Raw genomic sequence first — 47,127 nt, 5'->3', positions numbered from 1 at the left:
AGTTAACGATTTCTAAACGTTCTTCTTTCGTTGTTTTTCTGCTAGTCATATGATAAACCTCCGGAATAGGATTGTAATCCTTTAGTTCTTTATGACTATTATACCTGAAAACCCATTGTCTGATTTGTTCATGACTTCTTAGCCCAAATTTTCTAGCTAATTCTTGAAGGGAACCTTCTCCTGTTAAATAGGCTTCAATGCATTTTAGCTTAAACTCTGTAGAATAATTTTGGTTATGCTTTAGAGACTTTAGCCCCTCGTGCCCTTGATATTGATAGGCTGTAGCCCAGTCTTTAATAGTACAAGGATTGACCCCAAACTGACGAGCTAGTTGAGAACAGGAGGCTTTACCTTCAAGATACCAGGTAACAGCCCTCAGCTTGCCTTCAAAAGAAACCTTACTTTTTCTAGACATAATAAAAATCCTACTTTCGTAAACAGTACTTTATGTATTTTTACTGTCTACTTAAGTAGGACTATATCAAGATGCAAGGCTTTTTTATGTTTATCTAGTGAATGGTTCTATCCTACCACAAGCGGAATGAAAAGGAGAGAACAGAGACACCTGCAAAAATAATCAATGAAGCTACCAAGCGCCCAATCAGAAAGGCTGAGAAAAATGGTGCGCTAAAGAGCAGTAGTCCAAAGACGAGGCAAATCAAGGCAATTGACAGGGTAGGTTGACCTGAAAAGCCAAACTGACGTTGGCGATAGGCGTGAAAACCCTGAGTAAAGGCTGAGACCAGCAACCACCAAGCGATGATAGTTACGGCAACACCTGAGAGTACCCATGCTGATGTTGAAAGTAAAATAATACCAAAAATGATTGAAATAATACTTTGAAGAAGTTGAATAAAGGAACGCTTCTCATTATCTCGTTTGAAATAGACCATGAGGCTTGATACACCTGATACTAACATCACTAGAGCAAAAAGCCAACCGACGATGGCCAGAAGATTAGTAGGATTAGCGAAGAAAAAGACACCCAAGAGGGTTATGAGGATTCCGCTAATCAATGTAAAACTTTTCATACGATACCTCTTTTTAATTTTTCTTAATACTACTATGTGAGAGTCGAATTGTCAAACAAAGACCTTCTTTAAGGAGTCTAGATTTTATAGGAATAAGTGGCAGCTTTTTTGGTTCTCGTTGCCATCTGGCGGCCTGTTTTTTGAAAAATATGTTTAAAGCGACGCAAGAAATTTGTGGAATCCATTTTGAGATAATCCTCGTTAAAAGTCCCAAAAAGCTGACGGTAGGTGGTTAAGGTGTTTTCATCAGGCATGATGCTGAGTATGGTTGGATGATATTCTAATCGTCCCTTAATGCGTTTCATGGCAGTCAACAGAATATCCCAATGGTCGAAAGCAAGGTCATCTTGAGTCAGTTGCTTGCCACCGTCAATCAGTTGTAACTGGCCATTTATCATCGCAATGTCTAGCCAATGGGTAGATGCGGCATCATCTGCAGCCTTTTCTACTTGGTAGTCATCATAAGACATAAAACAGAGGTAGGCTACTGAAATTGTCCACATTCGGGGGTCACGATAAGGTGTCCCAACGGTGATGAGTTGTTCAATATGTTCTGGATTGAGTTGAACCGATGTTTCTTCAAGAACTTCGCGACAAACAGCTATATTGAGATCTTCTTGTTCTTGGACGAAGCCCCCACTAAGCGCATATTTTCCCAAGAAGGGATGGTTTTTTCGCTTGATAAGTAAGGTTTGAACGCTTCCCTCATAATAGCGGAAGATGACTGAGTCTACAGTTACTGAGGGTCTGACATACTTATCCATTTCTTCTTGTTGGTAGATTTTCAAGAAGTCCTTTTCACTACCAGAATTTTCAAAGGTTTTCGACATGTTTTTTCCTCCTTGTCTTTGATGCTAAGTTGAGAGATGAACGCTTGAAGAGGTCATCTAAACCTCAATATGCAACCGTTCATTGATTGCCTTTTTGGCAAAATGGTAGTTGTCTGCAAAAAAACTATCACTGTCACTATTATCCCCTAAAATAACGATTTTGTCTTTAAATGGTGACAGTAGGTCTAAAAGATGTTTGGTAAACCAGTCACGTGTATGATGGTCAGCCATGGTCATATCGCGAAAACCATCATCAACATAGTTTGACTTTGGTAGAATGACAAAAATCAAATCCCATTTTTCACGAGCTTGAGTGACTTGATAGAGGCGGTCCAAGGTGTCAAATTCTTCCTGAGAAATACTCTCCTTCAAATAGTAGTCAATATAAACCTTTGTCACCGTTGAATTGGTATCTGCAAAGATAAGACCTGAGTGTTGTCCCTTATCAATGATGTCAGCGGTCTGTGCATATTGGTCGGTCAAGAGGTGAATATAGTCATTGGTATCCAATTCATCATCACGAACATTATACTTTTCTTGATACTCACGGGCATATTCCAGAGAACAGGGAGCATTGTATGTACGAGCCAAATCTTTCACGAGGGTAGTTTTTCCACCGCTAGCAGATCCGACAACCAGGACTTTTCGTGTAAAATGGCGACGGAAAGGCTTAGTGATAAATCGCCAATTTTCCATAGGGTTATCACGAATCTCGGTAGCAGAGATGTCTATAATGGAACGTTCGATGAGCTCTACCTGAGCTTGGGGATAGTGTTCATTGAGTTCAGCCACATACTCGGGCTCACCAACATAAAAGGTGATTTTTTCAGGGGTGTCGGTATTTTTCGCGATAAGCTCCTTAACATGCTTAACCCATGGAATCCAGCCCTCAGGGTAGGCAGGCATCCCTTCTTCATCTAATTTATCTACGACAACAAGTTCGTCATTATAAAATACTTCACGAACGTAACGAAAGCGTCGATTGAGTGATAGGCCTGCGCGTGTTCCACGATCTTCCTGACCATTACTGCCACTAACGATTACTAGAACGTTGTCGTTATAGCGTTTGGCTTTGGTGATGAGGTCAACATGCCCAATGTGCATTGGAGCGAAAGTTCCAAACACAATCCCAATACGCTTTCCTGATAGCTGTTTTCTTTTCATAAGAATAATCCTTTATTTGAAATATAGTAAAATTACTAAATTAATAGTAGCATAGCTCAAAGTCTTTGTAAATAGAAAATAGTAAAATTACTAAATTGCTTTTCACGTCCAATATGGCATGAAAATTTCAAAAAAGGCAAAATTTTTTCCAAGAAAAAGCTGAAAAAAGCTAATGCGCTTACATTGCTGAATTGATAAGGTTTTAGAAAAGACTTAAAATAGATAAAATTGAATTGATGTCATAAAATCTAACATACAAATCAAAAAAATAAAAAAAATACTTGACAAGAAGATTCTGAAAATTTATACTATTCATGTAATTAAATTACTAAGGTAATTATTTGAAAGGAAACATTGATATGACAACAGGTAAAGAATACGTTGCTAGCGTTTTTGAAAAAGTGAAAGCTCAAAACAGACACGAGGCTGAGTTCCTTCAAGCAGTTGAAGAAGTTTTCGATTCACTTGTCCCTGTCTTCGATAAATATCCTAAGTATATTGAAGAAAACCTTTTGGAACGTTTGGTTGAACCAGAACGTATCGTTTCATTCCGTGTACCATGGGTTGATGATAAAGGTCAAGTACAAGTAAACCGTGGTTTCCGTGTACAATTCTCATCAGCTATTGGTCCTTACAAAGGTGGTCTTCGTTTCCACCCATCAGTAAACCAATCAATCATTAAATTCCTTGGTTTCGAACAAATCTTTAAAAACTCATTGACTGGTCAACCAATCGGTGGTGGTAAAGGTGGATCAAACTTTGATCCTAAAGGTAAATCAGATAACGAAATCATGCGTTTCTGCCAAAGCTTCATGACTGAATTGAGCAAACACATCGGTGCAGATACAGACGTACCTGCAGGTGATATCGGTGTTGGTGGACGTGAAATTGGTTACCTCTATGGCCAATACAAACGTCTTCGTAACGAATACACAGGTGTTCTTACTGGTAAAGGTTTGAACTGGGGTGGTTCACTTGCTCGTACAGAAGCAACTGGTTACGGTGCTGTTTACTTTGCAGAACAAATGCTTAATGCACGTGGTGAAAACTTTAACGGTAAGACAGCAGTTGTTTCAGGTGCTGGTAACGTTGCCATCTACGCTATTGAAAAATTGCAAAGCCTAGGTGCTAAAGCTGTGACATGTTCTGATTCATCTGGTTTTGTTTATGATCCAGACGGAATCGACGTTGACTTGTTGAAAGAAATCAAAGAAGTTAAACGTGAACGTATCGTGAAATATGCAGAAGCTCGTCCAAATGCAACTTACACACCTGCTGGTGGTGAAAAGACAGTTTGGTCTATCAAAGCTGACTTGGCTTTCCCATGTGCAACTCAAAACGAATTGGATGAAACAGATGCAGAAACACTTGTAGCAAATGGCGTTCTTGCTGTTTCAGAAGGTGCTAACATGCCTTCAACTTTGGGAGCTATTGATGTCTTCCTTAAAGCTGGTGTATCATTTGGTCCTGCCAAAGCTGCTAACGCTGGTGGTGTTGCTGTATCAGCTCTTGAAATGGCACAAGATAGCCAACGTACACAATGGACATTCGAAGAAGTTGATGCTAAACTCTACGATATCATGAAAGGTATCTACGAAAATGCTGCAGAAGCTGCTAAAGAATTTGGTCATGAAGGTAACCTTGTTGTTGGTGCCAACATCGCTGGATTCCTTAAAGTTGCAGATGCAATGTCAGCTCAAGGTATTGTTTAATTAGCAGACCTGACCTGATTAATAAGCCTCTCGATAAAATAAGAAAAGAAGCCTGCGGGTTTCTTTTTTTGCTTGAAAGGCTATGGCAGGTGGATCAAGCTGTAGTGGATAGTCTGTCTGGTTGTCAGGAACGTAATCTTTTAAAGAGGTAAAAAGTTTCCTGCTGGATTTTTGGTATAATGAGGGAGCAAAGAATCTCTTTTTATAGCTAATTTTATGATTTAATACGAGAGGAAGAATTGTGATTATTGAACAAAGTCCCTTTGGGGAAAGAGAGAAGAACTCTAGTAATTGGGGAGTCCTTGTACTGAGTTTTTTGATAAGTTTCGTGTCAATCTTGCCAATGTTCTTTTTTAGAGATAAGCTTTATGGCGATGATGTGGTTTTTCATATTAACCGTCTTTTGTCTCTAGACACCATTTGGAAGAGTCCTATCAATTTTACGACCAATGGAGGCACTGGCCAGTTAATCAATACCTTTTATCCTTGGTTGACCTACTATCCAATCTTCTTAGTATATAAGCTGACGCAATCTATTTTTGTAGCTTGGATGAGTTTTCAGTTTCTTGTTCGCTTTGCAACCTGTTTGCTTAGTTTTTATGGCTTACGTTTATTGAGGTATTCTGATAAGCAGGTGCTGATATTTTCTACCTTCTATCTCTTTTCAGGTTATTTCTTGCATAATTCCTACTATAGGGCAGCGGTTGGCGAAACGCTGGCGATGATTTTTCTGCCCCTAGTTTTTGTAGGCGTGCGTTTGCTAACTTTTGGAGATTACAAAAAATGGTGGGTCTTGACCCTTGGGATGCTTGGCCTTGTCTATTCCCATGTTTTATCGGTCGTCTTAGCCTCTGTTTTGATTTTCTTAGCAGTGGTAACCAGTTTTTGCATTTGGGACTCTAAGAAAGAGCGGTTACTGGGCTTTCTTAAGGCTACTCTAGTAACTTTGGGAATGTCTCTGGCCTATTTTGTACCCATGATAGAGCAATTTAGGTATGTGACTTTGCGGATGACATTTAAGCCTTTTCTAGCCAAAATGGCTTTGAGTTTGTCAGATACCTGGGGGCTTATTGTAAGTAGTGATTTAAGGACCCCATCAGTTAATCTGCTTTATCTTATTGGTTTAGTGTTAAGTCTAGCCTTTGCTAAGCGTTTTGTGAAGGATAGGGAAGCTAGAATTTACCTTTTTATATCTCTTGTTTTAGCCTTTTTAACCTTGAAGAGTTTTCCTTGGCAGTTATTGCAGGAAAGCCCGGTGTCCAATCTTCAATTTCCTTGGAGATTATGGAGTTTTGCTTTGCTATTTTTCAGCTTAGCCCTGGCTAATATCTTAAAGACTATTTCTCTAAAAGCTACGACGGTACTTGTCCTGATTGGTATTTGCCTAAATATGTTTCAGATTGTTACTGTTCAAGATAAGATGACTAAAGTCAAGAACATATTGCCGAGTAATACAAAAGTTACGAAAGGCATGCTGGCTAAGGGAACTTACAAAAATATCAACGGCGACTATACCAATAAAGAAGTTCCCTTTAAGTTTGTCTTTGATAAACACCTTTTTCTAGATACTCAGGAAATTAAGTCAGCTATCAAGCAATCTCCTCATGAGTTGTCATTTAAGGTGACTAATAATTCTCAAGCTGAGAAAGTTTTGTCACTGCCTGTTTTCTACTACAAGGGGCAGGAAGTGACGATTGCTGGGAAGCCAGCAACAACTTACTTATCCAATGAAAAGAATCCAACTAATTTAGTCTTGCCACCAGGCAAGCATCGAGTTGTAGTGACCTATAGTTATACCCCGGTTGCTAAAATGGCAATGAGTGTTTCAGCGATTAGTTTTTTAGCTTTTATTGGCTATTTGTATAGAGTGAAGAAAGAACGATGAAAAGAAGCCTTTGGGTTTCTTTTTTCGTCTGCTTTCCTAGGGGTCCGCCATTTTTGATATAATAGGTTGAGGTTATTATGTCTGAAAATAAAAACCGTTGGCTCAGATAAAAGAAGGACATATGATGTCATAGCTTAAGAAAGAAATGATAAGGGAGTAAAGAGATGATAAAACCTATCGTAAAGGATGTCTTTTTTCTAGGACAAAAATCGACAGAAGCGACTAAAGAAGACCTCTATTTGGCTAAGGATTTGCGTGATACACTGGAATTTCATAAAGATGCTTGTGTGGGTATGGCAGCCAATATGATTGGGGTTAAAAAGCGTGTTATCATCGTCAATATTGGTTTTGTCAATCTGGTTATGTTTAATCCTGTTTTGGTAAGCAAGTCTTCGCCATTTCAAACCGAGGAGTCTTGTTTATCTTTAGAGGGAAGTCGTCCAACTAGACGTTATGAATCAGTTGAGGTGGCCTATTTAGATGAACAATGGATGCCTAAACAGTTAAGTTTTTCTGGTATGCCAGCCCAAATTATTCAACATGAATTGGATCATTTAGAGGGTATTATTATCTAAAAGATACTTGAAATAGATTCTAAGAGAGACAAATTACAGTTGCAGAGTGAGAGTAGACACTAAAAATTCCTACCTCACTTTTTTTAGTTCTCATAGGAACTTTTTTCTTGACAATAATTCTCATGAGAACTAAAGTAGTTTCCATGAGAATTATTTAAGGAGGAAGATGCAATGCATGGAAAAGATCCCTTTAGTGAATTTAGAGAGTTCATCAATACCATGGAATCTCGCGTGCAAGAGCTAGGTAAAGCGCATGGTGTTGAGCATCTAGCTGGTCCTCAAGGTTTTGCTGTCAAGTATTTGTCTGACAACCAAGATAAGGAAATTTTTATTAAAGACATTGAGAAAAGACTATGTATCTCTAAATCGGTGGCTAGTAATCTGGTCAAACGGATGGAGAAAAATGGTTTCGTTGAATTGGTGACATCAGATAAGGACAAACGCTACAAGTATGTACATCTGACAGACTTGGGCAAAAAGAAGGCCCAAGATGTCGAACATTTCCGAGAGGCCATTCATGAGCAGTTGTTAGAAGGTATATCAAAAGAAGATGCCGAGACGGCTTTTCGAGTCTTTCATCAAATTCGCAAGAATTTAGAGAAAAATAAGGAGTAACTTATGTTTAAAATATTTAAACGTTTGACGGCAAAAGAGTTAAGTATGATTGTCTTAGCTGTGGTTTTTGTTTGCTTGAACGTCTATCTAAACTTGAAAATTCCAGACTATATGTCTGACATCACAACCCTCTTATCAACCAAGGGGACTAAAGCATCAGATATTTTCGCCTGGAATACGGATGTCCCAGGGATGCGAATGCTTTTGATGTCCTTTGCGGGCTTTATGGCCTCTGTAGCAGTTGGATTTCTAGCTGCCAGAACAGCGGCAAGTTTCACTACTCGTCTTCGAGATGATATTTTCCATCAGGTTCTTGATTTTTCGGATGCTGAGATTAAGAAATTCTCCATACCTAGTCTTTTGACCCGTACGACAAATGATATTACCCAGTTGCAGATGGTGCTTACCATGGGGTTACAGGTTGTTACACAAGGGCCAATCATGGCAATCTGGGCGATTACTAAGATTGCAGATAAAAATGGAAATTGGCTCCTAGCCTTGCTCGTTGCTGTGGCGGTGATTGCCATTCTCTTGCTTTTCCTTTTAATCATGGTTATGCCTAAACAACGCTTGATTCAAACTCTGACAGATAAACTCAATAGCGTGACACGTGAATCTCTTACTGGAATTCGTGTGGTGCGTGCCTATAACGCCGAAAGTTATCAAGAGGATAAATTTGAAGATGCCAATATAGCCTTGACTCGAAATAATCTTTTTATCGGACGCTCTTTTGCATTACTAACACCAGTTATGACAGCTGTATCCAGTGGTTTAACCTTAGCTATTTATTGGATTGGTGCGCATTTGATTGAAGATGTTAAGATTCCAACAGATCCAACTAAGATTGCTGGTGCCATGGAAGATAAAATCCATCTCTTCTCAGATATGGTGGTTTACTCCTCTTATGCCATGCAGGTTGTTATGGGATTCATGATGATGATTGTTGTCTTCTTCCTTCTTCCACGTGCCGTTGTAGCAGCTGGACGTATCAATGAAGTTTTAGATACCCAATCTTCAGTTTCTTACCCTGAAAATAACTCTGAAAAGCCTAAAGAAGTCGGTACTGTCGCATTCGATGATGTTTCCTTCCGTTATTCTAAAACGTCAGAGCCTGTTCTGGAGCATGTTAGCTTCAAAGCTAAAAAGGGTGATACGGTTGCCTTTATTGGTTCGACTGGTTCTGGTAAATCAACGCTTGTCAACCTTATCCCACGTTTTTACGACGCCACGCAAGGGACTATCAAGGTTGATGGTGTAGATGTACGTCAGTATGACCATGACACCTTGCACAATATTATCGGTTATATTCCGCAAAAGGCTGTGCTTTTCTCAGGAAATATCACGTCAAATATGACGATGGGAACCAGCAATAATAGTCCCCTTGATGATGCTAAGATTTGGGATGCTCTCGAATTGGCTCAAGGAAAAGACTTTGTTGAAAATAAAGAAGGTCAACTTAGGGCAGAAGTGGCTCAAGCTGGGTCTAATTTCTCAGGTGGACAAAAACAACGTTTGGCTATTGCGCGTGCCTTGGCTCGTAAGCCTGAAATCTTGATTTTTGACGATTCCTTCTCAGCTTTGGACTATAAGACAGATCGTAAACTGCGTCAAGAATTAGCTGAAAAAACACAAGATATGACCAAGTTGATTGTTGCTCAACGTATCTCTACCATTATGGATGCCGATCAAATCTTGGTGCTTGACCAAGGTAAGGTTGTTGGTCAAGGAACCCACAAGGAACTCTTGGCTAATAATGAAGTCTACCAAGAAATTGCCTATTCACAATTGTCTAAGGAGGAGTTAGAAAATGGAAAATAAGCCAAAAACATCGTCCTATAAACGCTTAAAACCCTATATTAAAGGCTTCCAAATTCCCTTTGTCTTAGCGATTTTTGGAGCTATTATTTCAGCGGTCATTACAGTTATTGGACCTGATAAATTAAAAGAAATCACCAATCTTATTACTGATGGGATTACGCCAACTAAGATGGGAGTTATTCCCGGTATTGATTTAGACAAGGTGGGCAGCATTGCTTTAACCTTGGCTGTTCTCTATGCTATCTCAGCCATTGTTGGTTATTTGCAAAGCTTTACGGTTGCGACGGTTACACAACGCTTTTCACAACGTTTCCGTACCGCTATCCAAAAGAAAATCAACAGTGTACCTCTTAATTATTTTGACAGTCACTCTCAAGGGGACACCCTCTCTCGTGTGACCAATGATGTTGACCTTTTGGGACAATCTCTTAGTCAAGGTCTGGGTACCCTAATTACTTCAAGTGTTCTCTTGGTCGCAGCCATTATTATGATGTTTTACTCAAATGTCACTATGGCTTTCACTGCCATTGGTTCTGTCTTAATAGGATTTGTTCTAGTAGCCTTCATCATGGGTTTCTCACAACCATTGTTTAAACGCCAACAAGATAATCTGGCTAATATCAACGGTTATATCGAAGAAATCTACACTGGTCAAGCTGTTGTAACGAGCTATAATGCCACTGAAGAGAGCAGTAAGACATTCAAGGCCCTAAACGATAAACTTTATAAGTCGATGTGGCAATCTCAATTTATCTCAGGTATTATGATGCCACTTATGATTTTCATTGGGAACTTTGGTTACGTTATGGTCTGTCTTGTGGGAGCTATTAAGGTTATTGATGGTAGCTTGACTATTGGTGATGTGGTAGCCTTCATGACTTATGTTCGAATCTTCTCACAACCCCTTTCTCAAATTGCGCAAGGGATCACACAACTCCAATCAGCAACTGCAGCTATTGGGCGTATCTTTGAATTTTTGGAAGAAAAAGATATGGATGACGAGTCAGCCAAGACAGCTGAGTTGACAGATACTAAGGGTCAAGTTGTCTTTGACCATGTTTCCTTTGGTTATACGCCTGAAAAGACTATCATTCATGATTTTTCAGCAGTCGCAAAACCTGGACAAAAGATTGCTATCGTTGGTCCAACGGGTGCTGGTAAGACAACCATTGTTAACCTGCTTATGAAGTTCTATAACATCGATCAAGGTCGTATCACTATTGACGGTGTGGATACTAATGATATGAAACGTGAAACTGTCCATGATCAATTTTCTATGGTGCTTCAAGACACTTGGCTCTTTGAAGGTACTATTCGTGATAATTTAATTTACAACCAAGAAAATATCTCTGACGAGCAAGTTATTGCTGCGGCCAAGGCTGTCGGTGTTCACCACTTCATCACCACGCTTCCAAAAGGTTATGATACTTATTTGGATGACTCGGTTACACTTTCAGTTGGTCAGAAACAGCTTTTGACCATTGCCCGTGCCCTTCTTAAAGATGCCCCTCTCCTTATCTTGGACGAGGCAACATCATCAGTTGACACACGTACTGAAGAATTGATTCAAAAAGCTATGGACAAGCTTATGGAAGGTCGTACTTCCTTTGTCATTGCCCACCGTTTGTCAACCATTCGAAATGCTGACCTTATCCTTGTGATGAAAGATGGTAATATTATTGAACAGGGTAATCATGATGACCTTATGGCGGCAGATGGTTTCTACGCTGATCTTTATAATAGTCAGTTTACTGAAGAAGTTGCCTAGGATTTTCTTACAAAATTATAATATTTAACAAATTTTCATGAAACGTATGACTATAGGTCGTGCGTTTTATGTTATACTGAGAAAAAACAGATAGATTAGGAGACCCGTCATGCAATATCGTGAAGCAAGACAAGATGAAGTTCAGGAAGTTGCACAAGTATGTGCAGATGCCTTTGAAGATTATCCCTATCTCTCAATGATTGCCAGTAATTTAAAGAAACCTGAGCAGTACAAGGAATTTGTCTTAGCCTTACAGGAAATGTTAGTGCGTTTGGCAATAAAGATGGATTCTTGCTTGGTAGCCGAACAGGATGGTCGCATTGTTGCGGTAGCTATTTTGCAGCATCAGACGGTTTCCATGCTTAACTATTTGCAAAATGGAGCGACCAAGCTGTTCCGCTTCATCAGTATTACCAAGTTGTTTAAATATTTTAACTTTGTCGAAGAATCAGAGAGACATTTGGAAGATTCTGCAGAATACGACTGGTACCTAATGATGTTGGCGGTAACTCCTGATTTTCAAAGAAAGGGAATCGGAAGTCGCTTCTTGCTTGAAGGTGTTGAACCCTTTGTGCGTAGCACAGGAGGCCGTAGTCTTGGCTTGATTACTAACCGTGACTATAATGTACCTTTTTATGAGAAGAATGGCTATAAGCTATGTGGTTACAAGGTTTTGACCTATGAAAAACACAAACTGGGCAACTGGCCTTTTGTCAAATCTCTTGAAGAATAGTCCAGTGGAAGGAAAACTTAGAGATACAAAATGAATCTGGCTTCGGCTGGATTTTTTTCATAGTCACAATGCCAGCTCTATTAGGCTCATTCCTTATTTTTAAGCCTATCTATGCTATAATGAAGAAACGCTATTAGAGGAGGTTTTTATGTCAACTCCAAGTATTTATGGGGAATATGCTCAGTATCTCCCCAACATTTTACAAGAAATAACTGACCCTATTATTGCGGCTAATATTGCGAGCAAAAAAGAAACAGGCTTTAAACTCTATGAACATTTTATTTCACGGATTAAGGAAAGTGACTCCATGCGTGAAAAGTGTCGTAGGAAGAATTTGCCTGAGACTAGCCAGTCTGCCCTCAAGGAAATTCGTGACAGTATTGGAATCCGTATCGTTTGTGGCTTTGTTGATGATATTTACAAAACTATCGAAGTGATAAAGGCTATTCCTGGTGTCACGGTCCACAATGAGAAGGATTATATTTCAAATGCCAAGCCTAACGGTTATCGTTCTTATCACCTCATTTTGGAAATAGAAACAGATTTTCCAGATGTGCTAGGAAATGAGAAAGGTACTTATTTTGTGGAGGCTCAGCTTCGGACCATCGCTCAGGATTCCTGGGCCAGTCTGGAACATCAGATGAAGTACAAGCATGATATCAAGAATCCTGAAATGATTACCCGTGAGCTTAAGCGTTGTGCAGATGAATTGGCTTCATGTGATTTGACAATGCAGACCATTCGTAACTTAATTCAAGAAGGAGGGGATTAAAATGGCTCTGAAAATTCTATTAGCAGAGGATGAGGAGGCTCTTTCCAGGGTTTATAAAGCAGCTCTTGAACATCAGGGGTACGAAGTGGATCAGGCCTTTAATGGGCAAGAAGCAGTGGATTTGGCTGCCCAGAATGCCTATCAAGTGATGATTATGGATATCATGATGCCCATCAAAACAGGTATTGAAGCCCTAAGAGAAATTCGCTCAACTGGGAATACCACGCATGTTATTATGTTGACGGCCATGGCCGAAATTGATGACCGTGTGACGGGACTTGATGCTGGTGCGGATGACTACTTGACCAAGCCCATGTCCCTAAAGGAACTTTTGGCTCGTTTGCGTTCATTGGAGCGCCGTTTTAGTGAGACTTTTACGACAAAAGTATTGACGCTTGGCTCGGTTTGTTTGGACCAAGAGGATCAAGAGTTAGTGGCTGGTAATAGTATTCGCCTTTCAAGTCGTGAGACCAAGTTAATGGCTTATTTCATGCACAATCCTACCAAGAAGTTAAGCACTGAGCACCTCTTTAAAACCATCTGGGCTGATGAAGATGACGTTGATGAATCAATTGTCTGGGTTTATATTTCCTATCTGCGCCAGAAATTGCAAGCTATTAAGGCTGATATTAGCATTTTGGGCGAAAAGGGTGGCGACTTTTGTCTTGAGCTAATGAGAGAGGAGTAGGCCATGTTTAGACGATTACGCCTGCAATTTATTACGATTGCTTCCTTGGCCATCCTCTTTATCTTGGTCTTTATGGTGGGAATCATCAATACCGTGAGGTCTTTTCAGACGGAGCAGGAAATTAGCAAGGTACTCAACACCCTTTCGGAAAATAATGGTAGCTTTGGGAAAACCACAAAAATTGAGATCAATCAAGGACGTGAGATTCCTTCAGACAGTTTTCGATTTTTCAGCGTGACCTTATCGGGTGATAAGGTTGTTAGCCAGGATACCAGCCATACGGCCCTAATAAACGACGAGGAAGCGGCTAGCTATGCCCTGACAGTTAGCCGTTTGACCAATAATCTAGGCACGATTCGAGAAAAAAACATCAATCTTAGCTATCAAGTAAGTAAGGTCAGTAAAAATAAGGTTTTGGTAGTCTTTTTGGACACGTCTTCTTATTATAATTCTTCCCAAGCTTTAATGAGTCTTTGTATCCTTTTATCACTGTTTGGCTTCATCTTTTTTGTCGTTATTGTCAGTGCTTTGTCTGGAATCGTCATTCGCCCCTTCATTCGAAACTATGAAAAGCAACGGCGTTTTATCACAAATGCAGGTCATGAATTGAAGACCCCATTGGCCATTATTTCTGCCAACACGGAGCTACAGGAACTCATGACTGGGGAAAACGAATGGACCAAGTCTACTAACGACCAGGTGGCACGATTGACCACTCTAATCAATTCGCTTGTGGCCTTATCTCGGCTTGAGGAGCATCCTGATATCGTTCTTCAAGATGTGGATTTTTCGTATGTTACTGAGGATGCAGCAGAGGACTTTAAGGGACCAGTTGTTCGTGACGGGAAGTCCTTCCTTATGGATATTTCTCCAGACATCCATGTTAAGGCAGAGGAAAAATCTCTCTTTGAACTTGTAACTCTTCTGGTTGATAATGCAAACAAGTATTGTGACCCAGAAGGGACGGTTACGGTAAGGCTTCGTCAAGTAGGAAGAACTCGTAAACGGGCTCGCCTGGAAGTGTCGAATACCTATAAGGATGGTAAGGCAGTCGATTATAGTAAGTTTTTTGAACGCTTCTATCGTATCGAAGAATCCCATAATAACAAGGAAAATAAAGGTTTCGGTATAGGTCTATCCATGGCTCAAAGTATGGTCAAATTATTTAAAGGGCGTCTCTTTGCCTCCTACAAAGATGACACCATCACTTTTACAGTCATCTTGTAAGGATATTTTAAAATATTTGACTAGGTGAAAACCCTAATTTATGATAAAATAGTAAGGATGAAGATTTAGTGTTCGCTTTGTCATAAAGAGACCATTTGTCAATCTGGAAATAGCTTGTAAGAGCTTAATCTCCTTCTTAAAAAGATGGTCATTTACGGATTAGGAATGATAAATCTGAGCCAAGAATACAATCAGAAAAACAACATAGTTAATAGGGAGAAATCATGGTAGAACCAAAATACAAACGTGTCCTCATTAAACTTTCAGGTGAAGCTTTGGCTGGTGAACGTGGTGTTGGGATTGATCTTCCAACCGTACAGACAATGGCTAAAGAAATAGCAGAAGTCGCAGAATCAGGTGTTCAAATCGCCTTGGTTATCGGTGGTGGTAACCTTTGGCGTGGCGAACCTGCAGCCGAAGCAGGAATGGATCGTGTTCAAGCGGACTATACGGGGATGCTTGGAACAGTTATGAATGCCCTTGTTATGGCAGACAGTTTGAAACAACTTGGTGTTGACACACGTGTTCAAACGGCTATTGATATGAAATCTGTGGCTGAACCCTATATCCGAGGTCGTGCCCTTCGTCACCTTGAAAAAGGACGTATCGTTATCTTCGCAGCAGGTATCGGTTCTCCATACTTCTCAACTGATACCACAGCAGCCCTCCGTGCCGCTGAAATTGAGGCTGACGCTATTCTTATGGCGAAAAATGGTGTGGATGGTGTCTACAATGATGACCCACGTAAGAATGCTGATGCGGTTAAATTTGATGAATTGACCCATGTGGAAGTTATCAAACGTGGTCTTAAAATTATGGACGCAACAGCCTCTACCTTGTCAATGGATAACGACATTGACCTCGTAGTCTTCAACATGAATGAACCAGGTAATATTAAACGTGTTATTCTAGGTGAACACATCGGAACTACCGTTTCAAATAAAGCAGACGCACACAAGTAAGAAAGAGAGAAATTATGTCAAACGCAATTATTGAAAAAGCTAAAGAACGTTTCGCCCACTCACATGAGTCATTGGCTCGCGAATTTGGTTCAATCCGTGCAGGTCGTGCCAATGCATCACTTCTTGACCGCATCACAGTCGAATATTATGGTGCCCCAACGCCTCTTAATCAATTGGCTTCAATCACTGTTCCTGAAGCACGTGTTCTTTTGATTTCACCATTTGATAAAGGTTCAATCGCTGATATCGAACGTGCCATCAACGAATCTGACCTTGGTATCAACCCAGCAAACGACGGTTCTGTTGTGCGCTTGGTTATCCCAGCACTTACAGAAGAAACTCGTAAGGAATTGGCTAAAGAAGTTAAAAAAGTTGGTGAAAATGCTAAAATCGCTATCCGTAACATCCGTCGTGATGCTATGGATGAAGCTAAAAAGCAAGAAAAAGACAAGGAAATCACAGAGGACCAATTGAAAGGTCTTGAAAAGGATATCCAAAAAGCAACAGACGATGCTGTTAAGAAAATCGACAGCATGACAGCAGAAAAGGAAAAAGAACTCCTTACTGTTTAATCAATAGAAAAATAAGGAGAGTGGGACAGAAGCAAAAAAGCATGGACTATGTTAGCTTCCTTGTCCGGCTCTCTTTTTGAGGAAAAATATGAATACACTACTTGGAACCATCATTACTGCCTTAGTAACTGATGAAAATGATCGCTTTTACTTTGTCCAAAAGGATGGCGTGACCTTTGCTTTGGCTAAAAATGAAGGAAATCATGCGATTGGTGACATGGTAACAGGCTTTGCCTACACTGACAGCAAGCAGAAATCACGTTTGACACAAAAGGAAATTAAGGCAACTCGTGATTCTTATGATTGGGGAGAAGTCACTGAGGTTCGTAAGGATTTTGGTGTCTTTGTGGATGTGGGAATCCCAGATAAGGAAATTGTCGTCTCTCTTGATGTGCTGCCGGAACTCAAAGAGCTTTGGCCTAAAAAGGGTGATAAACTCTACATCAAACTAGACGTCGATAAAAAAGGCCGTATTTGGGGGCTTCCTGCTGAACCTGAAGTCTTTCAACGTATGGCTGGGCCTGCCTATGACAATATGCAAAATCAAAAATGGCCTGCTATCGCCTATCGTCTCAAGCTCTCAGGAACCTTTGTTTACCTACCAGAAAATAACATGCTTGGCTTCATCCATCCGTCAGAACGTTATGCTGAGCCACGTTTGGGTCAAGTCCTTGAAGCCCGTGTGATTGGTTTTCGTGAGGTCGATCGTACCCTGAATTTGTCTTTGAAACCACGTTCTTTTGAGATGCTTGAAAATGATGCTCAAATGATTTTGACCTATCTAGAAAGCAACGGTGGTTTTATGACTCTAAACGATAAATCATCACCAGCAGATATAAAGGCAACCTTTGGTATTTCAAAGGGGCAATTTAAAAAGGCCTTGGGTGGTTTGATGAAGGCTAAAAAAATCAAACAAGATCAGTTCGGAACAGAATTAATCAGTTAGGAGAAAGTATGAGAAAATCTTTTTATACTTGGCTGATGACGCAACGTAACCCTAAATCCAATGAACCAGTAGCCATTTTAGCTGACTTGGCGTTTGACGATTCAACCTTTCCTAAACATACTGATGACTTTGAAGAGGTGAGTCGCTACTTGGAAGATCAGGCTAGTTTCTCTTTCAATCTAGGTCAATTTGATCATATTTGGGAAGACTATCTAGCGCATTAATAGTGTTTAATCTCTATTAAAGGACAGACCTATCTTGACAAAAACATTTTCAAGAAAACAGCAGTTGAGGGAGAATGAATTGTTACATTTTTTTACAAATGTCTCAGCTTTTTTTCAATAAATTAGGCGTATTACAACTAGTTAGTAATTGCTTTAAAGTGCAATAATTTGCCACTTTTTTGACTAGAAGTATGGTATTATTGTAAGTGTTAAAATTGTTAAAAAAGGAATGAATTTATACATGTTATCAAAATCAAAAACAACTAAGGCACTTCTATACTCGACCGCAGCTCTTTCACTTTTTGCTGCTAGTCATGTACATGCTGATGATGTCGCTAATTGGACTGCTCGTTCAGTGGATCAAATCAAAGCCGACATCGCTGTTAGTGATAACCAACAAACTTACACTGTTCAATACGGTGACACTTTGGGTAGTATCGCAGAAGCAATGGGAATCGATGTAAATGTTTTGGCTAATATCAACCAAATCACAAACATTGACTTGATTTTCCCTGGAACAGTCTTGACAACAACTTACAACGCTGATAACCAAGCAGTTTCAGTTAAAGTTGAAACACCAGCTTCAGAAACTTCAAATGCATCTGTTGTTGCAGAGGCTAACTTGACAACTAACGAAGTAACAGTAAACGGACAAGCTGTAGCAACAACAGATTTGTCTGCTCCTGTTGATTCAGTAGACACAACGGCTACAGTTGCTCCTGCTACAGAAGAATCAACACAAGCTGTTTCAGAAGTGACAGAAGCTATCGCTTCAGCATCTGAAGCACCAGCTTACGCAGATACTGAACAACCAGTTGCCGATGCCATTGATCATGTAACGGCATCAGCAGAAGCCCCAGCCCCAGCAGCTGAAGAAAAACCAGCACAGCCTGCAGAAGCTCCAGCAGAGCAACCAGCAGCAACATCAGAAGCTCCAGCAGAGCAACCAGCAGCAACATCAGAAGCAGCTTCAGAAGCCCCAGCGGCTTCAGAGGCAGCTTCAGAGGCCCCAGCGGCTTCAGAAGCTCCAGCAGAGCAACCAGCAGCAACATCAGAAGCAGTTTCAGAAGCCCCAGCGGCTTCAGAGGCTCCAGCAGCACAACCTGCTTCAACAAACACACTTCCAACGGATCCACACCTTCAACCACAAGCTGAAGCTTTCCGTCAAGATGTAGCATCAAAATTCGGTCTTACTGATATCGGTGGTTACCGTGAAGGTGATCCTCAAGACCATGGTAAAGGACTTGCCGTTGACGTTATGGTACCAGTTGGTTCAGAAGTTGGTAATCAAGTCGCTCAATATGCTGTAGACAATATCTCAAATGCAGGTATCTCATATGTCATCTACAGACAACAATTCTACGCACCAGTAGATAATATCTACGGACCAGCTAACACATGGAACCAAATGCCAGATCGTGGTAGCGTTACTGAAAACCACTATGATCACGTTCACGTGTCATTTAATGAATAAGTCAGAATGATAAAAAGTCACGCTTGGCGTGATTTTTTTGATATAATGGATAAAAATACTTAAGAAAGAGGAACTCTATTTGCAAGAGTATTCTGTTGAAATTACCCTTAATCACCCAGATGATGTCTTGTCGCTTTTTGGAACCAATGAGCGTCATCTAAAACTCATTGAAGATAACTTGGGCCTTATCATTCATGCTAGAACAGAGCGTGTCCAAATTCTTGGAGACGATCAGGAAAGCGTTGAATTGGCACGTTTAACCATTCAAGCTCTCCTCGTTTTAGTGGAGCGAGGGATGCTGGTTAACACTTCAGATGTTGTGGCAGCTCTAACCATGGCTCAGGATGGTTCGATTGACAAATTTGTTGCCCTTTATGAAGAAGAAATTATCAAGGACAATAGTGGTAAACCAATTCGAGTGAAGACCTTGGGACAAAAGGTCTACGTTGATAGTATTAAAAATCATGATGTGGTCTTTGGGATTGGTCCAGCAGGTACAGGAAAAACCTTTCTAGCAGTTACCCTAGCTGTCACAGCACTTAAGCGTGGTCAGGTGAAACGTATTGTGCTAACCCGTCCGGCTGTTGAGGCAGGCGAAAGTCTTGGTTTCTTACCAGGAGACCTTAAGGAAAAGGTAGACCCTTACCTTCGCCCTGTCTATGATGCCCTTTATCAAATCCTCGGTAAAGAGCAGACGACCCGTCTCATGGAACGTGAAATTATTGAAATTGCGCCACTCGCTTATATGCGTGGTCGGACCCTTGAAGATGCTTTTGTTATCCTTGACGAGGCGCAAAATACGACCATCATGCAGATGAAGATGTTCTTAACGCGTCTTGGCTTTAATTCTAAGATGATTGTCAATGGGGACATGAGCCAGATTGACCTTCCACGTCGTGTTAAGTCAGGTCTTATTGATGCTATGGAAAAATTGAAGGGTATCAAGGCCATTGATTTTGTTCATTTCTCTGCCAGTGATGTCGTCCGTCACCCAGTCGTAGCTGACATCATTAATGCTTATGAAAAAGATGCACCTAAGTTTGATCTTGAGGAAAAATCAGAAGGATCAGACCAGGCTGAAGAAGTAGCATCAGGATTGACTGAATACCCAGTCATTGGTGCTGAGGATGTTAAAAAGTAGATGGTAAGAAAGAGGTTTGAGAGTTGATATTTTCAAGCTCTTTTCCTTTGCAATCCTGTCACTAGCTTTTCCCTTATTTTTGGTAAAATAGTATTGAAGAATAGGCCAATAAGGAGGGGAGAAGTATGACTAAGGCAAAAAAATGGAAGATTGGTATCATCTTATTTCTTGGACTTGTTGCGTCAGTCTTAATCGCCATAGGAGAGAGAGAATTTTGGAAGCATCAAGAGAACCATATTCCGGATGGCACCTATCAGATGGTAAAATACGAGGCTAAATCGGCATATTCCAATGAATTGATAAATTGGACTGAGCGAGGAGAGAATAATGATAGCTTATATGAGGATTTTATAGTTGTTGAGAATATGAAATCTCAATTTTATTATGTTTTTGTGGGGGATGGGGAACCTTTTGTCTCACCATTTGAGCACGATGAAAAGATCCCACAGACTTTTGACCCACGTACTGGGACTTTGAAACAGGATCTAACAGTCTCTGAATATAAAGCTCTAGTGATTTCTCATATTGATAAGATTTCTAAAAAGGGAGAGGAGTATTCAAGAGTAAAGGAAGTATCTGTCCAGAGGTGTGTAGACGATTATAAAAAATGTTGAAGCAAAAAAGAACTTATGAAAAGCGTCCTAATGGTCTCGTTCTGACTGTTTATGCTGATGATGGACATATTGAGTCGCGTAGAACTTTTAAACGATTAAGCTCAGAGGAAGCCGAAGAACTCAAAAGTGGTTATGATAGGGATTATGAGTATGCCTTGGAGCATCATAAGGGCTGGGATCATTATGGAGATTATGCCATCTGGCGCTGATACCTAAACCGACCAAGCAGTTCTTTACTATCGAGAATCATAGCCTAACGGTTTATTAAAAAACTTACAGGCTTTATGATAATTGTCAAATACTATTTCATCATTAATTTTGGTACAATAGACTTGTAGACCAATAAAAAGGAGATTATTATGAACCAGCAAGAGTGGATTGAGTACTTTGAATTAGTCAACGGTCGCAAACCAAGTCCAGCAGAATTAGCTCAAGCTCAAGCAGCAGGGGAGTTTATTCTTGAGCGACCTAATGTCTTTGGAGCAACTGGACAGGCTAATGAGCCAAGAAAAATTAAACCAGCTGAACCTGTTATTTCTATGACGCAACAGCCTCAGTTTGCCCAAACAACAGCAACCTTCCAACAAGCCATGCCAGTGAAAAAAGGAATGTCAAAAAAAGCTAAGATTATTCTAGCATCAGTCTTGGGTGCTGTGGCAGTGATTTTACTTTCTGTTGGTGGCTATTCATTATGGCGTTATCAGTCAGGAAAAATTGTAGATGGGACCTATGAAGTCGTTTCTCTCTCTCGTTATGATGAAGACAAAGATAAAATGGTTGATGGCTTAGATGAATACAAGGACGAAGGTTTGGACGTGCAGTCTTTTGTAATTGTAAAGAATAATCAATCTAGAACCTACAATTTATTAGAGAGTGACAATAAATCATATGTTAGTTTGATAGACTATGAGATGGATGTTCCTCAGGTATTTGATCCGTGGAATAAAACACAAAGTCAAGTTTTAAATGCGGATCAAGTCGAAGATGCCACAAAAGACTTCATGAAAAAGATGAGAAAAGACTATTCCTTCTATACCAAAGAGGCAGCTGACAAAGTCGTTAAAAAAACAACAAGAGAATATAAAGATACCTTGAAGGAAAAACGTACTTATGTCAAACATGGTGATGAATACACTCTGACTACTTATGATAAAAAAGGAAAGCTTGAGTCACGTATTACCCTTAAACGTTTAAGTAAATCTGATGCAGACAAACGTTGGGATGATTATAAAGACGCTGTCAAGGATTATAAGAAAGAGCTGAAGTCTTATAGCGATCAATACGATGACTTCAAAGACTATTATGGTTATGGTTACGGTAGTGATTATGGAAGTGACTATGGAAGTGACTATGGTTACGGCTATAGTGACGACTATGGTAGCGATTCAAAATCAAACTCTAGCAGTAGCAGTAAAAAGAGCGTTGATAGAATTTAACATTCATAAGTCTAATAAAGCAGTATCAGGCCTAAAGTCAGGTACTGTTTTCTTTTTATGAAAATAGTCAAATAGATTTTTGGCATTTTTCTGGTAAAATAGGAGTATCAATGAAAAAAGGGGACTTTTATGAACGAAACAGAATGGTTAGATTATTTTGAAACAATCAATAATCGCAAACCAAGCGAGGAAGAAATTCAACAGGCTAAAGCTAACGGTGAATTTGTAACTTCAGAGCCTGTGGCAGAGAACAGCCAGCCACAAGTTCAGGTGAGTGGGCCAGTGACTGGACAAGGGACACCAGTTGTGGCACCTAAAAAAGGCTTATCTAAGAAGGTTAAAATTATTATTGCTTCTGTTATTGGAGCAGTTGTACTACTTGCCCTTTCTTTTAGTGGCTATGCCTATATCCACCTACAGGGAGGTAAGATCTCAGAGGGAACTTATCAAATAGAGACTTATCGCTATTATGATAAGGACAAGAAAAAGATGATTGATGGTATGGAATCCTATGAGAAAAGTAAGTTAAAAGACGGTGACTTTGTTAAAGTTAAAGGCGATCAGTTGAAATTTTATAACTACACCTTGGCTGGTGCGGTTAACTTGGTTGACTTTACGGATTATGATACCGAAAAAGCTTTCCGTCTTGATAACTGGTCTAGAACGCTCACACCAACAATGTCTTTGGTCGATTACACAAAAGTCGTTGAGAAGGCTGTAGATAATCGTTATAAAGTGGACGAATATACCACTAAATCTGATATCGACGCTAGTAAAAAAGTCTACATTAAGGATTATAAAAAATCTCTTAAAGAGACGGTTCACTATAAGGTCAATGGCGATAAAATTATTGTCCTTATCTATGATAAAAAAGGCAAACTTTCAGAAGAAAAAGTCTTTAAACGCCTAACAAAAGAAGAAGAGAAAAAACTAGATTACGAATATGAGCGTGATGTTAGAGCCGATAAAAAACTCTTTCATTCCTAGTTAAATGTGAAAAGATCAAAAACCAGCTTGTCTGGTTTTTTCTTTTATAAAAATAATCACAGAAATATTTCCATAATTTTTGCTACAATAAAAGATAGTTGTTTTCAGTTAATCATTAAACAGTGGACAATGAAGAGGAAAAAGAAAAATATGTACAAAAAATCAGCTAATGTAGGTTCAAAATTTAGAGGGCATCGTTTTTTAGTCAAAGGCATTGCCGGAATCCTAATAATTTTAGGCCTAATGGGTGGAGGCTATGTTTTTTGGAGGCATCACACAGGGAAAATAGCTGATGGTCTTTACCAATTGCAAACGTCTAAGTATTATAACAGTACGACCAAGACCTGGATGGACGGTAAACCTGGTTATGAAGGAACAAAGCTAAAGGATTTTATGCGTGTTGAAGACCAAGAAGCTAAAGAGTACACTTACTATACCTTTGAGAGTAGTTATGGGTCATTTGACAATGTGTCTCCTATTGACTTCGAAACGGGAAAAACTATAAGGTTAGTGCTTGGTCTAGGACTTTTAAGCCCTTAGTGACTCCTAAAGACTACCAAAAGGAAGTTCATAGCATTGTTCAAAAATACTATAAGGCCAGTGCACTTGTCAGCCAAAAGGACATCGATCAAATGGAGAAAAAGCTGATTGATCTTTATAAGCGACGAAGTGAGGGAAAAATCAGTTATGAGGCTAAAGGTAATCAGTTGACGGTAATCATATTTGACAAAAAGGAAAGGCCATCGAAAAGCGGAGCTATAAGCGTCTTTCAGGCAAGGATGCTAAGCAATTAGATGCCAACTACCAAAAGGCAGTTAAGCGTTATAAGAGAGGTAACAAGTAACTGTCAGATTTTTCTGAATGAATATGCTTTAAAACCAGCTAGTCTGGTTTTTTAGTGTCCAAAACGTGCTATAATAAGATGTTATATCATCAGTGTTAGCCCATTTGTTAACACATGAAAGGAAATTAAAATGACAAAAACATTCTACATCACAACACCTATCTACTACCCATCTGGTAAATTGCATATTGGTTCTGCCTATACAACCATTGCCTGTGACGTCTTGGCACGTTACAAACGCATGATGAACTACGATGTCTTCTACCTTACTGGGCTTGATGAACACGGCCAAAAGATTCAACAAAAAGCTGAAGAAGCAGGAATCACACCACAAGCCTATGTGGATGGTATGGTAGTTGGAGTCAAAGAACTCTGGAAATTACTTGATATCTCATATGACAAATTCATCCGTACGACTGATGATTACCATGAAAAAGTAGTGGCACAAGTTTTTGAGCGCTTACTTGCTCAAGATGATATTTACTTGGGTGAATACTCTGGTTGGTACTCAGTATCAGATGAGGAATTCTTTACAGAAAGTCAGCTGTCGGAAGTTTTCCGTGACGAAGATGGAAATGTAACGGGAGGTATTGCTCCATCAGGACACCAAGTAGAATGGGTATCTGAAGAATCTTACTTCCTTCGTCTCAGTAAATACCAAGACCGCTTGGTAGAATTTTTCAAATCGCATCCTGATTTTATCACTCCGGATGGTCGCCTTAATGAAATGCTTAAAAACTTCATCGAGCCAGGTTTGGAAGACTTAGCCGTGTCACGCACAACCTTCACTTGGGGGGTTAAAGTCCCATCCAATCCTAAACACGTGGTCTACGTCTGGATGGATGCTCTTCTCAACTATGTGACTGCTCTTGGTTATGGTCAGGATGAGCATGGCAACTTTGACAAGTTCTGGAACGGAACTGTCTTCCACATGGTCGGAAAAGACATCCTTCGCTTCCACTCCATCTACTGGCCAATCCTCCTCATGATGTTGGACATTAAATTGCCAGAACGTTTGATTGCCCACGGTTGGTTTGTCATGAAAGACGGTAAGATGTCTAAGTCTAAAGGAAACGTGATCTATCCAGAAATGTTGGTAGAACGTTTTGGTCTTGATCCACTTCGTTACTACCTCATGCGTAGTCTTCCTGTCGGTTCAGATGGTACCTTCACGCCAGAAGACTATGTGGCTCGTATCAACTATGAGTTGGCTAACGACCTCGGAAACCTCCTCAACCGTACAGTTGCCATGATTAACAAATATTTCGGTGGTAAAGTGCCTGCTTATGTTGAGAACGTTACAGACTTTGATGCTGATTTGGCTAAGGTTGTGGCTGAAAATATCGAAGAATTCCATAAACAAATGAATGCTGTAGATTTCCCACGCGCCTTAGATGCCGTTTGGAATATCATTTCACGTACCAATAAGTATATCGATGAAACAGCTCCTTGGGTACTTGCCAAAGAGGATGGTGACAAGGAACACTTGGCAGCAGTGATGGCTCACTTGGCAGCTAGTCTTCGTGTGGTGGCTCATCTCATCCAACCATTCATGATGACCACTTCAAATGCCATCATGGAACAGCTCGGATTGTCAGGAACGTTTGACCTTGAAAATCTAGAACTTTCAGGCTTACCAGAAAATGTCACAGTCGTTTCAAAAGGAACTCCAATCTTCCCACGTCTTGACATGGACGAAGAAATTGCCTACATCCAATCTCAAATGAACGCAGGCAAACCTCAAGAGAAGGAATGGAACCCAGAAGAGGTTGAACTTAAGTCTGAAAAAGACCAAATCAAATTTGACGACTTTGACAAGGTTGAAATCCGTGTCGCTGAAGTTAAAGAAGTAGAAAAAGTCGAAGGTTCAGACAAATTGCTTCGCTTCCGTCTTGACGCTGGCGACGGTGAAGACCGTCAAATCCTCTCAGGTATCGCTAAATTCTATCCAAATGAACAAGAATTGGTCGGCAAGAAACTCCAAATCGTGGCTAACCTTAAACCACGTAAGATGATGAAGAAATATGTCAGCCAAGGTATGATTCTTTCCGCAGAGTATGATGGCAAACTCACTGTCTTGACAGTGGATCCATCTGTTCCAAATGGAAGTGTGATTGGGTAAAACAATTTAGTTTTTTGCGATTTCCTCAAGAAGAAGTAGGATGACGAAGCGCTTTTGAATAATAAGGCTTCTGTTCCATTCCCTATTTTGAATTTTAAAGGGTGCTCCTACTTACCCAAGGACAATCTAAATAAGACATTTTTAACATTAAAACGAGTTCAGTCGAACTCGTTTTCTTATACACTATATTTCAATAAATGCTTAATACGTTCTACACTTTCATCAGGACCATAGGCATCAGGGTATCGGTCTAGTTTACTGATAGCATCAAGGTCTGCTTGGTCTAGGTGAAAGTCAAAACTATCAAAGTTTTCCTTCATCCGTTCGATATGGGTACTTTTAGGAATGGTCAGAATGCCTTGTTGGGTTTGCCATCTGAGAATGACCTGAGCAACTGTCTTACCATGTTTTTCAGCGATAGCAGTCAGAGTTTGGTCTTGAAAAATACCATCCTCTCCTCTGTGAAAAGGAGCCCAGGCTTGTGTTAGGGTACCAAATTCCTTATCAGCTTTCTGGATAAGTTTGTGTTGTTTATAGGGATGCAACTCGATTTGATTGACTGCTGGAACAACAGGAGTTTGCAAGGCAAAGTCCGCCAAACGTCCTGTTGAGAAGTTAGAAACCCCGATGGCTCTAATAAGTCCTTCATGCTGAAGCTCAATCATAGCACGCCAGGCACCATGTAAGTCGCCAAAAGGTTGATGAATCAAATATAAATCAAGATAGTCAGTATCTAGTTTGCGGAGGGTCTCTTTTAGGGCTAATTTAGTATCTTCGTAGCCAAGCTGACTAATCCAGGCCTTGCTGGTTAGGAAAATATCCTCACGAGGGATGCCAGATGCCTTAATGGCACGTCCCACAGCCTCTTCATTACGGTAAAGACTGGCTGTATCAATCAGACGATAGCCGACAGAAAGAGCATCTTCTACAGCTTTTTGACATTCCTTTTGGTCGAAAATTTGCCAGACGCCAAAACCGAGTACGGGGATTTTGATGCCATTGTTAAGTGTTTGAAATTCCATTTTCATCTCCTTAGTGGTGGGGTAGTAAGCTATCTTGAATTTCTTCGATAAATGCTTGGATAATTGCAGATTTTTTCTGTTTATTATTGGTCACAATTCCCAAAGTGTGCTTGGGACTGTCCTTAAGTGGGATTAGGACAATCTGGTCTTTGATAAAACTGTTGACAATACCAAGGCCAGAAGCATAACTATCAGAGGCACAGAGCAAATTCATGACACTTCCTCGGTCATTGCTGTAGATAACCTGTTGGTCAGGTAGAACCTCCAGAGGGTCCTCATCAAAGTGAATACCAGAACTTTCCTGACGAAAACGGACCTGTGGATAGCCCTCTAAATCCTTGAGATTTAGGGATTTTTTCTTGGCCAAGGGATGTTGACGCCCCAAGAAAATCTTAGTCTCAAACTCCCCAAGCGGAGTAAATGCCAAATCCATGTGTTTGAAACTACGCTCTAGGATGTGGGCGTTGTCTTCATCAAGGTAAATAATCCCCAAGTCACTTTCGAAACTCTCCACACTTTTGAGAATCTTTCTGGTTGTTGTTTCAATTAGTTGAAATTCTTGATAATCACTACGAAAGCGTTTGGCAATATGAGCCATGGGAAGGGATAGAAAATCATAGTGGTGACTGGCAATAGTGAACGATTTCTTGAAGGACTTGCGATAGCGTCCTTCTAGTAGATCTAGCTCTCCAAGGATACGTTTGGCGTATTTGAGAAAATCATGGCCATCATCAGTCAGTTTGGCTCCTGTATTAGAGCGCTCAAAGAGTAGAACTCCCAGTTCTTCCTCTAAATCACGAATGGATGCTGAAAGATTGGGTTGCGTCAAAAAGAGTTTCTTAGCAGCCTTACTAAAAGACCCTGTTTCAGCTATAGTCTGAACATAGCGGCATTGTTGAAAATTCATAAGCATCCCCTTTTTAAAAACATGATTGTGACCTATATTATAACAAAATGAGAAGTCTAATATCAGTAAAATCCTGATAGGAATCAATGAAGACCTGATATGAAATTTTTATGAAGCCAAGTCTTATAGGAAGAGTAAGGATTGAGAGGGTTGGAAGAAGGGATTTCGATAAAAGAAAAGCACTCCAAAAGTTAGTTTTTTGTCTAACTTTTGAAATGCTGTATAAAGTGTCAGTTACTAAGACGTCTAATGACATCCAATTTTTTAGGTCGAATGAGGAAGAGTCCGATGGCAATGAGTGGTAACCAGAGAATGAAATGCCAGATACTTGTAGCTGGAGCAGCCTGCGTTGATTGTGACATCAGGACACTGGTAAAGTCAACCAAAAAGTGCAGAATGATAGTCCACCAGAGGCTACCTGTGCGTAGGTAAATAGCAGCAAAGAATATGCCGATAGCCGAGGCATAGTAAACTTGAAACAGGGTAGCATCCAAAGGTTGGTGGGTGAGATTTCCTAGATGAGCCAATCCAAAAAATAAGGCTGATAAGAGAACGGCCCCCAAAATTTGTTTTGAAGACCTAATACCATCTTGGAAGGCGAGTTTAAGGAAGAGTCCACGAAAAACATATTCTTCAAAAAAACCGGCTCCTAAGGCGACAATCAAGGCGGTACCAATCATATGAGGTGCCTTACTAATACCCAAAGCTCCCCCAGAAATATAGATAAAGTCAGCTAAAATAATCAACCAACAAACACGTAAGGTTTCAGCCAGACCTATCTTTTGAGTGGATTTGATTTTTAAACCTAGTCGCCTATGTACTAGGAAGTAACATCCACACCCAAGAACAAGCGTTTTAATAAGATAGGCTAAATTTTCAGGCAAGGGCCTGAACATCAAACGAAGTGCGAGGTTCGCAAAAATAATACTGATCCCTAAAAGGAGCAGTGTCCTAACTTCTTTCTTTGTCATTGAAAAAATTCCCCAACTTTCTTAACATTTTTTCAAGCATACGACGAAAAGCTATTAAAGTCAAGGCCTTAAAGGTAGTTTTTCTGTTCTTTTATCAAGAAGAATAAGAGCTTTAGATGAGGTTGAGTCTCTAGGGATTCGTTTTGACTCTAATCGTTATCTCTGAGGAGAGCCCGACAACTGTAAAAATTAAATGAAGAAATGGTACTTTCTTCTTATACATATCTAGGATAATTGTAAAGAAATGATTAAATTATAACAAAAATGTGTCATATTTTAAAAGTGTGTAGCAAATACATAAGTTTTTTTCATAAATCTATTGCTAAAATTTAAAAATCACGGTAGTATATTAAACGGTTAAGTAAAACTGGTTAATAAAGCATTAACCGAAAAGGAGAAAGTATAAATGAAAGTCAACCCATTTAAAACAACATTATATTCAAGTGTATTGCTTGCAGGACTTGCTGCTACTAGCGTAGCAGCCGCAGATGAAGCTAAAGATGCCACAGTAGCTACAGATACTGATGCCACAGTCTCAAATGCGACTGCAGAATCAAGTGCTAATCTTGTTAAGACAACAGGGGATGCAGCAGTTGTTACAACTGTACCTGGAACAGAGGAAACAACAACAACTGAAACAGATACTACTGTAAAAACAACAACTAAAGCTATTGCTGAAGTCTCAAACCCTGACTTTGATAATGCAGTTGAAGCTGCAAAAACTACTGCAGCTGCATCAAAAGATTCCGCTGATGTTAAGGCTGTTCAAGAACAAGCAGCTAAAGATGCACAAACAGCTTCAACCACAGTCGTTTCTGAAAATAAATTAACACGTGAAGAAGCTGATGCGGCGCTTACATCTGCTCAAGCAAATGTTGTCGCTACAGGAGGATTCACAGCAACTGAAGAAGCTGGTGTTAAACATGCTAGTGTTGAAGCAGCTAACAATGACAACAAAGTGCAAACAAAAGCTTTGACAACGGCTGTTTCTGACTATAAACAAAAACTTGCAGATTACAAGACACAATTGGATAAATACTACCAAGACGTTCTTGCTTATGCTGCTTGGCAAAAATCTTACAAAGAATATACTGGTGGTTCAAATGCTCGTCTTTTGACAAAAGGATTGGCAGAAAATGCGACTGGTTTGATTTATCAAACAGAGGCTAATGCCGCAATGACTGTTGAAAATTCAGCTGGTTCTGTTGACTACTTGGATAAAAACATCCAATCAGGTCATTCAGTAGATGAAATCCTTCAACAGTTCAACACATCTCGTTACCTTCCAAGCGATTTCAGTGCTGCTAATGGTTCACAATATACTATCAATGCTGACGGTGAATATACTGAAGATGTATGGTTGAAGATGGCTACAGGTCAAACATTGACTGTCACATACAACAATCTTAACGGAACGTCATACAATGGTACTCCAGTTAAGAAAATCGTTGCAACATACACTTTGGTAGAAGCACCAAGTACAGATGGTTCAGCTATTGTTAAGTTGTACCACGATCCAACTAAGACCCTTTTCATTGGTTCACAAACTGACGACACTAACAAAAAACTTCATGTTAAGATGAACTTGAACTTCTTTGATTCTGAGTCATCAGTGACACCACTTGACTTGTCTAAGAATGGATCAGTTTTGAGTATCTCATCACTTAACCACTGGAACACTGAACTTGGAAACCACATCGAAAAAGTTGGTTTGAATGGAAACGAATACGTTCAAATCCCTGGTTCATCTATCACTTTGCATGAAGATGGCTATGCTTATGCAAGCAATGATAACGAATTTGTGGCTAATGGTGCTCGTTTTAACAGCGACCCAACAGTAGATCCAACAACTGGTGAAGTGACTGATGAGGGGTGGGATGCTATCAACCCAGATGGAACACCTCGTACGAAGAATGCTTACTATGGTGCAGCTGCAACAATCTTCAAAGGTCAACCAATGGACTTTATCGTAAGCGGAAATAACCTCAACGTTCCAACAGCTTACTGGTTCGCAACAAACTCAACTGTGGTTGTTCCTGAATTGCCAGAAGAACCAAATAAACCAGTTCTTCCAAATACAGTTTCAGTATCAGTTACTTACCACAAGAACTTTGTATCTGTTGAAAAAACAACTGAGAAACCAAAACCACAAGTACCAACAACTCCAACAGAACCAAAATCTGTTAAACCTGTAACACCAACATCAGTTCCTGTAAAAGAAGAGGCTCCAGCTCTTCCATCTACTGGTGAAAAATCAACAGCAGCTTCTGCAGCAGCAGGTGCAGCTATGGTGACATCAGCTTTGGCCTTGTTTGGTATCTCAACTTATAAACGTAAACACTAAGATAAATTATAGAAAACTAGGAAGATGATTTTCCTAGTTTTTTTATGCAAGAAATGATTAGAGAGATTGGCTATAAAAAATATGAAATTTTCTGATAATTACTGAATATCATCCAAACAGATAAAAAAGGTGCAAGAAACAAAAGTTTTCTAATTTTTCAACACCCCCTGTAAATGCTTTTGTTATAGTAGTTTTGGGTATTTTCTTCTCTTTGAATTAGGTGTTTAAAAAATATTTTCAAAAAATATGAAATAAATTAATTGACAAAAAATTATAATACAGTATAATAGATACTGTTAGGAAGAGTTTGTTTTTTGACAGGGTGACTCCCTAGTCAAAAAGGACTATCTTAGAATTCAAAATTCTGAGTTATCAAATTCCAATGTTTCATTATGATGATTTAAAAAGAGAAGATTTGAACAGCAAACAAATTAGATTAATCTATTTAAAGCATCAGCATCATCGTAGCGGGGGCTAGCGGTATTTTTAATCCGTGTAGAGACAAAACGACAGATTCAAAAACAGCAGAATCGGTAGAGGCTATTCTTCGGAAACGAAGAGGGAGAGAAAATAAAGCAGCAACTGCATATACTTATCAGAAGGTGGACTAAGCCTAAGATAGGTAGTATGTTTTGAGAGTGGTTATTTTAGCCAGTACTCATCTAGAGATTAGTATCTTGAAAGCAGGATGACTGCCTGCTATACAGAGCTTGAGGGAAAGCTTTATTAGATTGACTGACTATCAATCTCGAGATACTTTGAAGCTAGAGACCATTTTGGACCAACACGGTTTTGCGTTTGTTGGTATTGAACTGCACCTAGGGAAATGGTGGTTCAATGTTAGTAAATAAGGATTTTGGATGATAAGCATCCAAGTCTAAAAATTGTTTTATCTTATTATTGACTAAAGGGATTAAGTCCTTGATGAGAGTTAGGAACAAAAGGGTGATAAGCATATTAGGATGATGTTCCAGTGGCGGAATTTGACCAGATGTTTGTGAGAGCATCTGTCTGTGCTACATTGGCTATTTTCAATAGTCGTGTGGGATAGAGACTGTTTTCAGCTTCTAATTTCAGGGTAGATTGGGGGATTTACCTCTAGAAATTGAAAGATTGAAAAGAGTTCAAATGGATTGAGCGGCACTTGTAACCTAAGGTAAGCAATACACCTATAAACCTATGTTTCCATGCAGCAGGGAGCAAGTTTCAATTCGAATGGGGGACGCATCTAGAGAAATCTAGATGCTTTTTTTCATTTTATGACATCTTTTGCGAATAAGTAATAGAGTGCATAAAGGAGAGAGTCATGTTAATTGCTAAAAATCAGGAAGGCCTCTTGGTTTCGGCTCTTGAAAATGGGTTGAACCGTGAGAAAATTTATAGGTGCCCTGGCTGTCAAGGGATTGTAATGTTGAGACAGGGACAGGTGATGTGCCCGCATTTTGCCCACAAATCCTTGCAGGGTTGTCAGTTTTTCTCAGAAAACGAATCGGCCCAACATTTATCCCTAAAAGCCGCTTTGTATCAGTCCTTGGACAATCATGGCGAAAAAGTTTGTATTGAAAAGGTGATACCTGAGTTGGGCCAGATTGCAGATTTATTCGTTGGAGATTCCCTGGCTCTGGAAGTCCAATGTTCTCGTTTGTCACAGAAACGTCTCAGAGAGCGAACCTTAGCTTACCATCAAATAGGTTACGAGGTGCGTTGGCTTTTGGGGGAAGAACTGTGGCTAGGACAGCGTTTAACAGACCTACAGCGTGATTTTCTTTATTTTACAGCTAAGATAGGTTTCCACCTCTGGGAGCTCGATTGGAAGCGAGAGGAAATTAGACTCAAGTATCTCATCTATGAGGATATTTTTGGGAAGGTTCATTATTTAACCAAGTCTTGGTCCTTCACCGAAAATCTCATGACCATATTACGTTTTCCCTATCAGGCAAGGAAGGTGGAGACTTATCAAGTGCCTCAACGAAGGAAGGTCTCACGCTTGATTCAAAGAGAGTTGATGGGCAAAAATCCAAGGTGGATGAAAAGACAGGAGACAGCTTACCTTAAGGGAATGAATTTGTTGAACATGTCCGACCAAGATTTCTTTCCACAAGTGCGATTTCCTGAATCCAAGCAAGGATTCGTGCAAATTAGACTAGAGCTTGATGGTTTTGAAAGGGTTTTTAAGCAATATTATCGAAAAAGGGATTTTTCTTACAGGCAAACCCTCTACCCTCCCACCTTTTATGCTAAAATAGTAGAGTATAGACACAATTAAGGAGAATACTATGTCAGACAATCGAAGTCATTTAGAAGAAAAATATACATGGGATTTGACCACCATTTTTGCGACGGACGCTGCTTGGGAAGCTGAATATGAAAGCACTGTTCAGGATCTTAAGAAAGCTAGTACCTTTGCTGGTCACCTCTTGGACTCAGCCAAGAATTTGCTTGAGGCTACAGAACTTTATATGAGTTTGATGCGTCGTTTGGAAAAAATCTACGTTTATGCGTCAATGAAAAATGACCAAGACACAACGGTTGGTCTTTATCAAGAATACCAAGCTAAAGCTTCAAACCTTTATTCACAGTTGAGTGAGGCCTTTGCTTACTTTGAGCCTGAATTTATGGCTTTGGATGGTGAAAAATTAGCAGCCTTCAAAGAACAAGAACCTGGTCTTGGACTTTATGGGCACTATTTCGAACGTCTTTTGGCCAACAAAGACCATGTGCTTTCACAAGAAGCAGAAGGTCTTTTGGCAGCAGCCGGCGATATTTTCAATGGCCCAACAGAGACCTTTAATGTCTTGGATAACGCTGATATCCTCTTCCCATGGGTATCAGATGGTCAAGGGGATGTGATTGAGTTGACACATGGTAACTTTATCACGCTCATGGAGTCTAAAGACCGTGACATTCGTAAGGGAGCTTATGAAGCGATGTATGGAACCTACGAACAGTTCCAACATACCTATGCACAAACCCTCCAAGGCGTGGTCAAGGTTCACAATTACCAAGCTAAGGTTCGCCACTATAATTCAGCACGTCATGCAGCACTTGCAGCTAACTTTATTCCAGAAAGTGTTTATGACTCACTCTTGGAGTCAGTGCACAAACATTTGCCACTTTTGCATCGTTACCTTGACTTGCGTAAGAAGGTCTTGGGACTTGATGAGCTTAAGATGTATGATGTCTATACGCCACTCTCTGAGACTGAAACTGCACTTACTTATGAAGAATCCCTCGAGAAAGCAGAAGAAGTCTTGGCTATCTTTGGCGAAGAGTATAGTGAAGGGGTTCATGCAGCCTTTACGGAACGTTGGATTGATGTTCACCCTAACAAAGGGAAACGCTCTGGTGCCTACTCAGGTGGTGCCTATGATACCAATGCCTTCATGCTTTTGAACTGGCAAGATACTTTGGACAATCTCTTTACCTTGGTTCACGAGACTGGTCATAGCTTGCACTCAACCTTCACACGTAAAACCCAACCATATGTTTACGGGGATTACCCAATTTTCTTGGCGGAAATTGCGTCAACAACTAATGAAAATATCTTAACAGAAACACTTCTTAAAGAAGTTAAAGATGACAAGACACGATTTGCCATCCTCAACCACTTCTTGGATGGCTTTAAGGGAACTGTTTTCCGTCAAACTCAATTTGCTGAGTTTGAACATGCTATTCACGAAGCGGATGCATCAGGTCAAATTTTGACAGCAGACTTTATGAACAAGCTTTATGCAGACCTCAATGAGAAATACTATAACCTTAAAGCTGAAGATAACTACGAGATTCAGTTTGAGTGGGAACGTATTCCGCATTTCTACATGAATTACTATGTCTACCAATATGCTACAGGATTTGCGGCGGCAAGCTACTTGGCAGAAAAAATTGTTCACGGTACTGAAGAAGATAAGGAAGCTTACCTCACTTACCTTAAGGCAGGTAGCTCAGATTATCCTTTGGAAGTCATCAAGAAAGCTGGTGTCGATATGACCAATACCGACTACTTGGATGCTGCCTTCAAGGTCTTTGAAGACCGCTTAGTGGAATTAGAAGCCTTGGTTGAAAAAGGTGTTCACCTTTCTTAAAGAGAAGTTCCAATAAGAGAAAATCTTTCTGATCAGGATGATTTTTCTTGAACAAACAGGTAAAGGCCTTGAAGGAGTCTTATGACCTTTATGGCTGAGGAAAGTCTTAAAAAGACTTGGTCTTCAATCAAAATCTCTAGCACTCGCTAGGGATTTTTTATATAATAAGACACATGGTTAAATCATATAGTAAAAATGCAAATCACAATATGCGTCGCCCAGTAGTTAACAAGGATATCGTAGACTACATGCGAACGCATCTTCAGGAAAATACAGGACATTTGGCTGAATTAGAAGCTTTTGCTCGTAAGGAGAACATTCCTATCATTCAGCCTGAGGTTGTCGCTTACTTCCGATTTTTGTTGCAGACCTTGCAGCCTAAGAAAATCCTAGAGGTCGGCACAGCTATCGGTTTTTCAGCCCTTCTTATGGCAGAACATGCACCGAATGCTCAGATTACAACCGTTGATCGAAATGAAGAAATGATTGGCTTTGCCAAGGACAATCTAGCCAAGTATGACAGCCGCCAACAAATTACCTTGGTCGAAGGGGATGCTGCTGAGGTGTTGCAAGACTTAGACACCGATTATGATTTTGTCTTTATGGACTCAGCCAAGTCTAAATACATCGTTTTTCTACCAGAAATCCTCAAGCGCCTCAAGGTAGGAGGGGTTATCGTTTTTGATGATATTTTCCAGGGAGGAGACATTGCTAAAGACATCATGGAAGTCCGTCGTGGTCAGCGCACCATCTACCGTGGTCTGCATCGTCTTTTTGATGCGACTTTAGATAACCCTGGTTTGACTGCTAGTTTGGTACCCATGAGTGACGGACTTCTTATGCTTAGGAAAAATTCTGAAAATATTATCTTGCCAGATTAAGCAATATTTAAGTAAGTGTGGTATAATAACAAAGATATTGACAATTTAAGGAGTAGATAGAATGACTAAAGAAAATGAAAACCTTGAGTCAACTGAAGAAACTGTTGAAGAGGTTGTAGCAGACAAAGACGCAGAACAAGAGGAGCTTGATCGCCAAAAGGAAGAAGAGGAAAGCATCGCCCTCGCTAGTGAAAAAGCAAAAGAAAAAGCTAAACGTGCTAAGACTAAGAAAACACGTGATGCTGGCAAACCAAGCTCAGGTGGCCGCTTCCTTGGAGGACTTGCCCTTGTAGCTGTCTCAGCTCTTGTTGGTGCAGGGATTACATATGTTTCTCTTGGGAACAAAACAACTGAAGAAACAACTTTGGTATCTATGAAGGGTGATACTGTCACTGTTGGTGATGTGTTTGATTCACTTAAAGGTAGCAGCCAAACGCAACAAAGTGTTTTGAGTGCAACCTTGCAAAAAGCTCTTGAAAAAGAATACGGTAGCAAGGTCAGCAAAGAAGACGTTGATAAGGCCTACAAACAAGCTTCAGAACAGTATGGAGAACAATTCTCACAAGTTCTTGCAGCTTATGGTCAAACAGAAGAGTCATATCGTACACAAATCCGTACGCAAAAATTGGTTGAGTATGCTGTTAATCAAGCAGCTCAAAAAGATTTGACAGAAGCAAACTACAAGGCTGCTTATGACAACTACACACCAAATACAGAAGTTCAAGTCGTTTCAACAACTGATAAGGCAGTAGCTGATAAGGTTGACTCTGAAGCTAAAGCAGAAGGCGCAGACTTCTCAAAAGTCGCTAAAGATAATAGCTTGGAAGTGAACTCTAAGACAGTTAACTCAGCATCTCAAGACTTCCCAACAGACGTTTTGACAGCAGCTTTCAAACAAGATGCCAATGCTGTTTCTGATGTAGTCACAGTTTCAAACAGTTCAACAGGTGCAGCTACTTATTACATCGTTAAGACTGTTTCAAAATCTGATAAAAATGCAGATTGGAAAAACTACAAGGATGATTTGACTAAGGTTATCATCAATGGTAAGAAAGCTGATACTAACTTCACTAACTCAGTAATTGCCAAGGTTCTTAAAAAATACAATGTTAAGGTTGTTGATAAGTCCTTTAGTGCAATTCTTGACCAGTATGTGACTGGTTCTGGAGCTTCATCAAGTTCAACTTCAAGCTCTAGCAAATAAATCACAAGTTAGAGTTGATAATGTTGCTATCAACTTGACCTAAGACCTAAAACACGTTAAAATGGAAAGTAACGAGGAGTTTTAATATTAGGAAACTCTGAGTCTTCCCTTTGAGAAAGGTAATCATTACTTCGGATACAGAAAAATGGCGGTTGCTGCGAGCCATGGACGGATGGGATTATTTGCTACTCAAAGTTTACAATTTAAGAAAAATAAGAATGACAAGGTCATTGAATGAAGGTGGTACCGCGGTTCACGTCGCCCTTCGTTTAGTGGTCTTGTCTTTTATTCTTTTAGTATTTTTTGAATGAATGTATGTATGACATTATTGGAGGTAGCTTATGAAAACCTATTTTGTCAAACAGAAGTTTCGATTGGGTGGTGAACGCTTTGATATCAAGGATGATCAAGGTAGAGTTGCCTACCAGGTCGAAGGATCCTTTTTTAAGGTTCCAAAGACCTTTACGATTTTTGGCGAGGATGGTCGTGAGATCAGTCATATCACCAAGGAGCCTATTAGTCTCTTACCCAAATTTACGGTGGATTTACAGGGTGGTTCGAGTTTTTACATTCGTAAAAAATTAACCTTTCTTCGTGATAAGTATGATGTCGATAATCTTGGCTTGCGAATAGAGGGGAATATTTGGGACCTGGATTTTCAACTGCTTAATAGTCAAGATCAGGTAGTTGCTAGGATTCAAAAGGAACTCTTCCATCTAACATCGACTTATACTGTTACCGTTTATGAAAATACTTATGCCGATTTAGCCATTTCCCTATGTGTCGCTATTGACTATGTGGAAATGCTCGAGAATAGCTCAAAATAAGAAACAATTGATTAAGGAGAAACAATGAAACAACTTACTTCAGCACAAATTCGTCAAATGTGGCTTGATTTCTGGAAATCAAAAGGTCACGCTGTTGAACCATCAGCTAACTTGATTCCAGTTAACGACCCAACCCTTCTTTGGATTAACTCAGGGGTTGCCACTTTGAAAAAATACTTTGATGGTTCAGTGATTCCTGAAAATCCACGTATCACCAACTCACAAAAAGCTATTCGTACCAACGATATTGAAAACGTTGGTAAGACAGCTCGTCACCACACGATGTTCGAAATGCTTGGTAACTTCTCAGTTGGTGACTACTTCCGTGATGAAGCCATCACATGGGGTTATGAGCTTTTGACAAGCCCAGAGTGGTTTGATTTTCCAAAAGACAAACTTTACATGACTTACTACCCAGATGATAAAGATTCATACAACCGTTGGATTGCTTGTGGTGTTGAACCAAGTCACTTGATTCCAATTGAGGATAACTTCTGGGAAATTGGTGCTGGACCTTCAGGACCAGATACTGAAATCTTCTTTGACCGTGGAGAAGACTTTGACCCTGATAATATTGGTATCCGTTTGCTTGAAGAAGATATTGAAAACGACCGTTACATTGAAATTTGGAACATCGTTTTGTCACAATTTAACGCAGACCCAGCTGTCCCACGTTCAGAATACAAGGAACTTCCTAATAAAAACATTGATACGGGCGCAGGTCTTGAACGTCTTGTAGCCGTAATGCAAGGGGCTAAAACAAACTTTGAAACTGACCTTTTCATGCCTATCATTCGTGAAATCGAAAAAATGTCTGGCAAGACTTACGATCCTGATGGGGATAATATGAGCTTCAAGGTCATCGCTGACCACATTCGTTCATTGGCCTTTGCCATCGGTGATGGCGCTCTTCCAGGTAATGAAGGTCGTGGTTATGTCCTTCGTCGTCTTCTCCGTCGTGCTGTAATGCATGGTCGTCGTCTCGGTATTTCTGATGCTTTCTTGTACAAACTTGTTCCAACAGTTGGTAAAATCATGGAAAGCTATTACCCAGAAGTTCTTGAGAAGAAAGACTTTATCGAAAAAATCGTTAAACGTGAAGAAGAAACCTTTGCACGTACTATTGATGCAGGTTCGAGCATGCTTGATGAACTTCTTGCTAACCTTAAGAAATCTGGTAAAGATACGCTTGAAGGTAAAGACATCTTCAAACTTTACGATACTTACGGATTCCCAGTGGAATTGACAGAAGAATTGGCTGAAGACGAAGGCTTCAAGATTGACCATGAAGGTTTCAAAGCTGCCATGAAAGAACAACAAGACCGTGCGCGTGCTAGCGTCGTTAAAGGTGGTTCTATGGGTATGCAAAATGAAACCCTCGCTAATATTACTGAACCATCTGAGTTCTTGTATGAAGATGAAGCTGCAGAAAGTCGTTTGAGCGTTATCGTTGCTGATGATGCCCGTCATGATACTGTAAATTCTGGTCAAGCTCTCCTTGTCTTTGAACAAACACCATTCTACGCTGAAATGGGTGGACAAGTAGCTGACCACGGTACGATCTCAGATGCAGCTGGTACTGTCGTGGCACGTGTTGTTGATGTTCAACGTGCACCAAATGGTCAACCTCTTCATACCGTTGAGGTTGAAGGTGAACTTGTAGTCGGTGCTAACTATAAACTTGAAATTGACCATACACGTCGTCATCGTGTCATGAAGAACCACACAGCAACTCACCTCTTGCACGCTGCCCTTCATAATATTATCGGCAACCATGCGGTCCAAGCTGGTTCACTTAACGAACAAGAATTCTTGCGTTTCGACTTCACTCACTTTGAGGCTGTAACTCCAGAAGAATTGCGTGCTATCGAAGAACAAGTCAACGAAGAAATCTGGAAAGCTACTCCAGTAACAACGATTGAAACAGATATTGACACTGCTAAGTCAATGGGAGCTATGGCCCTCTTTGGTGAAAAATATGGTAAGAATGTACGTGTCGTTTCAATCGGTGATTACTCTGTTGAGCTTTGTGGTGGTACACACGTTGCCAACACTGCTGAAATCGGTATGTTCAAGATTGTCAAAGAAGAAGGTATCGGTTCAGGAACACGTCGTATCTTGGCAGTGACATCACGTGAAGCTTACCTTGCTTACCGTGAAGAAGAAGATGCCCTCAAAGCAATCGCAGCAACACTTAAAGCACCACAATTGAAAGAAGTGCCTAACAAGGTTGCTAGTCTTCAAGAGCAGTTGCATGCCCTTCAAAAAGAAAATGCTGCGCTTAAAGAAAAAGCAGCTGCAGCTGCAGCTGGTGACGTCTTCAAAGACGTTAAAGAAGCTAACGGTGTTCGTTACATTGCTAGCCAAGTGGAAGTTTCTGACGCTGGTGCCCTTCGTACCTTTGCAGACCAATGGAAACAAGCAGACTACTCTGATGTCCTTGTCCTTGCAGCTCACATTGGCGAAAAAGTTAATGTCCTCGTAGCAAGCAAGTCTAAAGACGTTCACGCAGGTAATGTTATCAAGGTTCTCGCACCAATCGTATCAGGTCGTGGTGGTGGTAAACCAGATATGGCCATGGCCGGTGGTAGCGATGCCAATGGTATCCAAGATCTTCTTTCAGCAGTAGCAGAACAGCTCTAAGATGTGATACAATGAAAGTAACTTGAAAAGGTAGGATGGAAATCCTATCTTTTTTCTTTGTAAGTGGTATTGAAAGTAATGATTATTTTCGTTTCAAAATTGAAATAGTGAATACTGGGTGGTATACTATTACAAATCATAAAAATTATAATAGTTTCAAGTAAAAGGGAGCTAGCGATGTTTGGACAAGACTTTGGTCATCGGTTAAGAGAATTGAGATTAGCACAAGGATTCACTAAAGAAAAATTTTGTGAAGGGGATGAGGTTTTATCAGTACGACAATTGACACGTATAGAAACAGGGAAGTCTCAACCTAAATTAGAGACCTTAGAGCACTTGGCAAGACGTCTGAATATATCTTTATCGGAATTGCTTGGAGAGAGGGCTATAGGTTCAAAGTTGCCGGTAGAATACCTCAATCTCAAATATCAATTGATGCATGCGACTAGTCTAGATAAGCCAAATAACCTAATGAAACTAGACGAAAAGCTGGGTAAAATTATTGATATTTATTATGATGATTTGCCAGCTGATGAACAGAGGGTTGTTGATATCTTACAGTCAAAACTTTACTCATATACTTCAAAGACACACCAAAAATTTGGCATGAGCATTTTGGAGAAGAGTTTATCATCATTATGTGAGAAAAGGGTATACACTATCAATGATCTACTACTTATAGAACTATATCAAATTTCGTTAGGAGATGGTGATAGTATGCGGTCAGATGGGTTTAGTGAAGAGACTTTTTATGCCATTTGTAGAAATCTTATAAATAGTTATGATAATATTCCCACGGAGTATTTATTTTTACTTAGGGATGCCTTATTAATGGTTCCAATAGTTGAATATGAACGAAAAAAGTTTCATTTATCGGAGATAGCATTCAATCAACTGCATCGTATTATGGAGGAAACTCAAGATTATCAGAAAAAACCAATTTTGAGAATGCTAGAGGGACAGTATCTATATGTTGTAAAGAATGATATTTTTGAGGCTAAAAAGGCCTACCAAGAAGGGATAATCTTGGCTAGATTATTAGGAGATACCTCTTTAGCAGATATCATATCAGAGAAAATGAGAGATGCCATGAAAGAATAGAGCAGGACATACGTGTCCTGTTCTTTTTTCTAATATGCAGTATATTATATCCATAAAGCGAATTGAAGAATAGAAATTTGAGTGCATTATTTTCTTTGGGGATTTTAGGAATTTACACTTGTCATAAAATTTATTTAAAATACACAAAGGAGATTTATTATGAAATACTCAAATAACAAACTAACCCGCTATTCAATTCGAAAATATTCTATTGGTGTAGCATCTGTTCTAATAGGGTTTTTCTTTATGGGAGTATCAGCATCTGCTGATCAAGTGACAGAAGCGAATGCTGTCGCTCCATCAAGTCTTGTTACAGAAAAATCAGATGTTACAGTGGCTTCTACAAATACAGAAATTGGAAAATCTACAGAAGTAGTACAAGTTAATACTCCAGAAGTTCCTTTAGAAAGCCCAAATGAAACGAGGGATGAAGTAAAACCTGATACAATCGAAAAATTTGAGTTAAGTATTTCCGAGTTAGACACAAGTAATAAAGTCTCAGAAAACAGTACTACATCTGTGTTAGAGACAAAAGGTGAAAAAGAGACACCCAAAGTGGTAGCAGAGGATAAAAAATCTGATACACTTGAACAAGTAGATCCTACTAACCCAGAAGGCAAGAAGACAGTTGGGTATGCTGCTGCGAATATTGATAAGCCAAAAACCTCCATTGTTAATGATGTGACACGGATTCGAGCCACCAAAAAAGATGGTAAGTACATTCATTCAACAAATATTAATAATGTTTCATCTGGAGATGTTGCCTTGTTTTCAGCAGGTGGTGGTTCAATCGCACGTGGTGATGACTACCCTCAAAGATTCAAGAATGGTAGAATTTGGGTAGATGCAGATGATTGGGGACAGTATGTTAGGGAATGTACATCATTTGTAGCTTATCGCCTAAGTACAGTGAATGGATTTACAATTCCTTATGCTTATGGTGATGCAGGACAATGGGGATATCGAGCACGTAGTGAAGGTTACAGAGTAGATAATACTCCAGCATTGGGTTCAGTGGCTTGGTATGATAATCAATATCAACATGTTGCATGGGTATCTAATGTCATGGGGGATTACATTGAATTAGAAGAGTATAACTGGCATGATGATCATATTTATCATAGACAGGTAGTTAATAAAAATACTGTAACAGGATTTATTCACTTTAAGGATATTAATAGAGTGGTGGACGATTCTTCAAATCACCCATCACCTTCAGTAGACCAAGAAGTTCCAGAAAGTGGTGTCTATTATTTCAAAGGACGTGCTAGTATAAAATCAGAACCTAAAATGTCAAGCCCAGAACTTGCGTACTATGACGCAGGTCAAAGTGTAAACTATGATCGTAAATTGATTGCAGATGGTCATGAGTGGATTTCTTATCTATCTTACGCTGGAAATCGTCGTTATATCCCTATTCGTGAAATTGTAAATGTGACTAGTAGTCCAACGGGTACTATAAGAATTGTAAATAATGATTCTGAGACAGGAACATTTGATATTATCGTTTCCAATGTTTCAGACGTTAACGGAGTTCAAAAAGTATCGCTCCCAACATGGTCTGAAATTGATGGACAAGATGATATTATTTGGTACACTGCTACTCGTCAATCTGATGGAACTTATCGTCAACATGTAAACGTAAGTGATCATAAAAATTCAACAGGAGTTTATAATGTTCACTTGTATTATGTTGAAAATAGCGGTAAACTTGTTGGTGTTGGGGGGACTACTGTTAATGTGCAAAAGAATGAGGATACATATACTATCCCATCAAGTGGTGTTTATCGTTTCACACAACGAGTCAGTATAAAGTCAGAACCTAGTATGTCAAGCCCTGAATTAGCTTATTATGACGCTGGTAATACGGTTAATTATGATAGAGTATTGACTAATGAGGGACACACTTGGATTTCTTATCTCAGTTATAGTGGAAATCGCCGCTATATTGCTATTAATTAAGGAGAATTATTATGAAACCTGCTACAAAACGTTTCACAACTTTAACCGCACTCGCTTTAACTTCCGTTCTATTACTTGGTGCATGTGGTAATAATAAGAAGGAAGCCACATTAACATCGAGCTCTAGTAAGGTTAGTCAGAAAGTGAAATCGACAAAACCATCTTCAAAAGAAAAAGCGAAGAAGTCTGAGCAAAAGACAAAATCTTCTAGTTCAGAAGAAGTCTCAAAAGCAACCTCTGGAGAAAAGGATTCACAACCATCAGCCGGAAATGTTGCTGGATCTGCTCAACAAGAAGTTGCCCCAACAAATCCTAGTGAAGAAACAGCTGGAGTAAATCAAGGAACTACGACAGAACAACCAGCTACTTCAGCGGAACAAACACCAGCTACCACAGCAGTTGATGCTACTGCAATGGCTAATGGTGATTTCTCTAGTGTTGCTGGTACCTATCAAAATGACTTAGGAGACACAATTACAGTATCCCCATCTGGTAGTGTAACCCGTGTTGGTGCTGAAAGTGGTTATAGTGATACAAGTAGTCAGCTCTTTAATGGTTTTGCTCAAGATGGCGGTTATGTGGCAGGTTTTGCTCATAACGATGGACCAACCAGTGACCCAATTTTCTTTGATAGTAACGGACAGATTCGTTTTGGTTCTGATGCGATATATGGTCGGATGCATGTTTACAATAAATTAGATTGATGGTATTGTCCCTCAGTACTTAAGAAAAGGAAATAACAAGTAGTAGAAGGAGCATACTTTAAAAATGTCTCAAAAAGAACATGGAGAAGTGAGAAGTACTAGTGGTACCTTAAAGGGTACCTATCACTATTTGAATTCTCCCAGTCCTCATTTGTTTCCGTTTGTCTTTATTAGTAACGTAACAGATAGCCTTCAGATGTTTCGCGTTTGTAAGAATGGTAAGCCATTTGCCTTTCCATTACTTCTACCAAATCAATATAAAATTGTTTACATTAAGGATTTTCAAAATGTTAGCTCCTGTGATGAGATTACAGTGACTGAACATTTAGAGGAATACATCTATGATGAATCAGACTTAGACTAGAATGATATCTATAGTCAATTTAACTCGGAATGAATTGATTAATCTATTCAGATTTGCTTAATGTGTCAAGAAATTAGATGTAGGAAAAGTCCTTAGATATAGCTAAGGACTTTTCTTCATTATAATAGATAATAGTTATCGAAAAGATTGTCGATCAATTTTCTACAAAATAAAGTTTAGTAATATTAATGAAATACTTGTAAAATATTTTTAAAAGAAGTATACTATAGGCGTAAAAAACGGTTCCATTATTTTATGAAACAGCCTAGAAAGTGAGAGTGATTACAATGAGAAAGGCAAATGTTATCAAGGAACGTCAACGTTATTCTATTCGTAAATATTCTTTTGGAGCTGCATCAGTCTTGATTGGTGCGAGCTTGTTGCTTGGTGGACATGCTTTGGCTCAGGAACAAGCCAATAGCACAGGTCCAAGTACGGATTATGAAGTTTATGTGAATCATTCTGAAGCACCTCAAATAGATCAAGCTACCTCAGAAGCTATTAACGATGCTCTCAATGAACCTGCGTCAAGATCAGAAGCGCCAAGACCTAAGCTTGTTAGCAGTGAAGTTGCTTCCTCTGAAGCTAGTAGTGTAGTGGTCAGCGAGGCTGCTTCTTTGGAAGTACCAGCAGAGGTTGCTCAATCTGCATCTGCTGTTGCTTCTGTTGCGAGCTCAGAGGTGGCTAGCCCACGTTATGAAGTGTCATCAGTAGCTAGCTCTGAAGTAGCTAGTGAAACGGACCGTTCAGCAACTTCAGAAGTAGCGGAAACCATAGGTGCTGACCGTGAAGCTGTGGATACTCCTCAACCTGGTGTGGATGGTCCTGTGACTGCTGATGGTTCTCTTGATATTCCATCAAACGGTACCTATTATTTCCGTCGCACTACTGAAATTCGTACAGCTCCAGTCATGGATATCAAACCTACTTTCGTCTTTAGTGCAGGTGACCATGTTATTTATGATAAGGTCTTGAAGAGAGATAATCACCAATGGATTTCTTACATTGGTTACGATTATGAACGCTACTACGCTGATATCGCAGCTTTGAAGGCTGAAAATACTAGTAGCAACACTGAGGCGGCTAGAGATGAAACCATCCCTGAACGTGGTACTTATTATTTCACTAAACCTGCAGATGTGAAGAACCAACCTAGCTTGACTGCTAAGACTGAGTTCAATTTTGATCCTGGTATGTCAGTTAACTACGATAGATCTTTGCTTGCGGATAACCACCGTTGGATTTCTTATGTGTCATACAATGGTACTCGTCGTTACGTCGACCTAGGTGCTACTGTAGAGGCTGTAGCTAAACCAAGAGGCGATATCGCTATTGAAAGCCATGACAATGGTGATTTTAGTGTCGTTATCAGTAATGTTTCAGACCAAAACGGTGTCCTCGGGGTATCCGTTCCAATCTGGTCTGAAAAGAATGGTCAAGATGATATCATCTGGTACAATGCGACTCGTCTTAACAATGGTAACTACAAGGTTAACGTTAGTCTAACTGACCACAAGAATGAACGTGGTCTCTACAATGTTCATCTTTACTATGTTGAAACTAATGGTAAATTAGTTGGTGTGGGTGGCACCACTTACACAGTTCCTGCCAAGGTTGAAGAAACGCATACAACAACTAGTTATAGCCTTCCTGACTCAGGAACTTATACTTTTAAAGAACGCTCTAGCATCAAGGCAGAACCTCGTGTAGCAAGCCCAGAGTTGGCCTACTACGATGCTGGTATGTCAGTTAACTATGACAAGATTGTCAGTGGTGATGGTTATCAATGGCTTTCTTACCTCAGCTTTAATGGTAACCGCCGTTATGTAGCTGTGGCAAAACTTGCTCAACAAGAAAGCAAACCAAGCGGTACTATCAATATTGAAAATCTCTCTAACCTTGGTTTTGATGTTCATATCACCAATGTTTCTGGTGGCGACAAGGCTATCCAAGGCGTGAGTGTTCCAGTTTGGAC

41 protein-coding genes are annotated in these 47,127 nt (G+C 39.8%); 34 read left to right on the top strand and 7 right to left on the bottom strand.

All coding sequences use genetic code 11. From position 1 onward, the window contains the following. From HSISS3_RS07595 to HSISS3_RS07580, 4 genes are all read right to left on the bottom strand, one after another. Positions 1-415: helix-turn-helix domain-containing protein (locus tag HSISS3_RS07595; protein ID WP_167546249.1), on the bottom strand; the 415-nt coding region annotated here is incomplete at its 3' end. A 112-nt stretch (positions 416-527) separates the two neighbouring features. Then, entirely contained in the window at positions 528-1,031 is a 504-nt protein-coding gene (locus HSISS3_RS07590) for an HdeD family acid-resistance protein (RefSeq protein ID WP_021145965.1), read from the bottom strand. 77 nt (positions 1,032-1,108) lie between these two features. After that, on the bottom strand, positions 1,109-1,861 hold the full coding sequence (locus HSISS3_RS07585) for an NUDIX domain-containing protein (RefSeq protein ID WP_021152279.1): 753 nt from the start codon (positions 1,859-1,861) through the stop codon (positions 1,109-1,111). A 57-nt stretch (positions 1,862-1,918) separates the two neighbouring features. Next, a complete protein-coding gene (locus HSISS3_RS07580) occupies positions 1,919-3,025 on the bottom strand; it encodes an AAA family ATPase (protein WP_021145962.1) in 1,107 nt (368 codons plus the stop codon). Between the two features lie 359 nt (positions 3,026-3,384). On the opposite strand from HSISS3_RS07580, the gene gdhA reads away from it, so the two are divergent. From gdhA to metG, 22 genes are all read left to right on the top strand, one after another. Continuing rightward, positions 3,385-4,737, top strand: coding sequence for an NADP-specific glutamate dehydrogenase (gdhA, locus tag HSISS3_RS07575; protein ID WP_021145961.1), 1,353 nt, complete (start codon positions 3,385-3,387; stop codon positions 4,735-4,737). Positions 4,738-4,978: 241 nt separating this feature from the next. Continuing rightward, positions 4,979-6,622, top strand: coding sequence for a hypothetical protein (locus HSISS3_RS07570; protein WP_021152278.1), 1,644 nt, complete (start codon positions 4,979-4,981; stop codon positions 6,620-6,622). A 164-nt stretch (positions 6,623-6,786) separates the two neighbouring features. After that, positions 6,787-7,197: a peptide deformylase gene (locus tag HSISS3_RS07565; RefSeq protein WP_021145959.1), complete on the top strand. Its 411-nt coding sequence runs from the start codon at positions 6,787-6,789 to the stop codon at positions 7,195-7,197. A 171-nt stretch (positions 7,198-7,368) separates the two neighbouring features. Continuing rightward, entirely contained in the window at positions 7,369-7,812 is a 444-nt protein-coding gene (locus HSISS3_RS07560; protein WP_008533888.1) for a MarR family winged helix-turn-helix transcriptional regulator, read from the top strand. 3 nt (positions 7,813-7,815) lie between these two features. Continuing rightward, a complete protein-coding gene (locus HSISS3_RS07555; protein ID WP_021152277.1) occupies positions 7,816-9,630 on the top strand; it encodes an ABC transporter ATP-binding protein in 1,815 nt (604 codons plus the stop codon). Beyond that, the gene (locus tag HSISS3_RS07550) at positions 9,620-11,398 is read left to right on the top strand and encodes an ABC transporter ATP-binding protein (protein ID WP_021152276.1); all 1,779 of its coding nucleotides are present in this window, start codon (positions 9,620-9,622) and stop codon (positions 11,396-11,398) included. Before HSISS3_RS07555 ends, HSISS3_RS07550 begins: the two co-directional genes overlap by 11 nt. A gap of 109 nt (positions 11,399-11,507) precedes the next feature. Next, the gene (locus tag HSISS3_RS07545; RefSeq protein WP_021152275.1) at positions 11,508-12,131 is read left to right on the top strand and encodes a GNAT family N-acetyltransferase; all 624 of its coding nucleotides are present in this window, start codon (positions 11,508-11,510) and stop codon (positions 12,129-12,131) included. Between the two features lie 148 nt (positions 12,132-12,279). Next, positions 12,280-12,903, top strand: coding sequence for a GTP pyrophosphokinase (locus HSISS3_RS07540; RefSeq protein WP_021152274.1), 624 nt, complete (start codon positions 12,280-12,282; stop codon positions 12,901-12,903). A gap of 1 nt (position 12,904) precedes the next feature. Beyond that, on the top strand, positions 12,905-13,591 hold the full coding sequence (locus tag HSISS3_RS07535; protein WP_021152273.1) for a response regulator transcription factor: 687 nt from the start codon (positions 12,905-12,907) through the stop codon (positions 13,589-13,591). 3 nt (positions 13,592-13,594) lie between these two features. Continuing rightward, complete coding sequence (locus HSISS3_RS07530) at positions 13,595-14,818, top strand: sensor histidine kinase (RefSeq protein ID WP_004183955.1); 1,224 nt, start codon at positions 13,595-13,597, stop codon at positions 14,816-14,818. A 224-nt stretch (positions 14,819-15,042) separates the two neighbouring features. Beyond that, positions 15,043-15,780 carry a UMP kinase gene (gene pyrH, locus HSISS3_RS07525; protein WP_004183953.1) on the top strand — a complete coding sequence of 246 codons (738 nt, stop codon included), beginning with the start codon at positions 15,043-15,045 and terminating at the stop codon, positions 15,778-15,780. Between the two features lie 14 nt (positions 15,781-15,794). Further along, on the top strand, positions 15,795-16,352 hold the full coding sequence (gene frr / locus HSISS3_RS07520; protein ID WP_004183951.1) for a ribosome recycling factor: 558 nt from the start codon (positions 15,795-15,797) through the stop codon (positions 16,350-16,352). A gap of 88 nt (positions 16,353-16,440) precedes the next feature. Further along, positions 16,441-17,298 carry an RNA-binding virulence regulatory protein CvfB gene (gene cvfB, locus HSISS3_RS07515; RefSeq protein ID WP_021152272.1) on the top strand — a complete coding sequence of 286 codons (858 nt, stop codon included), beginning with the start codon at positions 16,441-16,443 and terminating at the stop codon, positions 17,296-17,298. A gap of 8 nt (positions 17,299-17,306) precedes the next feature. Beyond that, a complete protein-coding gene (locus HSISS3_RS07510) occupies positions 17,307-17,522 on the top strand; it encodes a YozE family protein (protein ID WP_004183949.1) in 216 nt (71 codons plus the stop codon). A gap of 241 nt (positions 17,523-17,763) precedes the next feature. After that, positions 17,764-18,996 carry a LysM peptidoglycan-binding domain-containing protein gene (locus HSISS3_RS07505; protein ID WP_021152271.1) on the top strand — a complete coding sequence of 411 codons (1,233 nt, stop codon included), beginning with the start codon at positions 17,764-17,766 and terminating at the stop codon, positions 18,994-18,996. 79 nt (positions 18,997-19,075) lie between these two features. Continuing rightward, positions 19,076-20,137, top strand: a complete 1,062-nt coding sequence (locus tag HSISS3_RS07500; RefSeq protein WP_021152270.1) for a PhoH family protein — start codon at positions 19,076-19,078, stop codon at positions 20,135-20,137. Positions 20,138-20,262: 125 nt separating this feature from the next. Next, positions 20,263-20,751 carry a hypothetical protein gene (locus HSISS3_RS07495; RefSeq protein WP_021152269.1) on the top strand — a complete coding sequence of 163 codons (489 nt, stop codon included), beginning with the start codon at positions 20,263-20,265 and terminating at the stop codon, positions 20,749-20,751. Further along, positions 20,745-20,960, top strand: a complete 216-nt coding sequence (locus tag HSISS3_RS12365; RefSeq protein ID WP_021145944.1) for a hypothetical protein — start codon at positions 20,745-20,747, stop codon at positions 20,958-20,960. The genes HSISS3_RS07495 and HSISS3_RS12365 overlap by 7 nt, the downstream gene beginning before the upstream one ends. A gap of 150 nt (positions 20,961-21,110) precedes the next feature. Then, a complete protein-coding gene (locus HSISS3_RS07490; protein ID WP_021152268.1) occupies positions 21,111-22,187 on the top strand; it encodes a hypothetical protein in 1,077 nt (358 codons plus the stop codon). Positions 22,188-22,316: 129 nt separating this feature from the next. Further along, positions 22,317-23,174 carry a hypothetical protein gene (locus HSISS3_RS12360; RefSeq protein WP_021152267.1) on the top strand — a complete coding sequence of 286 codons (858 nt, stop codon included), beginning with the start codon at positions 22,317-22,319 and terminating at the stop codon, positions 23,172-23,174. A 150-nt stretch (positions 23,175-23,324) separates the two neighbouring features. Then, on the top strand, positions 23,325-23,714 hold the full coding sequence (locus tag HSISS3_RS07480; RefSeq protein ID WP_021152266.1) for a hypothetical protein: 390 nt from the start codon (positions 23,325-23,327) through the stop codon (positions 23,712-23,714). Between the two features lie 434 nt (positions 23,715-24,148). Further along, the gene (gene metG, locus HSISS3_RS07470; RefSeq protein ID WP_021152265.1) at positions 24,149-26,140 is read left to right on the top strand and encodes a methionine--tRNA ligase; all 1,992 of its coding nucleotides are present in this window, start codon (positions 24,149-24,151) and stop codon (positions 26,138-26,140) included. A gap of 176 nt (positions 26,141-26,316) precedes the next feature. Here the strand turns inward: metG and HSISS3_RS07465 are convergent, their stop codons facing one another. From HSISS3_RS07465 to HSISS3_RS07455, 3 genes are all read right to left on the bottom strand, one after another. Next, positions 26,317-27,162 (bottom strand): aldo/keto reductase, encoded by an 846-nt coding sequence (locus HSISS3_RS07465; protein WP_021145935.1) that lies wholly within the window; start codon positions 27,160-27,162, stop codon positions 26,317-26,319. Positions 27,163-27,172: 10 nt separating this feature from the next. Then, positions 27,173-28,069, bottom strand: a complete 897-nt coding sequence (locus HSISS3_RS07460) for a LysR family transcriptional regulator (RefSeq protein ID WP_021145934.1) — start codon at positions 28,067-28,069, stop codon at positions 27,173-27,175. A gap of 230 nt (positions 28,070-28,299) precedes the next feature. After that, the gene (locus tag HSISS3_RS07455; RefSeq protein WP_021145933.1) at positions 28,300-29,040 is read right to left on the bottom strand and encodes a CPBP family intramembrane glutamic endopeptidase; all 741 of its coding nucleotides are present in this window, start codon (positions 29,038-29,040) and stop codon (positions 28,300-28,302) included. Between the two features lie 406 nt (positions 29,041-29,446). Here HSISS3_RS07455 and HSISS3_RS07450 point away from each other — a divergent pair, with 406 nt between their 5' ends. The 12 genes from HSISS3_RS07450 to HSISS3_RS07395 all read left to right on the top strand — a co-directional run. Then, the gene (locus HSISS3_RS07450; RefSeq protein WP_021152264.1) at positions 29,447-31,384 is read left to right on the top strand and encodes a GbpC/Spa domain-containing protein; all 1,938 of its coding nucleotides are present in this window, start codon (positions 29,447-29,449) and stop codon (positions 31,382-31,384) included. Positions 31,385-32,690: 1,306 nt separating this feature from the next. Further along, the gene (locus HSISS3_RS07445) at positions 32,691-33,650 is read left to right on the top strand and encodes a competence protein CoiA (RefSeq protein WP_021152263.1); all 960 of its coding nucleotides are present in this window, start codon (positions 32,691-32,693) and stop codon (positions 33,648-33,650) included. Between the two features lie 10 nt (positions 33,651-33,660). Then, entirely contained in the window at positions 33,661-35,466 is a 1,806-nt protein-coding gene (gene pepF / locus HSISS3_RS07440; protein ID WP_021152262.1) for an oligoendopeptidase F, read from the top strand. A gap of 173 nt (positions 35,467-35,639) precedes the next feature. Next, on the top strand, positions 35,640-36,347 hold the full coding sequence (locus HSISS3_RS07435) for an O-methyltransferase (RefSeq protein ID WP_042771928.1): 708 nt from the start codon (positions 35,640-35,642) through the stop codon (positions 36,345-36,347). Positions 36,348-36,408: 61 nt separating this feature from the next. After that, positions 36,409-37,551, top strand: coding sequence for a peptidyl-prolyl cis-trans isomerase (locus HSISS3_RS07430; RefSeq protein WP_008533914.1), 1,143 nt, complete (start codon positions 36,409-36,411; stop codon positions 37,549-37,551). Positions 37,552-37,892: 341 nt separating this feature from the next. Next, the gene (locus HSISS3_RS07425) at positions 37,893-38,378 is read left to right on the top strand and encodes an LURP-one-related/scramblase family protein (RefSeq protein ID WP_008533915.1); all 486 of its coding nucleotides are present in this window, start codon (positions 37,893-37,895) and stop codon (positions 38,376-38,378) included. Between the two features lie 24 nt (positions 38,379-38,402). Next, the gene (gene alaS / locus HSISS3_RS07420; RefSeq protein WP_021145924.1) at positions 38,403-41,021 is read left to right on the top strand and encodes an alanine--tRNA ligase; all 2,619 of its coding nucleotides are present in this window, start codon (positions 38,403-38,405) and stop codon (positions 41,019-41,021) included. Between the two features lie 177 nt (positions 41,022-41,198). Further along, positions 41,199-42,122, top strand: a complete 924-nt coding sequence (locus HSISS3_RS07415) for a helix-turn-helix domain-containing protein (protein ID WP_021152260.1) — start codon at positions 41,199-41,201, stop codon at positions 42,120-42,122. Between the two features lie 159 nt (positions 42,123-42,281). Further along, positions 42,282-44,084 (top strand): SH3 domain-containing protein, encoded by a 1,803-nt coding sequence (locus tag HSISS3_RS11315; protein WP_021152259.1) that lies wholly within the window; start codon positions 42,282-42,284, stop codon positions 44,082-44,084. An 11-nt stretch (positions 44,085-44,095) separates the two neighbouring features. Beyond that, the gene (locus HSISS3_RS07405; protein WP_008533919.1) at positions 44,096-44,788 is read left to right on the top strand and encodes a DUF6287 domain-containing protein; all 693 of its coding nucleotides are present in this window, start codon (positions 44,096-44,098) and stop codon (positions 44,786-44,788) included. A gap of 64 nt (positions 44,789-44,852) precedes the next feature. Next, positions 44,853-45,152 carry a hypothetical protein gene (locus HSISS3_RS07400; protein WP_008533921.1) on the top strand — a complete coding sequence of 100 codons (300 nt, stop codon included), beginning with the start codon at positions 44,853-44,855 and terminating at the stop codon, positions 45,150-45,152. Positions 45,153-45,439: 287 nt separating this feature from the next. Continuing rightward, positions 45,440-47,127: SH3 domain-containing protein (locus HSISS3_RS07395; RefSeq protein WP_042772083.1), on the top strand; the 1,688-nt coding region annotated here is incomplete at its 3' end.

This window comes from Streptococcus sp. HSISS3, assembly GCF_000448605.1.
In the GTDB taxonomy this organism is placed as follows: Bacteria; Bacillota; Bacilli; order Lactobacillales; family Streptococcaceae; genus Streptococcus; species Streptococcus raffinosi.
This window is presented reverse-complemented; position numbering and strand designations above follow the sequence as displayed.

Bases quoted from the DNA above. Each gene is read 5' to 3' on its own strand.
- HSISS3_RS07590 (WP_021145965.1), bottom strand. From the start codon at position 1,031: ATGAAAAGTTTTACATTGATTAGCGGAATCCTCATAACCCTCTTGGGT.
- HSISS3_RS07585 (WP_021152279.1), bottom strand. From the start codon at position 1,861: ATGTCGAAAACCTTTGAAAATTCTGGTAGTGAAAAGGACTTCTTGAAA.
- HSISS3_RS07580 (WP_021145962.1), bottom strand. From the start codon at position 3,025: ATGAAAAGAAAACAGCTATCAGGAAAGCGTATTGGGATTGTGTTTGGA.
- gdhA (WP_021145961.1), top strand. From the start codon at position 3,385: ATGACAACAGGTAAAGAATACGTTGCTAGCGTTTTTGAAAAAGTGAAA.
- HSISS3_RS07565 (WP_021145959.1), top strand. From the start codon at position 6,787: ATGATAAAACCTATCGTAAAGGATGTCTTTTTTCTAGGACAAAAATCG.
- HSISS3_RS07560 (WP_008533888.1), top strand. From the start codon at position 7,369: ATGCATGGAAAAGATCCCTTTAGTGAATTTAGAGAGTTCATCAATACC.
- HSISS3_RS07555 (WP_021152277.1), top strand. From the start codon at position 7,816: ATGTTTAAAATATTTAAACGTTTGACGGCAAAAGAGTTAAGTATGATT.
- HSISS3_RS07550 (WP_021152276.1), top strand. From the start codon at position 9,620: ATGGAAAATAAGCCAAAAACATCGTCCTATAAACGCTTAAAACCCTAT.
- HSISS3_RS07545 (WP_021152275.1), top strand. From the start codon at position 11,508: ATGCAATATCGTGAAGCAAGACAAGATGAAGTTCAGGAAGTTGCACAA.
- HSISS3_RS07540 (WP_021152274.1), top strand. From the start codon at position 12,280: ATGTCAACTCCAAGTATTTATGGGGAATATGCTCAGTATCTCCCCAAC.
- HSISS3_RS07535 (WP_021152273.1), top strand. From the start codon at position 12,905: ATGGCTCTGAAAATTCTATTAGCAGAGGATGAGGAGGCTCTTTCCAGG.
- HSISS3_RS07530 (WP_004183955.1), top strand. From the start codon at position 13,595: ATGTTTAGACGATTACGCCTGCAATTTATTACGATTGCTTCCTTGGCC.
- pyrH (WP_004183953.1), top strand. From the start codon at position 15,043: ATGGTAGAACCAAAATACAAACGTGTCCTCATTAAACTTTCAGGTGAA.
- frr (WP_004183951.1), top strand. From the start codon at position 15,795: ATGTCAAACGCAATTATTGAAAAAGCTAAAGAACGTTTCGCCCACTCA.
- cvfB (WP_021152272.1), top strand. From the start codon at position 16,441: ATGAATACACTACTTGGAACCATCATTACTGCCTTAGTAACTGATGAA.
- HSISS3_RS07510 (WP_004183949.1), top strand. From the start codon at position 17,307: ATGAGAAAATCTTTTTATACTTGGCTGATGACGCAACGTAACCCTAAA.
- HSISS3_RS07505 (WP_021152271.1), top strand. From the start codon at position 17,764: ATGTTATCAAAATCAAAAACAACTAAGGCACTTCTATACTCGACCGCA.
- HSISS3_RS07495 (WP_021152269.1), top strand. From the start codon at position 20,263: ATGACTAAGGCAAAAAAATGGAAGATTGGTATCATCTTATTTCTTGGA.
- HSISS3_RS12365 (WP_021145944.1), top strand. From the start codon at position 20,745: ATGTTGAAGCAAAAAAGAACTTATGAAAAGCGTCCTAATGGTCTCGTT.
- HSISS3_RS07490 (WP_021152268.1), top strand. From the start codon at position 21,111: ATGAACCAGCAAGAGTGGATTGAGTACTTTGAATTAGTCAACGGTCGC.
- HSISS3_RS12360 (WP_021152267.1), top strand. From the start codon at position 22,317: ATGAACGAAACAGAATGGTTAGATTATTTTGAAACAATCAATAATCGC.
- HSISS3_RS07480 (WP_021152266.1), top strand. From the start codon at position 23,325: ATGTACAAAAAATCAGCTAATGTAGGTTCAAAATTTAGAGGGCATCGT.
- metG (WP_021152265.1), top strand. From the start codon at position 24,149: ATGACAAAAACATTCTACATCACAACACCTATCTACTACCCATCTGGT.
- HSISS3_RS07465 (WP_021145935.1), bottom strand. From the start codon at position 27,162: ATGGAATTTCAAACACTTAACAATGGCATCAAAATCCCCGTACTCGGT.
- HSISS3_RS07460 (WP_021145934.1), bottom strand. From the start codon at position 28,069: ATGAATTTTCAACAATGCCGCTATGTTCAGACTATAGCTGAAACAGGG.
- HSISS3_RS07455 (WP_021145933.1), bottom strand. From the start codon at position 29,040: ATGACAAAGAAAGAAGTTAGGACACTGCTCCTTTTAGGGATCAGTATT.
- HSISS3_RS07450 (WP_021152264.1), top strand. From the start codon at position 29,447: ATGAAAGTCAACCCATTTAAAACAACATTATATTCAAGTGTATTGCTT.
- HSISS3_RS07445 (WP_021152263.1), top strand. From the start codon at position 32,691: ATGTTAATTGCTAAAAATCAGGAAGGCCTCTTGGTTTCGGCTCTTGAA.
- pepF (WP_021152262.1), top strand. From the start codon at position 33,661: ATGTCAGACAATCGAAGTCATTTAGAAGAAAAATATACATGGGATTTG.
- HSISS3_RS07435 (WP_042771928.1), top strand. From the start codon at position 35,640: ATGGTTAAATCATATAGTAAAAATGCAAATCACAATATGCGTCGCCCA.
- HSISS3_RS07430 (WP_008533914.1), top strand. From the start codon at position 36,409: ATGACTAAAGAAAATGAAAACCTTGAGTCAACTGAAGAAACTGTTGAA.
- HSISS3_RS07425 (WP_008533915.1), top strand. From the start codon at position 37,893: ATGAAAACCTATTTTGTCAAACAGAAGTTTCGATTGGGTGGTGAACGC.
- alaS (WP_021145924.1), top strand. From the start codon at position 38,403: ATGAAACAACTTACTTCAGCACAAATTCGTCAAATGTGGCTTGATTTC.
- HSISS3_RS07415 (WP_021152260.1), top strand. From the start codon at position 41,199: ATGTTTGGACAAGACTTTGGTCATCGGTTAAGAGAATTGAGATTAGCA.
- HSISS3_RS11315 (WP_021152259.1), top strand. From the start codon at position 42,282: ATGAAATACTCAAATAACAAACTAACCCGCTATTCAATTCGAAAATAT.
- HSISS3_RS07405 (WP_008533919.1), top strand. From the start codon at position 44,096: ATGAAACCTGCTACAAAACGTTTCACAACTTTAACCGCACTCGCTTTA.
- HSISS3_RS07400 (WP_008533921.1), top strand. From the start codon at position 44,853: ATGTCTCAAAAAGAACATGGAGAAGTGAGAAGTACTAGTGGTACCTTA.